This window comes from Desulfosporomusa polytropa, assembly GCF_055380075.1.
This window is the reverse complement of record NZ_AP042400.1, coordinates 1,827,501-1,885,171: the sequence shown is the minus strand read 5'-3', so window position 1 is coordinate 1,885,171 and position 57,671 is coordinate 1,827,501. Positions and strand designations below refer to the sequence as shown.

The 57,671-nt window shown below is 43.2% G+C and carries 42 protein-coding genes, 5 tRNA genes, 3 rRNA genes, 2 pseudogenes and 1 other annotated feature (1 of these 53 only partly in view); of the genes and pseudogenes, 37 read left to right on the top strand and 15 right to left on the bottom strand.

What is annotated here, in order from left to right:
• Positions 1-76: 76 nt before the first annotated feature.
• The 5 genes from ACZ449_RS10665 (at position 77) to ACZ449_RS10645 (ending at position 7,039) form a co-directional block, all read left to right on the top strand.
• Positions 77-535 carry a RidA family protein gene (locus ACZ449_RS10665; protein WP_464260993.1) on the top strand — a complete coding sequence of 153 codons (459 nt, stop codon included), beginning with the start codon at positions 77-79 and terminating at the stop codon, positions 533-535.
• 17 nt (positions 536-552) lie between these two features.
• A complete protein-coding gene (locus tag ACZ449_RS10660) occupies positions 553-1,398 on the top strand; it encodes an MBL fold metallo-hydrolase (protein WP_464260992.1) in 846 nt (281 codons plus the stop codon).
• 179 nt (positions 1,399-1,577) lie between these two features.
• On the top strand, positions 1,578-2,726 hold the full coding sequence (locus ACZ449_RS10655) for a trans-sulfuration enzyme family protein (RefSeq protein ID WP_464260991.1): 1,149 nt from the start codon (positions 1,578-1,580) through the stop codon (positions 2,724-2,726).
• 129 nt (positions 2,727-2,855) lie between these two features.
• Positions 2,856-6,401 carry a pyruvate:ferredoxin (flavodoxin) oxidoreductase gene (nifJ, locus tag ACZ449_RS10650; protein ID WP_464261855.1) on the top strand — a complete coding sequence of 1,182 codons (3,546 nt, stop codon included), beginning with the start codon at positions 2,856-2,858 and terminating at the stop codon, positions 6,399-6,401.
• 293 nt (positions 6,402-6,694) lie between these two features.
• Positions 6,695-7,039 (top strand): PAS domain-containing protein, encoded by a 345-nt coding sequence (locus tag ACZ449_RS10645; protein WP_464260990.1) that lies wholly within the window; start codon positions 6,695-6,697, stop codon positions 7,037-7,039.
• Between the two features lie 146 nt (positions 7,040-7,185).
• Here ACZ449_RS10645 and ACZ449_RS10640 read toward each other — a convergent pair.
• Positions 7,186-7,361: pseudogene (locus ACZ449_RS10640) on the bottom strand (transposase); the annotation flags it as partial.
• 87 nt (positions 7,362-7,448) lie between these two features.
• Here ACZ449_RS10640 and ACZ449_RS10635 point away from each other — a divergent pair.
• Both ACZ449_RS10635 and ACZ449_RS10630 read left to right on the top strand, forming a co-directional pair.
• The gene (locus ACZ449_RS10635) at positions 7,449-9,536 is read left to right on the top strand and encodes a methyl-accepting chemotaxis protein (RefSeq protein ID WP_464260989.1); all 2,088 of its coding nucleotides are present in this window, start codon (positions 7,449-7,451) and stop codon (positions 9,534-9,536) included.
• A gap of 23 nt (positions 9,537-9,559) precedes the next feature.
• Positions 9,560-10,378 carry an IS4 family transposase gene (locus ACZ449_RS10630; RefSeq protein WP_464260988.1) on the top strand — a complete coding sequence of 273 codons (819 nt, stop codon included), beginning with the start codon at positions 9,560-9,562 and terminating at the stop codon, positions 10,376-10,378.
• Between the two features lie 255 nt (positions 10,379-10,633).
• On the opposite strand, the pseudogene ACZ449_RS10625 reads toward ACZ449_RS10630, so the two are convergent.
• Positions 10,634-10,795 (bottom strand): annotated as a pseudogene (locus ACZ449_RS10625) (IS1380 family transposase); the annotation flags it as partial.
• A 513-nt stretch (positions 10,796-11,308) separates the two neighbouring features.
• Here ACZ449_RS10625 and ACZ449_RS10620 point away from each other — a divergent pair.
• The 5 genes from ACZ449_RS10620 (at position 11,309) to ACZ449_RS10600 (ending at position 15,822) form a co-directional block, all read left to right on the top strand.
• Positions 11,309-11,395 (top strand) — tRNA-Leu (locus ACZ449_RS10620).
• Positions 11,396-11,401: 6 nt separating this feature from the next.
• Positions 11,402-11,477, top strand: a tRNA-Trp gene (locus tag ACZ449_RS10615).
• 9 nt (positions 11,478-11,486) lie between these two features.
• A tRNA-Pro gene (locus ACZ449_RS10610) sits at positions 11,487-11,563 on the top strand.
• 86 nt (positions 11,564-11,649) lie between these two features.
• Positions 11,650-11,898, top strand: a binding site (T-box leader).
• A 58-nt stretch (positions 11,899-11,956) separates the two neighbouring features.
• The gene (locus ACZ449_RS10605; protein ID WP_464260987.1) at positions 11,957-13,591 is read left to right on the top strand and encodes a class I adenylate-forming enzyme family protein; all 1,635 of its coding nucleotides are present in this window, start codon (positions 11,957-11,959) and stop codon (positions 13,589-13,591) included.
• Between the two features lie 224 nt (positions 13,592-13,815).
• A complete protein-coding gene (locus ACZ449_RS10600) occupies positions 13,816-15,822 on the top strand; it encodes a molybdopterin-dependent oxidoreductase (protein ID WP_464260986.1) in 2,007 nt (668 codons plus the stop codon).
• A gap of 96 nt (positions 15,823-15,918) precedes the next feature.
• On the opposite strand, the gene larAH10 is transcribed toward ACZ449_RS10600, so the two are convergent.
• Positions 15,919-17,214 carry an NPN-dependent 2-hydroxyacid racemase, LarAH10 family gene (gene larAH10 / locus ACZ449_RS10595; protein WP_464260985.1) on the bottom strand — a complete coding sequence of 432 codons (1,296 nt, stop codon included), beginning with the start codon at positions 17,212-17,214 and terminating at the stop codon, positions 15,919-15,921.
• Positions 17,215-17,647: 433 nt separating this feature from the next.
• On the opposite strand from larAH10, the gene ACZ449_RS10590 reads away from it, so the two are divergent.
• The 4 genes from ACZ449_RS10590 (at position 17,648) to hydG (ending at position 23,098) form a co-directional block, all read left to right on the top strand.
• Positions 17,648-18,919 (top strand): MFS transporter, encoded by a 1,272-nt coding sequence (locus ACZ449_RS10590; RefSeq protein ID WP_464260984.1) that lies wholly within the window; start codon positions 17,648-17,650, stop codon positions 18,917-18,919.
• A gap of 218 nt (positions 18,920-19,137) precedes the next feature.
• The gene (locus ACZ449_RS10585; RefSeq protein ID WP_464260983.1) at positions 19,138-20,913 is read left to right on the top strand and encodes a carbon starvation CstA family protein; all 1,776 of its coding nucleotides are present in this window, start codon (positions 19,138-19,140) and stop codon (positions 20,911-20,913) included.
• A gap of 477 nt (positions 20,914-21,390) precedes the next feature.
• Entirely contained in the window at positions 21,391-21,654 is a 264-nt protein-coding gene (locus tag ACZ449_RS10580) for a TM1266 family iron-only hydrogenase system putative regulator (protein WP_464260982.1), read from the top strand.
• A 25-nt stretch (positions 21,655-21,679) separates the two neighbouring features.
• Complete coding sequence (gene hydG / locus ACZ449_RS10575; RefSeq protein ID WP_464260981.1) at positions 21,680-23,098, top strand: [FeFe] hydrogenase H-cluster radical SAM maturase HydG; 1,419 nt, start codon at positions 21,680-21,682, stop codon at positions 23,096-23,098.
• 212 nt (positions 23,099-23,310) lie between these two features.
• On the opposite strand, the gene ACZ449_RS10570 is transcribed toward hydG, so the two are convergent.
• Positions 23,311-24,444 (bottom strand): efflux RND transporter periplasmic adaptor subunit, encoded by a 1,134-nt coding sequence (locus ACZ449_RS10570; RefSeq protein WP_464260980.1) that lies wholly within the window; start codon positions 24,442-24,444, stop codon positions 23,311-23,313.
• A gap of 181 nt (positions 24,445-24,625) precedes the next feature.
• Between ACZ449_RS10570 and ACZ449_RS10565 the strand changes: the two genes are divergently transcribed.
• From ACZ449_RS10565 to ACZ449_RS10545, 5 genes are read left to right on the top strand one after another with little or no spacing between them, the layout of a single operon-like run.
• Positions 24,626-25,228: a TetR/AcrR family transcriptional regulator gene (locus tag ACZ449_RS10565; RefSeq protein WP_464260979.1), complete on the top strand. Its 603-nt coding sequence runs from the start codon at positions 24,626-24,628 to the stop codon at positions 25,226-25,228.
• A complete protein-coding gene (locus tag ACZ449_RS10560; protein WP_464260978.1) occupies positions 25,221-26,192 on the top strand; it encodes an HlyD family secretion protein in 972 nt (323 codons plus the stop codon). The genes ACZ449_RS10565 and ACZ449_RS10560 overlap by 8 nt, the downstream gene beginning before the upstream one ends.
• The gene (locus ACZ449_RS10555; RefSeq protein ID WP_464260977.1) at positions 26,189-27,091 is read left to right on the top strand and encodes an ABC transporter ATP-binding protein; all 903 of its coding nucleotides are present in this window, start codon (positions 26,189-26,191) and stop codon (positions 27,089-27,091) included. Before ACZ449_RS10560 ends, ACZ449_RS10555 begins: the two co-directional genes overlap by 4 nt.
• Complete coding sequence (locus ACZ449_RS10550) at positions 27,091-27,996, top strand: ABC transporter ATP-binding protein (RefSeq protein ID WP_464260976.1); 906 nt, start codon at positions 27,091-27,093, stop codon at positions 27,994-27,996. The genes ACZ449_RS10555 and ACZ449_RS10550 overlap by 1 nt, the downstream gene beginning before the upstream one ends.
• On the top strand, positions 27,993-29,117 hold the full coding sequence (locus tag ACZ449_RS10545; protein ID WP_464260975.1) for an ABC transporter permease: 1,125 nt from the start codon (positions 27,993-27,995) through the stop codon (positions 29,115-29,117). Before ACZ449_RS10550 ends, ACZ449_RS10545 begins: the two co-directional genes overlap by 4 nt.
• A gap of 57 nt (positions 29,118-29,174) precedes the next feature.
• On the opposite strand, the gene ACZ449_RS10540 is transcribed toward ACZ449_RS10545, so the two are convergent.
• The 4 genes from ACZ449_RS10540 to ACZ449_RS10525 form a co-directional block, all read right to left on the bottom strand.
• Entirely contained in the window at positions 29,175-30,086 is a 912-nt protein-coding gene (locus tag ACZ449_RS10540; RefSeq protein ID WP_464260974.1) for a dihydrodipicolinate synthase family protein, read from the bottom strand.
• Positions 30,087-30,295: 209 nt separating this feature from the next.
• On the bottom strand, positions 30,296-30,493 hold the full coding sequence (locus tag ACZ449_RS10535; RefSeq protein WP_464260973.1) for a hypothetical protein: 198 nt from the start codon (positions 30,491-30,493) through the stop codon (positions 30,296-30,298).
• A 224-nt stretch (positions 30,494-30,717) separates the two neighbouring features.
• Positions 30,718-31,494: a LytR/AlgR family response regulator transcription factor gene (locus ACZ449_RS10530; protein WP_464260972.1), complete on the bottom strand. Its 777-nt coding sequence runs from the start codon at positions 31,492-31,494 to the stop codon at positions 30,718-30,720.
• On the bottom strand, positions 31,481-33,181 hold the full coding sequence (locus ACZ449_RS10525; RefSeq protein WP_464260971.1) for a LytS/YhcK type 5TM receptor domain-containing protein: 1,701 nt from the start codon (positions 33,179-33,181) through the stop codon (positions 31,481-31,483). The genes ACZ449_RS10530 and ACZ449_RS10525 overlap by 14 nt, the downstream gene beginning before the upstream one ends.
• Before the next feature lie 146 nt (positions 33,182-33,327).
• Between ACZ449_RS10525 and ACZ449_RS10520 the strand changes: the two genes are divergently transcribed.
• The 3 genes from ACZ449_RS10520 (at position 33,328) to ACZ449_RS10510 (ending at position 36,643) form a co-directional block, all read left to right on the top strand.
• Complete coding sequence (locus ACZ449_RS10520) at positions 33,328-34,629, top strand: C40 family peptidase (protein WP_464260970.1); 1,302 nt, start codon at positions 33,328-33,330, stop codon at positions 34,627-34,629.
• A gap of 81 nt (positions 34,630-34,710) precedes the next feature.
• Complete coding sequence (locus ACZ449_RS10515; protein WP_464260969.1) at positions 34,711-36,261, top strand: hypothetical protein; 1,551 nt, start codon at positions 34,711-34,713, stop codon at positions 36,259-36,261.
• 19 nt (positions 36,262-36,280) lie between these two features.
• Positions 36,281-36,643 carry a hypothetical protein gene (locus ACZ449_RS10510; protein WP_464260968.1) on the top strand — a complete coding sequence of 121 codons (363 nt, stop codon included), beginning with the start codon at positions 36,281-36,283 and terminating at the stop codon, positions 36,641-36,643.
• Between the two features lie 98 nt (positions 36,644-36,741).
• Here the strand turns inward: ACZ449_RS10510 and nadE are convergent, their stop codons facing one another.
• Positions 36,742-38,637 (bottom strand): NAD(+) synthase, encoded by a 1,896-nt coding sequence (gene nadE / locus ACZ449_RS10505; RefSeq protein WP_464260967.1) that lies wholly within the window; start codon positions 38,635-38,637, stop codon positions 36,742-36,744.
• Positions 38,638-38,805: 168 nt separating this feature from the next.
• Entirely contained in the window at positions 38,806-39,879 is a 1,074-nt protein-coding gene (locus tag ACZ449_RS10500) for an HD-GYP domain-containing protein (RefSeq protein ID WP_464260966.1), read from the bottom strand.
• A 190-nt stretch (positions 39,880-40,069) separates the two neighbouring features.
• Here ACZ449_RS10500 and ACZ449_RS10495 point away from each other — a divergent pair, with 190 nt between their 5' ends.
• The 5 genes from ACZ449_RS10495 to pckA all read left to right on the top strand — a co-directional run bounded on the left by ACZ449_RS10495 (position 40,070) and on the right by pckA (position 44,925).
• Positions 40,070-40,327 (top strand): CPF_0552 family protein, encoded by a 258-nt coding sequence (locus ACZ449_RS10495; RefSeq protein ID WP_464260965.1) that lies wholly within the window; start codon positions 40,070-40,072, stop codon positions 40,325-40,327.
• Between the two features lie 259 nt (positions 40,328-40,586).
• Complete coding sequence (gene ybaK, locus ACZ449_RS10490) at positions 40,587-41,066, top strand: Cys-tRNA(Pro) deacylase (protein ID WP_464260964.1); 480 nt, start codon at positions 40,587-40,589, stop codon at positions 41,064-41,066.
• Positions 41,067-41,099: 33 nt separating this feature from the next.
• Entirely contained in the window at positions 41,100-41,774 is a 675-nt protein-coding gene (locus ACZ449_RS10485; RefSeq protein ID WP_464260963.1) for a B3/B4 domain-containing protein, read from the top strand.
• A 33-nt stretch (positions 41,775-41,807) separates the two neighbouring features.
• Positions 41,808-43,310, top strand: coding sequence for a threonine synthase (gene thrC, locus ACZ449_RS10480; RefSeq protein ID WP_464260962.1), 1,503 nt, complete (start codon positions 41,808-41,810; stop codon positions 43,308-43,310).
• A 79-nt stretch (positions 43,311-43,389) separates the two neighbouring features.
• Complete coding sequence (gene pckA / locus ACZ449_RS10475) at positions 43,390-44,925, top strand: phosphoenolpyruvate carboxykinase (ATP) (RefSeq protein ID WP_464260961.1); 1,536 nt, start codon at positions 43,390-43,392, stop codon at positions 44,923-44,925.
• 48 nt (positions 44,926-44,973) lie between these two features.
• Here the strand turns inward: pckA and ligD (ACZ449_RS10470) are convergent, their stop codons facing one another.
• From ligD (ACZ449_RS10470) to ACZ449_RS10450, 5 genes are all read right to left on the bottom strand, one after another.
• A complete protein-coding gene (gene ligD / locus ACZ449_RS10470) occupies positions 44,974-45,894 on the bottom strand; it encodes a non-homologous end-joining DNA ligase (RefSeq protein ID WP_464260960.1) in 921 nt (306 codons plus the stop codon).
• Positions 45,884-46,729 (bottom strand): non-homologous end joining protein Ku, encoded by an 846-nt coding sequence (ku, locus tag ACZ449_RS10465; RefSeq protein ID WP_464260959.1) that lies wholly within the window; start codon positions 46,727-46,729, stop codon positions 45,884-45,886. The genes ligD (ACZ449_RS10470) and ku overlap by 11 nt, the downstream gene beginning before the upstream one ends.
• A gap of 18 nt (positions 46,730-46,747) precedes the next feature.
• Positions 46,748-47,734 carry a non-homologous end-joining DNA ligase gene (gene ligD / locus ACZ449_RS10460; RefSeq protein ID WP_464260958.1) on the bottom strand — a complete coding sequence of 329 codons (987 nt, stop codon included), beginning with the start codon at positions 47,732-47,734 and terminating at the stop codon, positions 46,748-46,750.
• A 113-nt stretch (positions 47,735-47,847) separates the two neighbouring features.
• Complete coding sequence (gene pepF, locus ACZ449_RS10455; protein WP_464260957.1) at positions 47,848-49,659, bottom strand: oligoendopeptidase F; 1,812 nt, start codon at positions 49,657-49,659, stop codon at positions 47,848-47,850.
• Positions 49,660-49,824: 165 nt separating this feature from the next.
• A complete protein-coding gene (locus tag ACZ449_RS10450; protein WP_464260956.1) occupies positions 49,825-50,607 on the bottom strand; it encodes an N-acetylmuramoyl-L-alanine amidase family protein in 783 nt (260 codons plus the stop codon).
• 174 nt (positions 50,608-50,781) lie between these two features.
• On the opposite strand from ACZ449_RS10450, the gene ACZ449_RS10445 reads away from it, so the two are divergent.
• The 8 genes from ACZ449_RS10445 to ACZ449_RS10410 all read left to right on the top strand — a co-directional run.
• Positions 50,782-52,545 (top strand): B12-binding domain-containing radical SAM protein, encoded by a 1,764-nt coding sequence (locus ACZ449_RS10445; RefSeq protein WP_464260955.1) that lies wholly within the window; start codon positions 50,782-50,784, stop codon positions 52,543-52,545.
• A complete protein-coding gene (mnmL, locus tag ACZ449_RS10440) occupies positions 52,526-53,482 on the top strand; it encodes a tRNA modification radical SAM protein MnmL/YtqA (protein ID WP_464260954.1) in 957 nt (318 codons plus the stop codon). The genes ACZ449_RS10445 and mnmL overlap by 20 nt, the downstream gene beginning before the upstream one ends.
• A 133-nt stretch (positions 53,483-53,615) precedes the next feature.
• Positions 53,616-53,771: a hypothetical protein gene (locus tag ACZ449_RS10435; protein ID WP_169535135.1), complete on the top strand. Its 156-nt coding sequence runs from the start codon at positions 53,616-53,618 to the stop codon at positions 53,769-53,771.
• A 465-nt stretch (positions 53,772-54,236) separates the two neighbouring features.
• A 16S ribosomal RNA gene (locus tag ACZ449_RS10430) occupies positions 54,237-55,792 on the top strand.
• A gap of 333 nt (positions 55,793-56,125) precedes the next feature.
• Positions 56,126-56,202 (top strand) — tRNA-Ile (locus tag ACZ449_RS10425).
• A 113-nt stretch (positions 56,203-56,315) separates the two neighbouring features.
• Positions 56,316-56,391: transfer RNA gene (locus ACZ449_RS10420), tRNA-Ala, on the top strand.
• A gap of 117 nt (positions 56,392-56,508) precedes the next feature.
• A 5S ribosomal RNA gene (gene rrf, locus ACZ449_RS10415) occupies positions 56,509-56,620 on the top strand.
• Positions 56,621-56,979: 359 nt separating this feature from the next.
• A 23S ribosomal RNA gene (locus ACZ449_RS10410) occupies positions 56,980-57,671 on the top strand (it continues 2,223 nt past the right edge of the window).
• Together the 16S, 23S and 5S rRNA genes with 2 tRNA genes alongside form the textbook arrangement of a ribosomal RNA operon.

The window sequence follows — 57,671 nt, the reverse complement described above, 5'->3', positions numbered from 1 at the left end:
GATTGCCTGTGTACTTAAACAGTACACAGGTAAAATAAAAATAAATTTAAGTTATGTCGTAAGGGGGATTTTAAAAATGATTGAAAAGAAACTTGCTGAACTTGGACTTGCGCTGCCCAAAGCTCCTGTCGCTGTTGGCAGTTATGTGGGATTTAAAACTGTCGGTAATCTGGTTTTCATTTCTGGCCAGGTTCCTATACAGGACGGGAAAGTGGCTTATACAGGGAAAATGGGTGATGGTGTTCAGCTTGAGCAAGCTTATGCTGCTGCGCAGGTGTGTGCATTAAATGTATTGGCACAGTTAAATGAAGCCATTCAGGGCGAGTGGTCGAGAGTTATTCAAGTAGTCCGGGTTGGCGGGTTTGTTAACTGTGAACCTGACTTTACAGATGCTCCTAAAGTAGTAAATGGTGCATCAGATCTTTTTGTTAAGGTTTTTGGGGAAGCTGGTAAGCACGCGAGAGCTGCAGTTGGTGTTGCTTCTCTTCCTTCGAATGTATTGGTTGAAGTTGAAGCAGTATTTGAGATAGCTTAAACAGGAGTGTGGAGTAAATGGATGATTTAGTAAAGCTTAGATATTATGGATGGTCGGCTTTTCGTATTGAAACCAATCAGGGGTCGTTGTTATCTGACCCCTTCTTTCGACCCTATTGCGATGCGGAATGGTTTCATCTTGAAGACTTTAGCGAAGCAGATTATATTTGCGTTACTCATGGACATGATGAACACTTTATGGATATACCGGTTGTCGCTAAAACTACAGGGGCGACAGTGGTTGCATCGCAAGCCGTATGTGATTATTTGGTTAAAAAGAATAAGCTGAATTCAAGCAAGGTTATGTCTATAGACTCAGCACGCTTTGAGAGTGTAAGCGTGCCAGGATTTAAGATTAGTGTATTTCCTTGGAAACATCGTGATATAAATATATTCACCTCAGTCGCTAAGCAACTGCTTCGCGGCAGTACAACCCAACTAGCATGGGCCTGGAACGGTCTTACTAAAGCTCCGTTCTACGCGCCTTTCACCGGTTATCACTATGAGTTGCCCAATGGTGTGACCATACTGAACTATGGTGAGGGCTTCAATACTGCAATGACAGATGTGGAGATTCGGGATATCGGTAGTCGTTTCAGGACAGATATTTTGCTTGCCGGAATGCAGTTGTACTTTATGGAAGATGTAGCACGCGGGGTTGCTGCGCTCAAACCGAAAATTGTAGTACTGTATCCACCCCACGAGAAACTCTTCAATATGTTAGGAGCAAAATCAGCACCTTGGACTGAATTCGCGAAGGTAATTAAAAATCGGTTCCCTAATATCACAGTGCATATTGCTGAACCTGGATTTGAGCTGCCGATAAGCGCGACAGATACCCCGTCGCTTTTCGTAAATAAGTAATGACTGGTACCTCTAGCTAAAAATAGCATGAAATATATGTGTGTTTGGAATTAATAAGTATATTGTTTAGGCTTTGCCTTTATGGGAGTATATCTACTGTATTGAAGTTCTATAAAATTTGAATTTCTATGATTGGAATCATATATAGATAATTTTGGTTATTGGAGGAGGCATTTTAAATGAAAGAAAAGGTTGAAGGATTAAGTAATGATACTTTAGTTTTGCATACGGGTTTTGATACTGATAAACAGTTTGGTGCGGTCAATTATCCGATATATCTGTCATCTACTTTTGTAGAGGATGAAACCCATAATGAATATATATATTCTCGGGTGAACAATCCTACAAGAAATGCCCTGGAAAATGTAATTGCAACGTTGGAGCACGGTAAGAGAGGACATGCATTTGCAAGTGGTTTGGCAGCGATTTCGGCGATATTTGCACTTTTTAACAGCGGTGATCATTTTGTTGTTTCTAAAGTTGTTTATGGTGGTACTTATCGTTTGTTAACGCAAGTTCTAAATCGTGTAGATATATCGGTATCTTTTGTTGATACGACGGATTTAAGAGCAGTTGAGGCTGCGATTACCCCCAAGACTAAGGCCATATATGTTGAAACCGTAACCAATCCAACGATGATGGTTAGTGATATTCGGGCGCTTGCGGACATGTCTAAGAGCAAAGGCTTGAAGCTTATTGTTGATAACACCTTTTTAACTCCATATTGGCAGAATGCTTTGCTTCTGGGTGCGGATATCGTCGTTCATAGCGCTACCAAATATTTGAGTGGCCATAGTGACTTGCTGGCTGGTCTAGTTGTCACAGCATCTGAAGAGTTGGGAGAAGAGTTGCATTTTAATCAGAAAGCAATCGGCGGGGTACTTAATCCGTTTGAATCCTGGTTACTGATGCGCGGCATAAAAACACTAAGTGTTAGGATGGAAAAGCATGAAAGCAATGCCAGAATTTTAGCCGAATGGCTGACTACATTGCCGCAGGTTAAAAAAGTGAATTATCCCGGCTTGCCAGATCATCCGCAGCATGAATTGGCTAAACGGCAGCAGCGTGGTTTCGGAGGCATGATTTCTTTTGAGCTTGGCTCTGCTGAATTAGCAGAAAAATTCCTTGGCCATCTTAAAATCATTGGCCCTGCAATTAGCTTAGGCGGAGTAGAGAGTCTCATGTCTATGCCGGTTCAACATACTCACAAAAGCTTTCCGCCGGAAGAGCTCATGAAATTAGGGATTAGCAATAGATTGCTACGCTTCTCGGTGGGAATCGAAAATGTCGATGACTTAAAACAAGATATTCTTCAAGCTCTGGAATAATAGTATAAACTTGTTAGATTAAGTTCATTTATTAAGGAACAAGTGTATATGGGGCGCTGAGGTTTCAGAACTTCGGGGATGAAATGTCTCGCTCCTGTTTATTTAAAGGGAGAGATTTTCTTGGGTAACATGAAACGAAGAATGAAGACAATGGACGGCAATACGGCTGCAGCATATATTTCTTATGCGCTTACAGATGTCGCTGCAATTTTCCCCATTACTCCATCTTCCAATATGGCGGAAAGTGTAGATGAATGGGCAACTCAGGGGAAAAAGAATATTTTTGGACAAACCGTTAAGGTAGTGGAAATGCAGTCCGAAGGCGGCGCAGCCGGGGCTGTTCATGGTTCATTGCAGGCCGGTGCGCTGACTACGACGTATACCGCGTCACAAGGCTTGCTCCTTATGATTCCCAACATGTATAAAATTGCTGGCGAACTATTGCCAAGCGTGTTTCATGTTAGTGCTCGTGTTATCGGCGCAAATGCTATCAGTATTTTTGGAGACCATTCTGATGTCATGGCAACGCGGCAAACGGGTTTTGCCATGCTGGCCGAAAGCAGTGTCCAACAAGTTATGGATCTTGCCGCTGTTGCTCACCTAGCGGCAATTAAAAGCCGGGTGCCGTTCCTTAACTTTTTTGACGGTTTTCGGACTTCTCATGAAGTACAAAAGGTGGAAGTTCTCGAATATGAGGAATTGGCTAATTTAATAGATAGAAAAGCAGTTAATGATTTTAGAAGATCGGCGTTAAATCCTGACCATCCCGTTTTGCGGGGAACAGTTCAAAATTCTGATATCCATTTCCAGCAAAGAGAAGTAGCCAATCGGTATTGGAATGAACTACCTAATATTGTTGAAGGTTATATGCAAGAGATTAGTAAACTTACTGGTCGAAAGTATCATCTTTTCAATTACCATGGCGCCGAAGATGCTGAGCGGATAATTATTGCTATGGGCTCCATGTGTGAAACTATTGAGGAAATGGTCGATTATCTCAATGCCCGAGGTGAAAAGGTTGGACTCTTAACCGTACACTTATATCGTCCATTTTCTGTTGAGCATTTCTTCAAATACATTCCCCGGACTGTTAAGAAAATTGCTGTACTTGATCGTACCAAAGAAATGGGAGCTGCTGGTGAGCCTCTTTATACTGATGTAAAATCGGTGTTCTATGGAAAGCACTGGAACCCTGTAATTGTCGGTGGACGTTGCGGAGTGGGCGGTAAGGATGTCATACCCGGACATATTCATGCTGTATTTGAAAACCTTAAAAAAGACAATCCTAGAGACCATTTTACGGTTGGTATTATTGATGATGTTACTCATACGTCCCTGCCATTAGGTGCGGATGTAGACACTACAGTAGATGGAACTAAGGCTTGCAAATTCTGGGGCCTTGGTTCTGACGGAACGGTCGGCGCCAACAAAAACGCCGTAAAAATCATTGGCGATCATACAGACATGTATGCGCAGGCTTATTTTGCCTATGACTCAAAAAAGTCGGGCGGCGTCACTATTTCTCACCTGCGTTTCGGCAAAACGCCGATCAAATCTCCTTATCTCATTAACAAAGCGGACTTCATTGCCTGTCATAATCAATCTTATGTTGCTAAGTACAATATTTTGGAAGGGCTAAAAAAGGGCGGCAGTTTCCTATTGAATTGTAATTGGGGAATAGAAGACCTCAATAAATATTTGCCTGCAAGTATTAAACGGTACCTTTTTGCCAATCAAATTAACTTTTATACTATTGATGCTGTGCGTATTGCCAAGGAAATCGGCCTTGGCGGACGGATCAACATGATTATGCAATCCGCTTTTTTCAAAATCGCTGAAATTATTCCTATTGATCAAGCGGTAGCTTACCTTAAAGAAGCCGTAGTCAAGTCGTATGGAAAAAAAGGCGAAAAAGTTGTTGCTATGAATCATGCAGCTATCGACAAAGGAATTGACTCTATCGTAAAAATTACGATTCCCAATGAATGGGAGACTGCTTATGATGAAAAGACAAAAGAAAAAGAAGTTCCTGCTTTCATTGAAAACATTTTAATTCCTATGAACCGGCAGGAAGGAGATTCACTTCCAGTAAGTGCCTTTATTGGTATGGAAAATGGAACGTTTCCCTTTGGAACAGCCGCTTATGAAAAACGCGGAATTGCTATTGATGTGCCGGAATGGGAAATGGATAAATGCATTCAATGTAATCAATGCGCCTATGTTTGTCCTCATGCGGCCATAAGACCAATATTATTGACCGATGAAGAATTGAAAGCCGCTCCTGCAGATTTTAATGCTAAACCTGCAATGGGGGCCAAAGATCTCTATTTTACGATGGCGGTTTCTCCACTGGATTGTACAGGTTGCGGAAATTGTGCGCAAGTTTGTCCGGCCAAGGAAAAAGCATTGGTCATGAAACCACTGGCAACGCAAATAGACAAGTCTCCATTGTGGGATTATGCTATGGGGGTAGCTCCGAAACCTAATCCGATGAATCCGTTCACTGTAAAGGGCAGCCAATTTGAACAACCGCTAATCGAATTCTCCGGCGCTTGCGCTGGCTGCGGGCAAACCCCTTACGTTAAGTTAGTAACCCAACTGTTTGGTGATAGGATGATAATAGCTAATGCTACAGGTTGTTCTTCTGTTTATGCAGGCAGTGTGCCATCAGTTCCATATACAACCAATCATTTGGGACATGGCCCGGCCTGGGGTAACTCTCTGTTCGAAGACAACGCTGAGTTTGGTTTGGGAATGTTCGTTGGTGCGAAGCAAATTCGTGAAAAGTTAACTCTGGATATTAAAGCTGCTATCGAACTCAACATCGGGGAAGAATTTAATGCCGCCTGTAAGGAATGGTTGGATCTTAAGGAAGAAAGTGAAGGTTCACGGGCTAGGGTGAACAAATTGCTTGCAATATTAGAAAAAGTTAAAGAAAATCATGATTTACTTAATGCTATTTATCAAAATAAAGACTTTTTGGTAAAACGGTCACAATGGATCTTTGGCGGTGATGGATGGGCATATGATATTGGTTTTGGCGGATTGGATCATGTATTGGCATCCGGTGAAAATGTCAATGTTTTAGTGTTAGATACCGAGGTGTACTCCAATACCGGCGGGCAGTCATCCAAAGCTACACCGGCAGCGGCAATAGCAAAATTTGCGGCTTCCGGCAAATACACTAAGAAAAAGGATCTAGGCATGATTGCCATGAGCTATGGTTATGTCTATGTTGCGCAAATTGCAATGGGAGCCGATAAAAATCAAACCTTAAGAGCGATTGCCGAAGCAGAAGCATATCCAGGACCGTCTTTGATCATAGCTTATGCGCCATGTATCAACCATGGCTTGAAAAATGGTATGGGTTATAGTCAGTTGGAAGCCAAGCGAGCCGTTAACAGTGGTTATTGGGCACTGTATAGATATAACCCTAAATTAAAAGAAATAGGAAAGATGCCATTCATTTTGGATTCAAAACAGCCAAGTATGAGTTTCAGGGAATTTCTCATGGGTGAAGTACGATTTTCTTCCTTGCAGAAGGTATTCCCGGGTGTAGCCGAAGAACTATTTGAGAAAACCGAACAAGATGCAAAAGAAAGATTGGAGAACTACAAGCGACTGGCTGATCAATGCGATATAGTGTGTCAACAGGTTGCTGTGGGCAAGGAATAAGAAAAAAATTCTGAGGGAGCCAAAAAGCCCCCCTCAGAATTTTCTAGATGCTCGTGATCTTGGTGGCGAATAGAGGTAGGTATTTCATCCATCCCAGTGAGTAGGACTCGAATTTCGGTAAAATATTAAAAAGTATTGACCAATATTTTATAATAATGTTTCCGAGATGAATATAGATTGACCTAAGAAACAATATAAATAAGGTTATTGACTAAAAATTCTCAAGGTAAGATAGTTATTAAAGAATGAATTAACAAAGACTTAACCCAAATACTTGCTAGGGGGCAATTAAATTGGAAAAAGAAATATTTATGTCGTATATTTTAGATAGTATGCCTTATCCTATTTTATTTGTTGATTGTAACCATATTATAAGATATATGAATAAGACCGCAAAATATCATTACTACAAAGAAAGAGGATATAAAGAGTTAATTGATAACTCTTTATTTGAGTGCCATAATGAAGAGTCAAAACAGAGAATTATCAAAGCTTTTGAAAAAATCAAAAATCATAGCCATGAAGTTTTTGTTGGAGTAAACGTGAAAAATCAACGAGTATATATGAACCCTGTCCGGGATGAAAGCGGCGAATTAATTGGCTATTTTGAAAGATTTGAACTAAATTTACAGAAGTAATTCTATTACTCAGAAAAAGACTCAAAGGGACGGCTCGAAACCACTGATATATCCCCGTTTTTTTAGCTTATCTGCATAAATAGCGGAGTCAATCTACGATATGCTACGAAATCGGCGATCTGTTTCAAAAATACATGACCACAAAAGGATATTAGCGTTGCTATCCTTTTAAGATTTACGGCCAAGGCCGTAAACTTGGATTGCATTGCCATACTTTTAGACAATACCCTCGGGCACGATCTAATCCGTGGAAACGTTTCATTTCCCCGTTCTTCCACTCATGACTGGCTCGCTTTTTGTACTTTAGCTTGAACTCATTGGACAGGCGGCTCACGCCGCACCGGAATCATGGCTCTGCCAGACCGTAATATTTATAGGAATGGTATTTCAAATTGAAAGGAGGATGCAGATGTTTAAGTCGATAAGGACAGAAATATTTATTTTTAGCGCCGGACTTGTCATTATTCCATTTTTGATATTCAATCTGCTCAATTATATTTTCATTTCCAAAGATGTCGAAAAGCAAATATTCGAAAATAACCGTGTATTTTCGATGGCATTGGCCGATAATGTTTGTGCCTTTATCGAACAGGCATATAATGTAGCTCAGGAACTTGCTTATAGCAGCGATATCGTTGGCTTTGACGCTCCGAAACAAATAGCTTACTTGCAGGCGGCGGGAAAGCGTTATACTTTTAATGATGTATTTTATGTTCAGGATATGAAGGGCTGGCAGACAGCGAATTCTTTCGGTCGGGGAGGCCTTGACCGTTCAGGGCGTTGGTGGTTTAAGCAGTTTATTACTGAAAAGAATTCTTTCGTTAGTAAGTCCTATTATACAACAGTCAATGATACTACTGTTACATCGTTATTTATACCGGTGAAAGATTATGGCGGCAATATCATCGGGGTCTTGGGGGCTGACATAAAACTAGATGCTATCCAAGAGATGGTGGAAAAATTTACAGCTGGGCAAGGCAGTTACGCTTATGTAATTGACGGTGAAGGCACCGTATTAGCTCATCCGGATAAAGTTCAGGTAGCTGAATTATATAATTACAAAACTATGAGGAAGACCCTATTGCTAAAAGATGCCCAAGATAATGTAATCAAAGACAAAAATAATAATCAAAAGACTGAAGATCAGAATATCTCAGTACCTGAAGCATTGAAAGACATTACACTTAAAGCGCTGGCCGGAGAAAATGGTGTATTCGAATATCAAGATGCCTCTGGGAGACAGGTTGTCAGCGCGTATGCCACCGTAAAACTTCCGGGCGTATCGAAAAACTGGGCTGTCATCACTGTACAGGATAAGGCCGCCGCTATGTCGGTAGTTAAAGGAATTGCATTGAAAAACACATTTGTTGCACTGACCATATTGCTGATAGCTATAGGTTTGGCCTACATCTTCGTCAGGAGAATTACCACTCCGATTTTGGCGGCGGCGCAAAAAATCAACACTATTGCTGAAGGCGATCTGCGTGGAACGTATGAGCAGATACCAGGTTCAAATGAAATTGCCCGTTTAGCCCAAAATACAGGAACTATGGCTGAAAATCTGCATAGATTGGTAAGTTCATTGAAAGAGCAGGCAGCGCAAGTCGCAACTACAGCTGAAAGCTTTTCTTTTGCCGTAAAAGAAAATTCGAAGGCCATTGAGGATACTGCAGCTAATGTCATCAATATTAAAGGTATAGCCATCGAAGTTGACGCAAAATCTCAGCGTGTTCATGGCAATGCGTCAGATATTCAGCAAGATTTAGGCGCATTGGCAAATGAAACAAATCAACTCAATGATTTTGCCCAGTCTTTGTCACTTGCAGCTAATGATGGCAATCAAACTATGCAAAAAGTAATCGTCGACATTGGTAATTTGAAAGAGTTTACCCGTAAAATCAATTTTATCATTATGGATGTTGACAGCAGTTCCGAGAAAATTGGCGAGATTCTCGGCATGATTTCTACAATAGCAACCCAGACTAATCTATTGGCATTAAATGCAGCTATTGAAGCAGCACGCGCTGGTGAGCATGGACGGGGCTTTGCTGTTGTAGCTGAAGAAATCCGTAAACTTGCCGAACAAACCAGCCAGGCTACTAAAAATATTCACGAGCTTATTGCGCAAAGCCAGGGCAATATACGTAATGCTGTTACAGCTATCGGTAAAGGAACTGAACTTATGGAGCGAGGAGAAGCAGGGGTAGAAAAAGTAGGCCAAACCTTCATGAACCTTGACCGTCAAGCCGAAGGAGTTGCAGCAAATACCATGTCTATAACTTCATCGGTAGAACGGATTGTAAACAAAAATGATCAGGTACTTTTGGATATGCAAGATATGTCACAAGTTTCTAATAAAGTTGTTGATTCAGTTGCAAGTATTGCATCTGCAACTGATGAGCAGTCAGCATCTATGGAAAATATTGCGTCTGGAGCACAGCAGCTAGACAGTCTATCTAATAAGCTATTAATTAATGTTAATCATTTTAAAGTGTAAAGTTTATTGCAGAGAATTTAGTAATGCCGAAAAAAGTGGTGACTATCTTTAGCAGCGATGTCATCCAAAAAGCAACTGCGTTAACATCCAAAGACCGTACCCGAGTTTTGATTGTCGATGATTCCATGTATGAACGCAATCGTAGCAAATCGGTTGAATTGCTAGCCCGTTTTAGAGAGCATGCTCTTGGTTGTTACTACAGAGGTTTTCGCATGTTGACGCTGGGTTGGTCTGATGGTCACACTTTTATCCCGGTCGATTTTTTTCTACTTAGTTCGCAATCATCGCAGATTCAAGGAATTAGTGCTCACATTGATAAGTGCACTTGTGGCAATAAGCGACGAATGGAAGCTTTACAGTCAGCTCCCGCCATCATTCCCACCATGATAGACTGGGCCTTGGCATCTGGCATTAGTGCCTCCCATGTTCTCATGGATAGTTGGTTTACCTATGCCCCTCTCTTACGGGAAATTACTAAACGTGGATTGGATGCCATCGGTATGGTTAAAGACACTAATCAACGCTATCAAGTCGGCAATAGCAGGCTTAGTTTGAAACAGTTGTACCAAGTTGCTTCTCCGGTTAGGCGCAAGGGCAGTGGTATATTACGAACAATTTGCACCCAGATGATACCGGGATTAGCCGTGAAAATAGTCTTTGTGGAAAACCGAACTCGCAAGGGAGAGTGGCTAGCCCTCTTGTCGACCGATGTTACATTAAGCGAAGAAGAAATCATTCGCATCTACGGTATGCGTTGGGATATTGAGACATTTTTCAAATGCACAAAATCTTGCTTAGGCTGCAAAAAGAGTTTCAAGGACATTCCTATGATATGCTGGTAAGCCATACTACAAGTGTCTTTGCCCGGTATATCTTGCTAAGTTGGCAGCACCGCCAGCATTCTGATGAACGCACCTTAGGCGGTGTTCTTAGCCATGTGCGATGAGCTTAGCAGCTTAGATTGGGCAGTTGCCTTGCAGCAATTGCTTGAGATATTGAATGATGGGGAGTGTAAAATTAAGTGTGTAAGTTCGGAAGAACTTATGCATTTAATTTTACACTCCCGGTTTCATAATAACGTTCGATAGATACGTCGCTTATATCATTATATAAATTGCTTGAAATGTTTCAAACCATGGACTATCTTTACCAAAATGCAATTCATATTTGCGTGCATGATGCACTAGACGGGAGGCAAATGTAATCATGGTTTGAATGACAGTCTTAATTCTGCGTCGAAATGCTTTCTTCTTTAGTGGAGAACGCTCTTGATTGGCGAGTTGTTGACAACGAACTTGATATCTTTAACGATATCAAGGATGAGTTATTGAAAAGTATATGAGCATATTACTCAGGCGTTTCTTTAATGAAAACATAGCTTATTTAGGTGATCATAGTAAAGACAGGTAGGAGACAATAAAACTTAGTCAGCTAAAATATTAAGCTTGCGAGATAAAGTGAGTTATGGTATGATAATTTTTGCGTCGATGCATATTGATGCTCTGACGCGGGGCGGGCGAATCAAGCATGTATGGCTATAGGTACTACAACAACCGTACAACAATGCCGCAAAAAAGGTGTCGAGATGCTTTGTTTTGAAATGTAGCAAATACGTGGGTTCGTGACGTTTCGGTTATAAAAAATATAGCCGATTTAAGACTTAGGATCTAGCGCCGTGAGACGTGCAGGTTCAATTCCTGTCTCCCGCACCATAAGCAACGAACCATGTTGTTGCGAGCCGATAGGCGATGTAAGAACATCCATTATCTATTGCCGGAGTGACGTAATTGGCAGACGTAGCAGACTCAAAATCTGCCGGGGGCAACCCTGTGTCGGTTCGAGTCCGACCTCCGGCACCAATATCTAGGGGTATAGCTCAATTGGTAGAGTAGCGGTCTCCAAAACCGTTGGTTGAGGGTTCAAGTCCTTCTGCCCCTGCCATAACGTATTCGGGGCGTGGCTCAGTTTGGTAGAGTACCTGGCTTGGGACCAGGGGGTCGCAGGTTCGAATCCTGCCGCTCCGACCAGATACCATTACAGATCAGAAAAGCTGATCTTTTTTTATTATTGACACAAGGAATTTCTGTGTTATAATTACGTTTAATAGTAAAAGATAAATGCAATGATTGAGAAAAGTAGGTTTTTTATGCTTTGCAGAGAGTCGGTGGATGGTGCGAACCGGTAAGCAGATTAACTGAAATACACTCATGAGCAGCAGGTTGAAAAGAAATGAGTAGACTGCGCCGGTGTGCCACCGTTAACAAGGCTAGGGTATCAGACTTTGGTTCTCGTACCTAAAATGAGCGGCTTGCTATAATAAGCAAGCAGGGTGGTACCACGGATTATTAATCCCGTCCCTGTAGGAATACAGTGACGGGATTTTTTATGTTTATTAATTGAATTATAGGAGGAAGAAACAAGTGTTAATAACGGAAATACTTTCCCGAAATGCGATGTTGTATGGCGATGAAACCAGTCTGATTGAAATAAATCCGGAGCTACAGGAAAAACATGCAGTTTCCTGGCGTGAATACGAACTGATTGAAACAAATCCAGCGGCTAGTTTTCGACGAGAGATAACCTGGGGTGAGTTTGATAATAAAGCAAATAGGTTTGCTAATCTTCTGCTGGACAGCGGTATAAAAAAGGGAGATAAAGTTGCGATACTGCTGATGAATTGCATCGAGTGGTTGCCAATTTACTTTGGTATTCTTAAAACCGGTGCTGTAGCAGTGCCTTTAAACTTTCGCTACGCTGCTGAGGAAATAAAATATTGTTTGGAGTTAGCGGACGCTGACGCGCTGGTCTTTGGACCAGAATTTATCGATCGTATGGGAACAATTTGTGACACCATGGCTAATGTTAAAGTGTATTTCTTTGTAGGGGAAAATTGTCCTTCCTTTGCTGAAAACTATGACCAGCGTGAAGTAGCGTGTTCTAACATGGCACCACTAATCAAGATTACAGAGGAAGATGATGCAGCACTATATTTTTCTTCTGGAACCACAGGCTTTCCTAAAGCAATTCTGCATAATCATCATAGTTTAGCATCGGCCTGCTATACAGAACAAAACCATCACAGGCAGACGCGGGATGATAATTTTCTGTGCATTCCGCCACTATATCATACTGGTGCCAAGATGCATTGGTTTGGCAGTTTCCTAGCAGGAAGTAAAGCTGTGCTACTACGCGGAGTTAAACCAAGATGGATACTAAACGCAGTTTCAGAAGAAAAGGTCACAATAGTCTGGCTGCTTGTCCCCTGGGCCCAGGACATTCTTGACGCTATCGAAAGCGGAGAAGTGAATCTAAAGGATTATAAGCTTGCGCAGTGGCGTCTGATGCATATTGGCGCTCAGCCAGTCCCACCCAGCCTGATTCACCGCTGGAAAAAATATTTTCCCGACCACCTCTATGATACTAATTACGGTTTAAGTGAATCAATCGGCCCGGGCTGTGTCCATCTTGGTATGGAAAACATTCAAAAAGTCGGGGCAATTGGGAAACCAGGGTATAAATGGGAAGCAAGGATTACCGATGATGCTGGCAGCGCTGTTCCGCAGGGATTTGTAGGCGAACTTGTTGTAAGAGGGCCGGGTGTGATGAAATGTTACTATAATGACCCGGAAGCGACTGCGGCTGTATTGAAAGATGGCTGGCTTTTGACCGGTGATATGGCCCGCATGGATGAAGATGGTTTTATTTATTTGGTGGACCGCAAAAAAGATGTTATAATTTGCGGTGGCGAAAATCTGTACCCAGTACAGATTGAGGATTTTTTTCATAGACATGATGCAATTAAGGATGTAGCAGTGATTGGCCTGCCAGATCAACGGCTTGGCGAAATTGCAGCAGCTGTCATCGAACTAAAGCCAGAATGCAGCTGCACTGATAAAGAAATATTAGAATTCTGTTCTTCCTTGCCGCGATATAAACGACCGCGTAAGATTATATTTGACATGGTTCCGCGCAATCCTACTGGCAAAATTGAAAAGCCGAGACTTCGGGAAAAATATAACGCGGACAGCTTAGTAGCTGTTCAAACCCAGAATTGATAACATGAAAATTGGGTATTAACGAGCCCACGGATTAATTTAATATATGCGCTTTATATTCGCCTAGACGTTGTTTAGGCGAATTTTTGTCATAGGCAACAATATATAAGATTATATTAAAAATGCAAAGGAGGAATTAAGAAAAATAGCGAATTAATTTAAATATATTGACGCTGTAAGTGCATGCTTTACATTGTTGATAATAAGTAAAAGGGGAATATGTCATGAAAATAATACGCTCGGTCTGCCCTTATGATTGTCCAGACACATGCGGTTTGCTTGTCCACGTAGATGCTGGACGGGTTGTCAAGGTTGAGGGTGACCCGGAACATCCATTTACAAGAGGAACGCTTTGTCCGAAGATGGCACATTATGAACGAACAGTCCATTCAGAGCGCAGAATCGTAACGCCATTGCGGCGGATTGGCAGTAAGGGGAGTGGCAAATTTGCGCCAATTTCCTGGGAAGAAGCCATTGAAAAAGTCACATCAAACTGGAAGAATAATATTGCCCAGTACGGAGCCGAAGCCATACTGCCTTACTCGTATGCTGGAACCATGGGGCTTATTCAGCGGAATGCTGGACATCCTTTCTTCTATAGTCTAGGCGCTTCACGATTGGAACGTACGATTTGCTCTCCGGCTAAGGGGTACGGCTGGAATGCTGTTATGGGTCAGACAATGGCGCCACATACCAATGAAATTCACCAAAGCGACCTAATTATTCTCTGGGGTATTCACGCGTTGGCAACAGATATTCATATTATGCATGATATAAAGATTGCCAAGGAACAAGGAGCCAAGGTGTGGCTAATCGACACATATGAGACACCTACAGCAAAAATTGCTGACCGAATGATTATTGTTCGTCCGGGTACTGATGGCGCTTTGGCACTTGGGATGATGCATGTAATAGCACGGGAGAATTTGGCCGATAAGGATTTTATAGGTCAATACGTACAAGGGTATGAGGAACTGCGAACAAACATTCTCGCTAACTATTCGCCTGAGACAGTTAGTGAGATAACCGGGATTGCTGTTGGCACAATTGAAGAGATAGCCAGGCAGTACGCGAATGCACGAGCTCCTTTTATTCGAATGGGCAGCGGTTTATCCCGTTATGGCAATGGAGCAATGACTGTTCGGGCCATCACTTGTTTGCCTGGAGTTGTCGGTGCCTGGGGGAAACCTGGTGGTGGACTGTTGACTGGTACATCTACAGGAGCAGCATTTGATTCTAATTTGGTAACTCGTGAGGATTTTCAAGAACAGCCAACACGAATTATCAATATGAATAAACTTGGTCAAGCCTTAAATGAAGTGAGTGATCCCCCGATTAAGAGTCTTTATGTGTACATTTCTAATCCCGCAGCCATAGCGCCTGATCAAAACCGGGTATTACAAGGCTTGGCACGAGAAGATTTATTTACTGTTGTTCATGAACGTTTTATAACTGATACGGCCAAATATGCTGATATCATTTTACCAGCAACTACCTCACTCGAACACAGCGATATTTACCGTTCTTACGGAAACTATATCATGCAGCGCGCCTATCCGGCCATTTCGCCAGTGGGGCAGGCAAAATCTAACTGGGAGGTATTTGCCTTGCTGGCAGACGCAATGGGTATTAATAAACCGTTCTTTAACCAGTCACCAGATGATTTAATTGATGCTATTTTGGCTAAGCCATCTCCCTGGCTGGCAAGCACTCAGATAGATGTATTGTGGGAAGGACGAGCACTGGAATTGCCGCTGCCTGAAGGTTATAAGACTCAGTTTAAGACTCCTTCAGGAAAAATAGAAATTCTCAACCCCCAAGAAGATGACATTTTGCCTAAATATACAAAGCCGCACGGAGATAATGCCGAATTTTGGCTGATTAATTCGCCAGACATGCGGTTATTAAACTCATCTTTTAATGAAAGGGCAGATTTGACTGGGAGTAACAAGATGCTTTTGCAAATGAACCCGGGTGATGCCGAAGAAAAAGGCTTAAAAGATGGTCAACTTGCAATTGCCAGTAATGAACGCGGCGAGGTAACTTTTACACTGCAAATTTCAGCTAAAATTCCAGCAGGGATTGTTGTTACCGAAGGTGTATGGTGGATTGAACATGCTCCAGGAAATCGTTCAGTTAATACGCTGACTTCACAGCGTCTAACAGATAAGGCAGAAGGGAGCACATTTTATGATGTTAAAGTAAATGTGAGAGCTGTAGTTCAGTCATAACTATTATTTAATGGATAATGGATAAGGAAAAAGGAAAACGTTCTTTTTTTACAAAGAACGTTTTCCCATTTCGAACATATAAGGAATGTAGCTAAATTATTCTTTCATTACGGGTACTGTGTTAGCCGCGTGGGGCATCACAGTAATAGAGTAATCTTTGCGCCCCAGCTTCTGTTCGGCAATAGCTATAGCCTCCTCCAACGAGGTGGCAGGTATCATCCCGGCCTTGGTGATGAAATCCTTGTTTTGTGGCAGGGTAACGATGATGAGAGATACCTGTTTGGCAATTAGGCCACATTTGAGGGCGATAAATCCTGGGACGGTGAACCCTTTGCGTAGTGCGAGCTCACGTTCATACAACGATTCAAAATCGAACCAGCCACTGAAATCTGGTGGTTCTTTGATATCGCGGCACTCTAGCAGTAAGATGATAACGCCGCCGTCTTTTGTGGCCATAAAGGCGTTATCTATGGTTTTCGATCCCTGATATAGGTTGATATCTTTGGGAAAACCACCTGCTGAGCCAATGACGAGATCCGCCTTGGCAGTGATAGGTACTCCAAAAATATTTTCCACTGCATGGCAACCTTCGAGCCAGGCATCATACCAGTGCCCAGCAACAAACTTAGCGAATTTTCCTTCAGGTGTTAAAACTGCATTGAGCAAGAAGGCTGGTTTAACCATTGCTGCCATTTCTGTTATGTTCTCATGCATGGTATTGCCACTAAGCTTGCCGGAGATACAGTCAGGACTAATGCCTTGTCCAACTACATCATGCAGGCAGAAGCTATGGTTGCCCTGAATGCTTGCATAGGCCGAGACTCCAGGCATGATAGACTTGCGACCGCCGCCAAACCCGGCCATCAGGTGATAGACAATGCCGCCAGTTAGGATGACTTTGTCGGCCTGAGCAACTGTTTTGTAAACACAGGTGTCTACTCCTTGGCTAGTGGTACCGAGTTTCACGAAATTTTCGGTTTCCGGAGCATAACTTTGCTCAATAGTAATTCGCTTAACCACTTCTTGGCCATAAGTGGCAAGGTTTTCTTGCGGCGTATGATGGCGATGCGCACCGAGGGCAACGACGATGGTAATGTCGCTGTCAGGCACACCGGAGGCATTGAGTTCGTCGAGAAGTGGTGGCAGGAATAGGTCGTTACGGACCCAAGCGCGAGTGATATCGCTGACGATTATGCATACGTTATCACCTTTTTTAACGATTTGGTTGATCGGTGGACTGCCGATGGGATTGGCAAGGGCTGTTTTGACAGCAGCAGGAATATCTGTCAACGGTTCGACATGGTTACCTTCGATGACATGCAGAATTTGTTTTTTTGGGAGATTGACTTTGATTTCTTCGTTCCCATACCCCAGGTGAATTTCTATGGACATAGATGTTTCCTCCTTATAACGAGAGTGTTAATTTGTAGTGTACAAAATAGTTAAATAATAATTATAGAATAACGCAAGATGAAAAATATAACAAGTACTAGGAGAGCAAGAAGAATAAAGTTCTGCCGTAGTATTGGTGATCATTAGAACATTAAAAGGAAAGATTCAAAGCAATTGTCTGGGGTGGTGTAAGTTAAAACCAGGGAAAGACAGGCGTTGCAAAAAGAAATCCTGTAAAATTATAATAATTTTGCAGGATTTCATGTTTTTTTATGGTAAATAATATAACGTGGTATATTATGGGGATACATATGAATTGTACAGAATGTCTATTAATTTACAATTGTGGCATATATGTGCTGCATTGATACAGGAGGTGAATGCTAATTTATTTTGGAGGCTGTTCAAACAATTTTTAAAAGAGGTGGAATATTTGAAAAAAACTAATTTTCGATGGTATATGGCGGTACTCATATTTTTAATTACTTTTATGTCATATATGGATCGGGTTAATCTGTCTGTCGCTACGCCGACAATTATGCAAGAATTTGCTTTTACTAAGGTTGATATGGGCTTTTTACAGACTGCATTTTTTACGGGATATGCACTAATGCAGATTCCGGGCGGGATGATGGCAGAGTACTTTGGGCAGCGAATTTCATCAACTGTGGCCATAACTTGGTGGTCGTTGTTTACTGCTCTTACCGCATGTGGATCAGGCTTTACTTCATTTGCAATTATTCGAGGTTTGTTTGGGCTAGGGGAAGGACCCATTTTTCCAGCTATGAATAATTTTATCTATCGCTGGTTTAACAAGGCTGAGAAGGCAACCGCTTCTTCCTTTATGCTTGGAGGGGCTTTTGTAGGTCCCGTGTTTGGTCCGGCGGTAACTGTTGGATTAATGTTGGCTTTTGGCTGGCGTTCAGTATTCCTAATCTTTGGTGCGGCGGGCTTAATTCTGGCGTTGGCTTGGTGGTTCTTAGCGAAAAATGATCCACGTCAGAGCCAATTTGTGAATACAGCCGAGGCCGATCATATCGAGAACGGGATGGTGATGGCTGATCCGAAGGCAGCTAAGGAAATTGCTCCTTGGGGAAGCTTCATTACTTCAACACAGTTTTGGGCTATCGGGTTGCAATATTTTATCACCGATTATATTATGTACGTTTTTCTTGCATGGTTGCCTCTCTATTTGATGGAAGCACAAGGGTTCTCGTTGGCCAAAATGGGTATTGCGGCTTCATTTCCTTGGGCCGCGTTGTGTGCTGTCACCTTTCTTACAGGTTTTATAAGCGATAAGCTTATTGCCGCAGGCGTGTCTAAGCACAAAGCACGTACTTTATTTGGAGCAACTGGTCTTTTGCTTTCGGGGGCAGCTCTGTACATGGCTGCTATTGCATCTACCCCGAGCATGAATGTTCTGTGGCTTACTCTTTCGCTGGGATCATTAGGGTTTACTTTTAATGCGTCTTGGGCTGCTTCTATGGACATCGGCGGGAAGTTTTGCGGCACCGTTTCTGGCTGGATGAACTTTTGGGGTAATATCGGTGGGGTAGTAGCTCCTGTTGCAACTGCTTGGATAGCGACTCATTATGGTTGGCAGGCAGCCATTGTGGTAACTGCTTTTTCTGCAATAATCGGCGTGGTATGTTGGATTGCAGTTAAACCTGACCAGGAAATTGTAAGAAAAGATAGAGCAATCTAGAAACTTTCAAGCTATATTTTAACTATGTTGCCGTCTACCTTCGTGGTTGGCGGTTTTTTTTTATAGTATATTATATAGTAAGTGCATTTCCATTCGTTCCCGATAATTTCTATTCATATATCATTTTAGTCCATTCATATAGATTGTATTTATTAATTATAACTTTTACTTTATAGTGATTAATGTAATAATTCAATAAATTTAAGGAGGCAAGCTTTATGAATGGTCTTTATCTTGTTATTATTTCGGCTTTGGTGCTAACACTTTGCTATCGTTACTATGGCGCCTTCATTGCAGCAAAAGTTTTAGCGCTTGATCCCAAGCGTCCGACTCCGGCTGTTGTACACGAAGACGGTCATGACTATGTACCCACAAATAAATGGGTAACTTTCGGACATCATTTTGCCGCTATAGCTGGCGCTGGTCCGCTTGTTGGTCCGGTGCTTGCAGCACAGTTTGGTTATTTGCCGAGCATGATTTGGATACTTATCGGTGCCTGTATGGGCGGTGCAGTCCATGATATGGTTATCCTATTTGCATCTGTTCGACATGACGGTCGCTCCATTGCCGAAATTGCCAAGGAGGAAATCGGCAAATCTGCTGGTTTAGCTGCTGCACTTGCTGTCATTTTCATCCTGATTATCACCATGGCTGGTATGGGAATTGCTGTTGCAAATGCGTTGTTCAACAGTCCTTGGGGTGCATTTACCGTCGGTGCAACGATTCCAATTGCCCTCTTTATCGGCGTCTACATGCGTTATCTACGTCCTGGCCACATTGGTGAAGCATCTTTCGTTGGTGTTGTAATGGTTATTGCTGCGGTATTTGGCGGAGCTTTGATTCAAGATTCTTCTTGGGCTCCTTTCTTCACACTTAGTCGTACCCAATTAGACATTGTTCTTCCGTTATATGGTTTTATCGCAGCCGCACTTCCGGTATGGCTCTTATTAGCTCCGCGCGATTATTTGAGCACATATATGAAAATCGGTACCATCGGTGCTTTGGCTGTAGGGATTGTCATTGTTAATCCGACAATCCACATGCCGGCAATCACCCAATTTATTGGTGGTGGTGGCCCGGTTGTTCCTGGTCCTGTTTGGCCGTTCGTTTGTATTACTGTTGCCTGTGGCGCAATTTCCGGATTCCATTCTGTTATTGCCACTGGTACAACACCAAAGATGCTTACTAACGAATCCGAAATTTTGCCAATCGGTTTTGGGGCCATGCTTGCTGAAGCATTTATTAGTGTTATGGCGCTGATTGCAGCAACCAGTTTGATTCCTGCCGATTATTTTGCTATTAATAGTGCTCCGGCAGTATTTGCAAAACTCGGGATGAACGTACAGGAACTTCCGCTCTTATCACAGATGGTTGGTGAAAATGTTGCCGGTCGGCCAGGTGGTGCAGTATCACTTGCTGTAGGTATGGCACATATTTTTGCGCAAATTCCGGGATTGGAATCCTTTATGGGTTTCCTGTATCATTTCGCGATTATGTTTGAGGCTTTGTTCATCTTAACAATTATTGATGCCGGTACTCGCGTTGGCCGCTACTTGTTACAAGAAGTTGGCGGCATGGTGTACAAGCCACTCGGTGACGCACATTGGACGCCAGGTATCATCTTCACTAGTGCATTAATCTCTTTCGCCTGGGGTTACTTACTATTTGGTGGTTCGATCTCATCCATTTGGCCACTATTTGGACTTTCTAACCAATTGCTTGCCAGTATGGCGTTAACGATTGGTACTACCATGTTGTTGCGTATGGGTAAAGCAAAGTACCTGTGGGTTACACTCATTCCCCTTTGCTTTATGTTCGTGACAGCAATGACTGCTGGTTTCTACAATATATTTGAATTCTATGTGCCAAAAGCTCAATGGTTACTTGCTGGTTCCAGTGTTGTTATGATGATCCTCATCGTCTTTGTTATCGTTGATGCTGTAAAAGTTTGGTTTACTATAAAACCTGGCAAAGATTTGGAAAAGGCAATGTAATTAAGATTTCGAAAGGCTCACTGAGCTTGTTTAAGACAGAAACTCCTGCTAAATCCGGCAGGAGTTTTCTACGTTTACACGCAAATAGATATAAAGTATTATAGGTATAAAAAGTGAGTATTGTTTTTTGTCTGAATATATGGTACAATTTACACTATATTCGGGTAAGCTGTTTGAGATTGAGTGATTTTCATTTTTTCTTGCAGCAAACCATAGGTGAATTTGTAAAACAAAGTATCGTGCTGATTGCATGAGGGTTCGTCCCGAATGAGAAGGCGAGAGAATAGGTGCAATTAATAGAGGAGCATAGTTGTATATTGCTTCCCTTAGCATTGTCGTCTATCCTTGTGCCTTTTGAGGTCACAAGGTTTTTTTAGTCTACTGACATAAGAACGACTAAGGCTTCTGCCGGCGTCCTGAGGGACTTGGCACAAGCCAAGTCTTTTCTTATATTATTAAGGAGATAGAAAAAATATTATGGAAACAAGAATTGCGCTAATTGGAATTGTGGTTGAAAACAAGGATTCCGCAAAAAAGATAAACGATATTCTTCATGAATATGGTGAGCACATTGTCGGTAGAATGGGAATTCCCTATTCCAAACGCAGTGTTTCGGTAATTAGTATTGTGATGGATGCTCCCAATGATGTTATCAGCGCTCTCTCTGGTAAATTAGGAATGATTCCCCATGTTAATAGTAAAACGGTGTATTCTAAGCTATCTACAATCGAAGATAAATAATTATCATTAAAAAGGAGTCTTACTAATGTATAATAGTAAATCAAAAATTGCCACTGAATTTATTGACGACCAGGAAGTTTTGGACACGCTGGCTTTTGCTCAGCAAAACAAAAGCAATCGTGAACTCATTGACAGCCTCTTAGAACGGGCCAAAGATTGCAAAGGTTTGACTCACCGTGAAGCAGCCGTGTTGCTAGAGTGTGACTTAGAAGATGAGAATGAAAAAATGATGTCACTGGCGAAAGAAATCAAGCAAAAGCTATATGGAAATCGCATTGTAATGTTTGCTCCGTTATATCTTTCAAACTACTGTATAAACGGCTGTGTGTACTGCCCCTATCACCACAAAAACAAAAATATTTCCCGCAAAAAGCTTTCTCAGGAGGATATTGCGCGAGAGGTAATTGCATTACAGGACATGGGCCATAAGCGCCTAGCTTTGGAAACAGGTGAAGACCCGGTTAACAATCCGATTGAATATGTATTGGAAAGCATCAAAACCATTTATAGTATAAAACACAAAAATGGCGCTATTCGCCGTGTTAATGTCAATATTGCCGCAACAACAGTGGAAAACTACCGCAAGCTAAAGGATGCAGGTATTGGTACGTATATTCTTTTTCAAGAGACCTATAATAAAAAGTCCTATGAGGAGCTGCACCCAACCGGGCCAAAGAAAGATTATGCCTACCATACCGAAGCTATGGATCGGGCCATGGAAGGTGGGATTGATGATGTTGGCGTAGGTGTTTTGTTTGGCTTAAATATGTATCGTTATGATTTTGTTGGGTTGCTTATGCATGCTGAACATTTAGAGGCCGCTATGGGCGTTGGGCCACATACCATCAGCGTTCCGCGGATTCGTCCTGCCGATGATATTGACCCCGAAAACTTTAGTAATGCGATCTCTGATGATATATTTGCTAAAATAGTAACTGTGCTCCGTATTGCTGTTCCCTACACTGGAATGATTGTTTCTACCCGTGAATCTCAAAAAACTCGTGAGCGTGTGCTGCAGTTAGGTATATCTCAAGTCAGCGGCGGCTCCAGTACCAGTGTCGGTGGCTATGTTGAACCAGAAGCCGAAGATGATAACTCAGCCCAGTTTGATGTAAATGATAAGCGTACGCTGGATGAAATTGTGAATTGGCTGCTGACTATGGGCTATATCCCTAGCTTCTGTACGGCCTGTTATCGCGAAGGGCGTACCGGAGACCGGTTTATGAGTCTGGTGAAGACAGGACAAATTGCCAATTGTTGTCAGCCGAATGCGCTTATGACCCTTAAGGAATACTTAGAAGATTATGCTTTGGCAGATACTAAAGCAAAGGGTGAGAAGGTCATTGCCAACGAAATTCCCCGTATAACCAATGAAAAAGTTCGTAAAATCGCCATAGAGCATTTGAATGAACTTACCGATGGAAAACGCGACTTCCGCTTCTAAGGTTGCGGACGTGTTGCACGCATAGTTAGTAAGAAAACGCCAGACTGCAAAGTCTGGCGTTTTTGGCTATAAAATATTTTTGTAGTTTCTTTGTTTTATAATTCTTTTTTAATAATTTGCATGTATGATATAAATGTCATGGGAAACGCATCCCTATGACGTGACCTCTTACGTCTTGCCTTTTGGTGAGGCGATTTTTTTTGAAGTTTTTTCTAGGGGAGTGCTAACGTATCACCATCTTTTAGGTTCTGTATACCGCTGGTTATAATGAGGGCTTGTTCTGGCAAGGCGGAAGTAATTTCTACAAAGTCACCAATTGTTACACCTAAAGTAATCTGCTGCTTGACGGCTTTGCCGTCAATGGCCAGGTATAAATAGTTGAGTTCTTGCTCTTGAAAAATGGCGGCTAGCGGTACGGCGCGAACAGGTGTTGAATTGCCTGTTTTCAGACGAACCTCTACAGGAAGTTCTGTTTTGAGAAGGCCGCTAGTATTATCGACCCTAATATGAGCAAGGAACAACGGCGTGTCAGCTCCTGCTTCCGGATAGATGGCTTCGACCTGACCAATGAGAGTTTGAGCAGCTGAACTGCCAACTACGATATCAGCCAGGGTGCCGGAGTAGACAAGGTATAAATCCTTTTGCTGAAGGTGAGTAACGACACGAACGTCGCCGCCGGTGTCCAATACCATTAGCTGCTGGCCGGCCTGGACTGTTTTACCGCTAGTAGTGGAAAGCCCAGTTACCTTGCCGCTAATAGGGGCAGAAAGGTTAGCCGAGCTAGGCTGGCGTACTGTGCCACCACTAGAAGGCGCAATATCTTGGAAGCTGGCTAAAGCCTCGCGCGCTGCTTGCAAGCGGGCAGATACATCTTCAAATTGCCGTCGCGCAATGCCGCCTACTTGATATAATTTTTGATAACGATCATATTCTTGTGAAACCTTGTCATAATTGGCCTGGGCCTGTTGAAGGGAATCCTCGTTATGACTGGAAGGTATAGTAGTAGCTGCTTCAGCTCCACCAGATGCTGCTGAACCTTCAATATGAGCGAGCAATTGTCCGGCTTTTACTAGCTGCCCTTCTGTTACATTTACCTCACTAAGGAGACCAGAAATTTCTGCACTAATAATGACCGCTTGACGGCTTTGGACAGTGCCGGGGAGGACAATTTCTACCTCTTTATTTATGATACTAATAGGTGCGGTTGTAACAGTGACAGGTCCTTGTGGGACAACATGTCCAGGCGAAAAAACACCAAAATAACGGATTCCCGATAATCCTGCTACGAACACGAGGATTATCAGTATGGCAGGGATAAATTTAGCTGGTATGGGATTTTTATTCATAGATGATCATCTCCAGATACTATAGTACCATACTATACTCCTACTTTTTTCTTTGTTCGTCAAGCGGTGAGGGGAATTTCTTTAAATAAGAGATGTAGTCTGGGTTGTTCTTGACAAGGATTAATGCGAGAATTATAATTTAATTAATCGATTGATTAAATTATGTTGCAGGAGTGAATTTATGGAAAAAGACACTCGAGATAAATTGATTGAAGCTGGGGAAAAATTATTTTCCGAAGGAGGGTTGTCGGGAGTATCGATCAGGGAGCTGTCGAAAGAAGCAGCGGCGAACAGTGCTTTGATATCCTATCATTTTGGCAGTAAAGAGGGCTTATATTCGACTATCCTTGAAAAACAGTTCTCTCCAATAGGAATGTTGTTAGACTCAGTTTCGGGCATAAAGGCTTCACCAACCGAAAAAATCGTCAAATATGCGCAAGGTGTAGCTATGGTACATGGCAAAATGCCCTTTTTTACTAAATTTCTTATGGGCGAGATTATTAATCCATCCCGATTCTTCGAACCATTAATCCAAAAATATATTCACCGAGTCTATGGTTTTTTGACGAACACCTTGCGTGAGGGAATTGATTGCGGTGAGTTTCGCAAGGATATGGATGTTAACGCAGCAGCCTTAGCACTGGTGGGTATGTTAAACTTCTATTTTATTTCCCGGCCTATTTCGCGGCGCTTTGTGCCAGACGGTACTATGCAGGGTGAAAAATTCATTGTGCAAGCAGTAGAAATTTTTTTGAACGGGGTGAAAGAGTATGGTGATGAATAAAAAAATATTGGCAGGTGTTTTGCTTGCCCTGCTTGTAGCAGGGGGGGTGGCCTATAAGTATCTAAGAACCGCGGAAACCGGTATTACGGCTACAGGCACAATCGAAGTAACACGAGCAGATGTTATGCCTAAGGTGAGCGGTTATTTGACAGGACTACAGCTAAAGGCGGGCGATTCAGTTGAGGTTCAGCAAATAGTTGCCAAGATAACCAGAGCTGATTTGGAGGCCCAGGTTGTCAGAGATGAAGCTGCATTAGCCAAGGCGGCCGCACAGCTGCGGGATTTGGAGGCCGGGCTGCGCAGTCAGGAACGGCAGGAACTGAGCGCCATGCTGGAATCTGCTCGTTCGGTATATGAGAAAGCCCGGCAAGATTATGAACGCTATCAAAGCCTATACGCGACTGGTGCTATTTCAGCCCAACAGCTGGATACTGCCCGCTCGAACATGGAGGTAGCTTTCGGTAGTATGACTGCAGCTAATCAGCGGTTAAGTCTCGGGAACGAGGGCAATCGACCGGAGGCTATTGAAGCGCAGCGGCTGGAATTGGAACGTAGTAAGGCAGTGTTGGCAGCTAGCAAGGTATTGTTAGAAGATACGGTGGTCGTCAGTCCAATCAGTGGCCTTATTTTATCTAAAAATTTTGAAAATGGCGAGTATGTCAATCCCGGAGCCGCCGTTTTGACAGTAGGGGATATGAACGATTGCTGGGTAAAGATATATGTGTCATCAACTCAATTAGGACTAATAGCTGTAGGGCAGGAGGCCCAGGTTAAGGTGGATTCTTTTCCTGGCAGAGTGTTTCGCGGAGAAATTAAGGAAATCAGCCAAAATGCCGAGTTTACTCCCCGACAGAGTATTACGCAAAGCGAACGGGCCAATCTGGTATTTGCGGTCAAGGTAAAGCTCGATAATGCCGAAAGAATTTTAAAGCCGGGTATGCCAGCTGATGTGGTGCTTAAATGATTACCCTTACCAATGTTACTAGGCGGTTTGGCGCTTTAACAGCTGTAGATAATCTCAATCTCAAGGTTGAAGCCGGAACCATCTTTGGCTTGGTTGGGCCTGATGGTGCAGGCAAGACCACGACTATTCGGATGATTACTGGTATTATGGCACTAACAGCAGGCAGTATACGTCTGCTAGGCAGCGAGAATATCGAGAATGTAAAAGCTCAAATCGGCTATGTACCGCAAAAATTCAGTCTGTACGGTGATCTTACTGTTATGGAAAATATTCGCGTTATCGGTGCTTTATATGGAGCAAATAAGCAGCGGGTAAATGAGTTAGGTACGGAAATTTTGGCTTTTACTAACCTACTGCCCTTCAAGGACCGTTTGGCTGACAATCTGTCAGGCGGTATGAAACAAAAATTAGCGTTGGCTGCCGGGCTCATGCATCGGCCAAAAGTCTTTTTTTTAGATGAACCCACCACCGGTGTTGATCCTGTTTCCCGGCGGGAGTTTTGGCAAATGCTGTACCGACTGAACAAAGAAGGAATGACAATTTTTGTTTCTACGCCTTATATGGATGAAGCTGAGCTGTGTACCCAGGTGGCGTTCATGAATCAGGGTAAGCTTGTGGCCTGTGATACGCCGAAACATTTGAAGGAGGCGTATCCTTTCCAGCTGTTGGAGCTTAAAGCCGAGGGCAGACAGTTAAAACAACTATTGGCACAATGTACTATTCTTGACATTAATGCATTTGGTGATCATTATCATTTGGTAACTGAGCCTAATGCAAAAGCAAAGTTGTCAGTGGAAGCTGCGCTAAAGGCAGCCGGAGTGAATGAGTATGATCTCCGTGAGATTCCACCGACATTAGAGGATGTATTTGTTCATCTGGCAGGGGGAGGGGAAACATAATGTATGCTGTAGAAACAGAAAACCTCACCCGGGTTTTCGGTGATTTTGTGGCAGTTAACCAGGTTAATCTTAAAATTCCTCAAGGAAGTATTTATGGATTTTTGGGGCCTAATGGTTCAGGAAAATCAACGACTATTCGCATGTTGTGCGGGATTTTGACTCCTACAAGCGGGCGGGGGCAAATCCTGGGACTGGATTTGGCGTTGCAAGGCGAAGAGATTAAAGAAAAAATTGGTTATATGTCGCAAAAGTTTAGTCTGTATGATGATCTGACAGTACTGGAAAACCTTGAGTTTTATGCCGGTTTGTATAGTTTAAAGGGAGGTCAGCGACAAGATCGAATAGAGCATATGCTGGATATGGCTAGGCTGAAAGACCGTCGCCAGGAGATGACAGCAAACTTGTCCGGTGGCTGGAAGCAGCGACTGGCACTAGGCTGCTCTATTTTACATGAGCCGGCGATTTTATTTCTGGATGAACCGACCGGTGGTGTTGATCCTAAGTCGCGACGTATGTTTTGGGATATTATTTATGAGTTGGCAAACCAGGGAACGACAGTTATGGTTACCACTCATTTTATGGATGAAGTTGAACATTGTGATTCCATCGGGTTTATTTATGAAGGTAATCTGATCGCGGACGACACACCAGCCAAACTTAAGCGTGATTTGCCAGGAATGCTGCTTGAAATTTCGACGCAGGACCCCATGGGACTGTTTGCTGAGCTGATGGCGCAGCAGCGGGAGGTTTTGGATGTGTATCCTTATGGAACCAGTGTACATGTTCTTATCAGTGAAGTGCAGTTAGCAGACTATCAAACCTATGACTATCGGGTAATTACGCCGACGCTTGAGGATGTATTTGTTTTCTATGTAAAAGCTAAGCGGAAGGAGCTGAGCGTGTGATTCGATTAAGAGCGTTGCTGATTAAAGAGTTCATCCAAATGCGGCGGGACCGACTGACCTTTGCCATGATGGTAGTCATGCCAATTGTCCAACTGTTGCTGTTTGGGTTTGCAATTAATACTGATGTAAAGCATTTGTCAACTATTGTTTTTGATCAATCACTGCAACAGGAGGGACGGGATTTACTGTCTGCCTTCCAAGCCAGTGAATATTTTAACATAAAGTATGTAGCAAAAAATTATCAGGAAGTGACCGAAGCTATTGAGGATGGTACGGCCAAGGTAGGCGTTATCATTCCACCAGATTATACGGACAATATTAAGCATGGGCGCAGTGCGGCGGTACAAGTCATTGTTGATGCCTCTGATTCCATGGCAGCCTCCTCGGCCATATCGGCGGCACAATTAATCGGGCAGATACGTTCACAAGAAATACTGTTAAAGCAGATGCAGGGATCGCTGGGGAAACAGGTAGTTTCGCCAATTGATATTCGCATTCGCCCTTGGTATAATCCTGACTTTATTTCGGCATTTTACATGGTGCCAGGTATATTGGGGATTATACTGACCATGACCTTAGTTATGATTACCTCAATGGCTATTGTTCGTGAACGGGAGCATGGTACACTTGAACAATTGATTGTAACTCCGCTGAAATCCCATGAATTGATGCTGGGAAAAATCATTCCCTATATTTTTGTTGGTTATGTTCAGGTTACGTTGGCATTGGTAGTAGGGTCACTGGTGTTTGATGTGCCGATGAAAGGGAGTATCGCCTTACTTTACGGTTTGACCACACTTTTTATCATTGCTTCTTTGTCTTTGGGCGTACTTATCTCAACATCAGCCAAGACGCAAATGCAAGCTATGCAAATGTCCTTTTTTATATTTTTGCCTAGTGTGTTGTTATCTGGCTTCATGTTCCCACGTGAAGCTATGCCGCAGCTTTTCTACCAATTAGGGCATTTGCTGCCGCTGACTTTTTATCTAGAAATACTGCGAGCCATTGTTCTTAAAGGGATTGGTATTAATTTCTTGTGGTCGCAGATCTTTGCCTTGATTGTATATATTTTGGTAGCTTTATCAATCAGCATCATGAAATTTCAAAAGAAGATTGCCTAAAACCATATAAAAATCCGCGTCCATTTATTGAACGCGGATTTTTATATGGTAGATGGATTATTGCTTTAGTACTCCTAACTTTTGGAGAACTTCTCGGATCATAGTTTTCTTTTCATCAGTTAAAGGTGCCGCCGGTGGCAGTACCTTGGTGGGAATATCTATACCGGTCATTTTTACAGATTCTTTGACAACACTGTAAAAGGGAGATTCTAAGGCGAATATGGGAGGAATGTAGGAAAGCAACCGTTGTAGTTCAATTAAGCGGGCACCATCCTTTTCCTGAAAGGCGCGGTAAATGCCTTTGGCAAGATAAGGAGCAAAGTTGGCACTGGAAGGAAAGCCGCCATCGCCGCCAATAATCAAGGTATCCAGCATATATTCATCAAAACCGGCATATACTCCGAAATCAGGACGAACAGGCTTAACCGTAAGGATAACGTCGCGAATATGGCGCATGGAATCAACTGTATCTTTAATTCCAACAATATTCGAAAAATCAAGTGCTAGTCGTTTTACCAGAGCAGGGCTAAGATCCTGATTAGTAAGAGCGGGAAAATTGTAGAGAATGATCGGCAAATCTACAGCGGTAGCTACTGCTTTATAGTAATTATAGATATTTTCTTCGTTTAGGATTGCGTAGTAAGGATTAACTAAGACTGTGCCATCAGCACCGATGGCTTTGGCATGACAGCCATACTTAATGGTTTCCTGAGTACCTGGTGAAGCAATACCAAGTAGCGTAGGTAAGCGATGGTTGGTATATGTTACACAAAACTCGGCAACCTCTTTGCGCATTTCAGCCGACATTTGGCTAAATTCGCCGGCGCTGCCTAGAAAAAACAAAACATCGACGCCACCCGCTATCAGGTGGTCAATCATGTGCTGCATACCAGCTTTGTCCAGATGGCCATCTTGGTTCATAATCGTTGGAACTGGTGGTATAATACCTTTAAATATGGGTGTATCCACTAGTAAATTACCTCCCCAGAAGTACGTGATAGTATATTAATTATACCATATGTTTTGGAAACGCCGATTCTGCATGGTGATAATTTAAGCACAAATCGTGCTATGTGGTACGATTTTTCACAATGTGAAATCATGATTGCACCAACTCGGCAAAGCAGTGTAAAAGAAAAAGTGAGAGCATAAAAATTATGCTCTCACTCCAGTACTACTTATTTACTATAAGTTTGCAGATAACTTAGCCCCAATTGTTCGTACATCTCTAAGTGTTGGATGACGGAAACTTCTTGGGTATCGCTTAAGTCGCTGATGATGTTTATGCCAATAGCTTCTTTAATGATGCTTTCAATTTCAAAGGTGCAATAACCGAGAAAAGCCAGCCGTTTAACTAATGATATAATACGTTTCATATCTATACTCCTCCTTAATTCTAAATTGGTAATCATCACGTTCGAAAACGTAATCAGCCGCATTACCGTGGACTACTACCAATTACTAATTAGAACAAAGAGAAATTCGGAGAACTACTTTTTCTAAATAGGGGTTTATAACCACATGGACAATAATCTTTTACAATATATCATGAAATATTGATATAGTCAAGATATATTTTCACAACAATAGTTTTGTTGCTTTATTTTAGGCCCAGAATTTCTTTTAAATTCTTTATTTGACCTTTACCAACAGGTATCTCTATATAGCTACTGTTGCCTAGTGTAGGCAATTTTAGCCAGTAAGTACCTTTAAACCAGGGGATGACTTCTTTAACCTTTTCCATATGGACAAGATAGCTTCTGTGTACTCGGAAAATAGGCGTGTCACGCAGACGTTCTTGTAGTTCTGTCAGTGTGCCGGAGTAGCTATATTCTCCGGTTGCGGTTACAATGCTGACTAAACCGGTATGGCTGTGGATATAGATAATATCATCATAATCAATTACTATAATTTTGCCATTTTTTTCGACGGCTAGTTTGTGTACTGGCTGTTTGACTGTCGAAGTCAGCACTTGGTCAAGGTGAGTGGTGGCTACTTGCCATTCTTCTGGACGATACTTTTCTAAGCGCAGTACGGTAGAGGTTACTCGTTCCCCTTCAAACGGTTTCAGCAGATAATCAACAGCGCCTATTTCAAATGCTTTAAGTGCATATTCATCATAAGCTGTAGCAAAAACAATAAGGGCGTGTGGGGCGGCTGTTCGTAGTGCTAGTGCTGTATCAAGGCCGTTCATGCCCCGCATTTGAATATCTAAAAAAACAACGTCAGGGTTATGCTGGGCAGCAAGGCCGACCGCCTCGGGGCCGTTGTCAGCCTCGCCAATCACAGTGATATCAGGCAACTTTGATAACAAAAATTTTAGTTCATCGCGAGCAGGTAGTTCGTCATCAACAATTATAGCTTTAAGCACAGTCATCCACCTCGTCAGTAAGGCGTTTCGGAAAACGCAATGTAATTGTAGTGCCATGGTCAATTTGACTGGTGAGTGTTAAGCCATAACTGCTGCCATATTGACCATGGAGGCGTTCATGCACATTGATCAGGCCAATACTTTCGCCACTTGGATGTTCAAGTGGATTGTGAGTTGCTAAATCCATACCAACACCGTCGTCAATAATACTTATCTCGATGGCATTTTCGAAATCAGTAGCCTTAAGCGTAATAGAGCCGCCAGCAGGTTTTGGTTGCAGGCCGTGTTTTATGGCGTTTTCTACCAAAGGCTGGATGGTAAGGGAGGGAATCCGGTAGTGACCAAGTCCTGTCTCAATTGCTTCTATTATTACCAGTTTTTCGCCATGACGGGCTTGTTCAATAGAAAGATAAGCGCGAACTTGAGCTAATTCTTCGTCAAGGGTGATATTCTGTCCGGTCTTATGCAGTGTATAACGAAAGATCGCACTCAATTTGATAAGCAAATCTCGCGCTAAATCAGGCTTAGTGCGGACAAGCGAAGTAATGGTATTGAGGGTATTAAATAAAAAGTGTGGATTGATCTGAGCATGCAGGGCTTTCAGTTTGGCTTTGGCCGCCCGTTTGGCCTGATGGTCGATCTCGGTAAGTTCAAGCTGGGTGGAAAATAGATGGGCCAGTCCGGTTGCGAAAACGACATCTGACTGACCGATGCTGCTCTTATGGGTATAATATAGCTTTAGAGCGCCAATTACTCTGTCAGCGCATTTTAGTGGCACGATAATAGCGCTCGCAAGATGACAGCCAATGTGGGCGCAGCCGATGCCTGACTTGTTTTGGGCAAGCTGCATTTGTCCAGTGGCAAGCACTTGGCGGGTAACTGCTGTCAGACTAGTATTAGTAGGAGGGGCATGATGGGAACTTTCTGCACCTGTAAACGCTAGTACCCGTTCGGTATCGGTAATGGCTACAGCATCATAGCCAGCGGCAGCCAAAATTATATGGACTGTTTCATGAGCCGATTCGGCATTGAGACCGTATCTTAAATAGGGTAAGGTTTTGTTAGCAATATGAAGGGCCTTATGGGATTGTTCAGCACCAATTTTTTCTTGCGCGTCGGTGGTAGTTTTGATAATTAACATAAATACCGCTAATCCTAGTGAATTGGCAACAATCATGGGCAAAGCAATTGCACTGACAAGTTCAACGGCAAGGTAATAGGGATGTGCTGTTAATAAAATAATACCCATTTGCATAATTTCCCCAAAAACGCCAGCAGCAAGAGCGAGCCAACCGGGGATGGGCCGCCCTGGGTAGTGTTTGTGGATCATGCCAGCCAACAGGCCTTCACAAATATTGGCTAAAGCGCAGGAAAAGGCAGTAAAGCCGCCTAGCAAGTAACGATGACCGCCGGCAATGATGCCTGCCGATATACCCATGCAACGTCCGCCAATAAGTCCGGCCGCCATAACGCCGACAACTCGGGAATTGGCAATGGCATCATTTATTGGTATACCAGCATAGGTTCCTGAAATGCCGACAAGACCGAAAAAAACAGTAAGCAGCAATGCATCCTGACAAGTATTACGGCGGTTAATCAGCCGCCTAAATATATTGGTTTGAGACAACACAAAAGCAAGTGTGGCAGCCACACTCATCCGTTCAATCATTTCTAATAGTAACTGTTCAGACATATCTCTCCCCCTATTTCTTCAGAATATCATTTTTCGCAGTAGCTGACAATCATTTCTGTTAATGCTTGCAGGATAGTGTGAATAAAATGGTGAAGTATACCTACTAGAAATGAAGGGCTGATTAGCCGAATGAGGAGAGATAATGAGTGAAAAGATTGTTGTTGTTTATTACCATGGTTACCATGGCCGCCTTTGTATGGCCGGTAGCGGCGGCAGATGTGAGTGAGATGATGCCTAATGTTGCGCCGATGATGCTTACTGATAACTTTTGGATTAATAAATTGCACGAGCCTCATCAAGTGATTTTGGAGCACAATCAGATTGCTGCCTTTAACCAGAGGGTAATCGACAAGCTGCCTGATACAGTTTATGATTTGCGCCAATACCCAAGCCAACAGTCAAAGGAAAAACTGGTAAGCCTGATAGCCGTACCTAAGCCGCCTGAGGATAAGGAGTATATAAACGGGCAGCCAGCTACTGCTGATTATTACAGTGCACTTGCGTCTGAGTGTAATATAGATGCGATTGCATCAACTACTTCAATGCGGTTTGCGTTCACCGTGACTCGTGCCAATATCAGGACTTTTCCTACAAATGATTTTGTGGCAGACAAGAGTGATGACCGTGAATTTGACTTGTTGCAGGAAACGGCGATTGACCCAGCAGAACCTGCTATTATATTGCATGAAAGTTTGAACAAAGATTGGTATTATGTCCAAACCTATAACTATCGGGGGTGGCTGCCAGCCAAGGTGTTGGCTATTGCCGCCAATCGTCAGGAGTGGCGGCAATATCTAGATACAGCGGAATTTTTAACGGTAACAGCCCGTAAACTTACCATCGGAGATAATGAGTTTGCCATGGGAGCCAAACTGCCTCTGGCAACCAATAAGGTACAAGTAAGGGCAGATGGTAAATATGCTGTCAGGTTGCCAGTACGTGGTTCTAAGGGAGAGTTAGTTTTCAAACTGGCTGAAGTACCGGCTGATAATCAGGTGGTTTGCGGATATCTGCCCTATACCAGGGCTAATATTATCAGTCAGGTGTTTAAATTACAGGGTCAGCGTTATGGTTGGGGCGGAATGCATGGCAGTTGGGACTGTTCCTCGCTAGTGCTTGATGTATACCGGAGTTTTGGCTTCAAGCTACCGCGTAATGCCGATGAACAGGAGCTCGCTGCTGGACGTACTATTACATTTTCCGGAAGTGAACGCTTAATGCAAATCAATGCCTTGGAACCAGGGGCTGCTGTCTATATGCCAGGCCATGTTATGATTTATCTGGGTGAACAGGATGGCCATCCATACATTATTCATGCGCTAGGAGGACATAGTACGCCTGAGGGCCGCGTAACAGTTATGCGCGTGGTCGTTAGCGATCTTTCACTCAAGACACGGAGTGGAAAAACATTCCTAAACGCACTAGCTACTGGGAAACAATTCCAATAATGCGGAGTGCTACTAGTTTAGAGATGGTAAACGTGTTATAATAAGGTTCGTTAACGTGCTTAAAGGAGTTAAATGTTTACCATGACCAACATAAAAAATGTTTATGATGAAGTCCAGGTTTTTTTTGACGAAGAACTGGACTGGAATTCAGCAATAAAAAGAGACTGGGTTGAAGGTTTTTTGCGACAGCAGGCTTGGCAGGGAGCCGATGACCAAGTGCTGAGGGATAGGTGGCACAATCTGCAGATGTTTGTAGCGTATTTGGTCTATTCGAGCGATATGACCATTGATGAGATGACAGCTGCCGAGTATAGTCTGGCTGTTGAATGGATGATTGTACAAACAGAGGGGTTTAAGCCCAATGTTAAGACGGTAAATCATTTGTTTGATGTATTGCGGGAGTTTTATGGCTATTTGGCCACACGAAAAATATATTTTGATATTGGGGAACTTGATCAGGCAGCAGCCTTTATGACTGGAAGTAAGCGACTTAAGTTTATTGAGGCAGGGGATGATGAGGAAAGTAGTCTGCTCTCAAAATCATCGCCTACAATACCGAAAGATATCGGCCACATAGTCGGTGAAGCAGTAGAACGACTAATGCTTAAGTTTAGCTCTTACTTTCAGCAAGAAAAGTTTATTGAGGATTTTGACAGGGCTCTTGTACTGTACTTGGGGCCACTTGGACAAATGCCAGAAGATGAAAATGACGATGAGTTTTGGCTGGGATTTTGGGATTATTTCTTATTTGATTATCATTTGCTGGCAAATGATCGCACGCCAATAGTTCAGTTTGAGTTGGATTATAATGAACGTTTGACTGAAGAAGAACGAAAAATATTGCAAGAGCTTATGGGCGCTAAATTTACGGTATTTTATGTTGAGAGTGTAGTCAATCAGGATTGGGTTGATTGTGTTAATCTACTAACTGACGAAAAATTCCGCTTGCCTAATCCGAATTATGATTATAAACTTGTAAAAAAATTGTTGTTTTATGGACACGTCTTTCTACAACAAGAAGAAAACGAACTGGTTATGATTAATTTCATTACCAGTGTTGAAATTAGTAGTAATTTGCGCCGTCGGGTTAAAGAAGAGATTAATCGCCAGAAAGATATGTTAGCTTTGCAGCAACCAGGGGTTACTTGGGCTGACTTTGTTGAGCGGCATGCGAATGCTGTAAGACATACGATTGATCTTCTAGCTACTTGGGCCCGGGTTAATGTTACTTCCTACATGCAGGTGGAACGCAATTTTCCGCAGCCGGTAGATGATGCCAAAACCATTAATACGGCAGTAACGGATTCTATTGCAGTTTTTATGCCGAAATTTGGCTATTCCTTGCATGATACTGTCTTGGCGCAGAAGTTGTGGCATGATTTTTCTAGAATTATTACCGTGAATGTCAGAAAACCAGCTGTTTGGGCTGCTGCTGTCATTCAAGCCTATTCTCAGATTAATAATGGTGAGGCCGAAATGCCGCTAGATACATTAGCCGAAGAGATGGAGGTAGGTAAATCAAGTATTAGTGCCAACCGTAATAAAATTTTTAATGTATTAAAACTGGAAAAATATGATCCCAGATACTTAAGTGAAGAAGGCATGATTTCCTTGCTGTATGATCTACAATAAGTTTCAGGAGGAGTAAACCATGCAGTGTCCTAAGTGTAATGAGATAATACAAACTGGAATAGAGAGCTGTCCGCACTGTGGCTATACGTTTGCAGTTACCGTATTAAGCCGTCAGGAACGTGATGGCTTTGACGGTATTACTATTGAGGGTGAGAATGTTGATGCCCGCCGCGGGCAGTATAGCAGTTATGAATCAAGTGATTCGCCACGGGTGAAGCGAATCAATCTTTCCTTTGGTTCTTCCGGATGGGTTGGGAATTTGATGGTAGCTGCTATTTTAGCAGTATTGCTATTCTTTTTTCTTCCTGTATTGTTGTTTATCTTTTTAGTAGTTGGTGCTGCGTTCATTGGCATCTGGCTATTGCGGATGTTAGTAAAGTGATAAATCAGTGAATAAAAAACCACGGCAAAGGGATTGTCTCTTTGCCGTGGTTTTTATATTCTTAGTCATTGCAAGGAGGGGTAGACGTAGCAATCTAGCTATTCTTCCGCTCCGACTAACAAGGTATGTTTTATTTTCAGGTATTTCTGGGTGAAATATACACTGTTTTGTGCCTCTCGATGATCAAAACCGTAGACGCGACGGCTGACAGCCAATACCGGCGGGGCTTGAATGCGTTTGGCTACCGCCATACCGGTATAGAGGCGCCACCAGCGTTCCAAATCTTCAATAAATTCACGTGGGCTAGCGAATAGTCTGTTGACAAGACCAGCTTGGCAGCCTAATTTTTGCTCTAGCACAGCAGAGCCTTGGCTATACCAAACTAAAATATCTTCTGGCGTAGCACGGTTCCAATATTCCATAAACGCGCGGAACAAATAGTCGTGATAAGCATAGATAATGGGATCACCCTTGCCTTGATCAACCGATTGATCAAATGAAAGCTCTGCGCTTGGTACTAAATCAATGATTGCCTGGGGAATCACTTCCCGTTCATAAACGTGAGTATTTAGATAGTTAGCTAATTGATAGACTTGATGTTTCCAGAGGTCAGCCAATGATGCTAAAAATCCGGCTTGATCGCCATAGAGGGTAGAGTAGCCGACAGTAAGCTCACTTTTGTTGGCGTTGCATGTGAAACCGCCCCCAAAAGCAGCCGCGATACCTGCTAGCAAGCGAGCAGAACGGTCCCTGGCCTGAATGTTTTCTAGGACAAAGGAAGAAACGAGAAAGTTAAATTGTCGACCGTCGGCCAGGTTAGTGATTGGTGTACCACTGATTTGGGCGGCAGTATATTCGACCGATTCTTCTATAGGCATTACAGTATATAGGCAGCCAAGATTTTGTGCTAGTTGGGCTGCTAAATCCTTGGTAGTTTTGGAGTTGAATTTACTAGGCATATTGACTAGCAGGATATTTTCCGGGTTTAAAATATGAGCAAATAGTGCGGCATTTACCGCTGAATCTATGCCGCCTGACAGACCAATGACAATTTTTGTCATACCAATTGACTGTAAAAATTTCCTAATCCCATAGCTGACAGCCTGATATAAGCTTTCAATAGTAAAATCGTTTGGCACGCTGATTGAGGGCAGGTCTTGACCAGGAATAGTAATAGCAAGGTCCAGGTACGACAGCGTTTCTGTAAAGGGCTGGCAGTAGGCGATAATTTGACCCATACCGTTATACACTGTACTGAAACCGTCAAAGGTATATACTGTTTTACCATTATTTTGAAGACCAACAGTGTTTAAATAGATAAGTGGTACGCCAGTTTCCTGGGCTTGCTTGGAAAATACCCGGTTACGTTTATTGTTTTTACCCAGGGTAAATGGTGAACTAGAGAGATTTATTATCAAATCCAGGGGGCCATTGGCCTTAAGTATGGCAATTGGGTCAATGCCGTAATCGTCATTCCAGCCATCTTCGCAAATAATACAGCCCAAACAATATTCTTTATTCTGGATCGTAACTTTCACTGGTGTCAGTAGGGTTTCAATATCCTGCTTTCGTTCAAGGGCCAGTTTGCGCAGACTAAAAAAATGTCGTGTGTCATCAAATTCACGGTAATTGGGGTGCAATGTCTTGATGCGGGTGGCAGCAAGTTGGCCATCTTGAGCCACAAAGCAAGCATTATATTTGCGTACCCGACCATCATCGCCGTGCTTATCCCATTGAATAGCAACATTACCGAAAATGATGCAGATATTTTGGGAAGCAGCAATTATCTGGTGACCAAATATCTCACAATCATGTAGAAAAGACGATTGTTCCCAAGTATCACCTAATAAATAACCAGGGACGGCCATTTCGGGGAAGATAATTATATCAGCATGTTGGTTACAGGCCGCCTGTATCATCGTCAGCATTTTATCGGTATTTAAATCCGGTCTACCAGGGATAACCTCCATCTGGCCTAAAGCAATTTTGAGCAAAAACCATTCACCTCTATCATAAATACAAATGATATGTACTAATTTTTCGCTGCCGGACCGCACTTGTCCTTCTAAATGTTACTACTATTACTATATTATTTGTAACTATGTTAAACATATAGACGTAGTATTATTAAAAAATAAATCGCCCAAGGAGGGCGGTTTAGGCTAACGTACTATATAATCAATATTAATTTCGCTCTGTTCGGATAAATCAAGAACTAGTCCATTATCTAATTGAATCATCGAACGTGCAGGCTGTGCTCTATTAATATATACCACGCGGCCTTGTTGGCCGTCAGTAAGCGCCACTCGGTTGCCTGATAAGAAATTCGTCATGTTGTCAGCAAAAATTATGCAAATTTTGGGGTCAAGGCGGTAAACTTCCTCACGCAGTTTCTGAAGACTAAGATAGGGACTTAACCTGGATTGCGGATTTTCGCAGTTGATTGTCATCCCTTCATCATATAAATCTGCCACGGCCACAATCTTAGCATAAGGATGGATATAATAGTCAGTAATACTACCTGGGTAACCGCTGCCATCCCGCCTTTCATGATGCTGGAAAACAGCTGCAGTAATGCTTGGGGAGATAGTAGAAAGTTTACTTACCAGATGATAACCGTGGGCAACATGTTTCATATATTGTTCATATGAGTCTGGTGGAAGCCGGTTAGGCTGATTTAGCAGCTCTACCGGTAGGCGCGATTTGCCAACATCATGCAATAGTCCGGCCAAAGAGATAGCATTAACGGAATCTGGCGGATAGTTGAGCCAAGTGGCAATAAGTGCAGAGATGGCGCTAACATTGACGCTATGGTACATGGTATAGTCGTCACAAGGCGGTAAATTATATAGGCGGTCAATCACATTGCCTGCTTCGGCAACACCAGCAGCAAGTTCATCAGCAGTGGTGGTAAAAGTGTCTAAGGGGATGTCCTGGGTGGCTCTAATATCGTCAAAAGCCTTTTGCACGACGGTAACTGATTGGTTATATGTATTAAGGAATTTTTGTAGTTTTGGGTCAACAAGGGGATTAAGGGTGGTTACCTCAGTGTAGACCGAAACAGTGGGCACTTGCCAATTGTTTAATTTTTGAATAGTGTGTTGAGTGAGGATGCTGTTTTGGCTAAATAGTATTTTCCCATCATTGGAACAGACATCACGGGACAACTTCATACCAGGAACAAGATATTCAATACGCTGTTCAATTATTCTACGGTTTTCAGCTGTTTCACTCATAAAAACCTCACAATATAAGAATGAGAGTACAATATATAGCGATAATGTTATTTCAACAATAATATGGAAATATCCTTCAATTATATGGAAAGAACTATGATGAAAATTTTTATTTTTATCAAATGGAAGAAGGAATTTTTATAATTTATGATAAATCGTATATAAATATAAATAGGAGGTGTTGTTTACAATGACAAATTGCTCGACAATCATGACAATTATCCAGGACAATCGTATGGAGACGGCGGTAAAGGTTCAAGATGTACTTACAAACTATGGTTGCTATATTCGGGTGCGGTTAGGGCTTCATGATGCGGCTGTAGGTTCTTGTACCAACAACGGCATTATTTTGCTACAGTTATGCGGAGAGGCTGTGCCAGTAAAGCAGATCGAACAAGAACTGCAGAAAATACCTAATGTAAAAGTTAAATCGATGAACCTTGATTAGCGATTACGGGCGCGGTTTTCCGCGCTCGTATCTCTTTGTTGACAAATAGAGGAAACAATACTATACTGTGAAAAAATGCAAAAGCTATAGACGAATTTTTTAGCTGAGGAGGGAATATATTTGTCAGCAAAAGTCTGTTTTATTCCTATGATAGATATCAGCTTATTACAATTAAATGAAATAAATCGATATAGAATGCATGTAAATAATATAGTATGATTATAGTGATAGATAGTTAGGGGAGAAAACGTATATTGTTATGAAAACAAATGCTGCTAGAATATTGGATGGTCTTAAATTTACCTATGAATTGCGGGAATATGAGGTTGATGAAACTGATTTAAGTGCGCAAAATGTGGCGGAAAAAGTGGGGATGCCAGATGCGCAGGTATTTAAAACCCTGGTAGTAAAAGGCGATAAAACTGGAATTATAATGGCCTGTATCCCCGGGGCCACCGAACTTGATCTTAAAGCTTTGGCAGCCGTTAGTGGCAACAAAAAAGTAGAAATGGTGTCGCTAAAAGAGGTTCAACCGCTTACTGGTTACGTTCGCGGCGGTGTTTCACCGCTAGGCCCGAAAAAGCGTTATCCGGTTTTTTTAGATAAAAGTGCGGCAAACTGGCAGGTAATTGCTGTTAGTGCTGGTGTTCGAGGGTGTCAGATTATCCTTGCGCCTGAACACTTAGCGCAAGCTGTGAAGGCTCAGGTTTGTCCAATTGCTCGCGATTGTAAAGTTTAGTAGCTAAATGTCCGGGAGGAGTTTCTTTTTATTATGAAAATTACTATTCATGAAAGTATTAGTCAAGTTGTACCTAATTGCCGCTTAGGATATTTGACTATTAATGATGTTGTTGTCAGGGGGACACCACCAGCCTTAAGTCAGGAGTTTGATAGGCTGCAAATAGAAGTTGGTCAGGTATACAATATGGATAATCTGCCAAAACTTCCGCGGATTTTGGCAGTGCGTAATATGTACAAAAAGCTTCACTTTGATCCGTCACGTTATCGACCTGCATCAGAGGCTTTGGTGCGGCGTGTATTGCAAAAGAAAAACTTATATTATGTAAATAGTGCGGTAGATGTCAACAACTATTGTTCTATCAAGTTTTTATTGCCATTTGGTCTTTATGATTTAGATCAGATTGTAGGCGATAGTAGTTATAGACTGGCAACAGAGGGGCAATATACCAACATAGCAGGTAAGGAAGTTTCTGCTGATCATAAACCATTTTTAACAGACAATGTTGGGGTATTTGGTAATCCTACCGCAGATTCGCGGCGGACGGCGGTTACTTTGGCAACTCACAATTTGCTAGCTGTTGTTTATGCTGATGAAAATGTCAGTCACACAGAATTAAATAATGTACTTGATTTTGCAGCTACCATGTTTGTTTGTTATAATGGTGGGACTGTGACCGGAAAACATATTGTAAATGCCGAAAAATAGTTAAATAGTATTTTTTGTGGGAGGAGTCTTTGTATGTATCTTAGCACACGAGGTCAGGTTGAGAGGATGACATCCGCTCAGGCCATTGCACAAGGGATCGCCCCTGATGGTGGTTTGTTTGTACCGGAAGCTATTCCGTGCGTAGATGAAACGTTTATCGCTACGTTATGTTCGCTTTGCTACCAAGACCGGGCAGCCGCTATATTACAGTTGTTTTTGACTGATTATACGGAGGCTGAATTGAAAAGCTGTGTAGCTGGCGCTTACGGAAGCGGCAAGTTTAGTAGTCCGGCTGTCGCACCGGTTGTCAAGGTTGGCGAACAGACAGTTGCTTTAGAATTATGGCATGGCCCGACTAGCGCTTTTAAAGATATGGCATTGCAATTATTACCAAGGCTGCTGTCTTGTGCGCTCAAGAAGATCGGCGAACAGGCTCAAATCGTTATTCTTGTTGCCACCTCTGGGGATACGGGTAAAGCCGCGCTGGAAGGCTTTAAGGATGTGGAACAAACGCAGGTTATGGTTTTTTACCCAGAAGAGGGCGTAAGTCAAATTCAACGCCTGCAGATGGTTACGCAGGAAGGGGAGAATCTTAAAGTATTTGCTGTAAAAGGCAATTTTGATGATGCCCAGACAGGTGTAAAACGTATTTTTAGCGACCAAGCATTTAATGCAGAAATTGCTAATGACGGTTTTAAGTTATCATCAGCTAATTCTATCAACTGGGGCCGATTAGTGCCGCAAATCGTGTATTATTTCAGTGCTTATGCCGATTTGGTGCGAGATCAGCAGATAACGCAAGGCGATAAAGTGAATTTTGTTGTTCCTACAGGAAATTTTGGTAATATTTTGGCAGGCTATTATGCAAAACAGATGGGTTTACCCATTAACAAGCTGATCTGTGCTTCCAATAGTAATAATGTATTGACTGATTTCCTTACAACTGGTGTGTATAGCCGTAATAGGCCATTCTATAAAACGTATTCACCTTCGATGGATATTTTGATTTCTAGCAATTTGGAACGATTGTTGTACCATATTACTAAGCAGGATTCCAAACAGATCAGCCAGTGGATGGAAAAACTCAATACCACTGGGGAATATCATATTGGTGATGAGTATTTAGCTGCGATCAAAGAGCTATTTCCGGCAGGCTGGGTCGATGATGTTCAAACAGCCGCCACTATTGACCGAGTACATAAGGAGTATGGCTATGCGCTTGATCCGCATACGGCAGTGGCGTGGCAGGTTGCCGAAAACTATCGCCATCAGACTGGAGATACTACTTTAAATATTATTGTTTCTACCGCCAGTCCGTTTAAGTTTAATCAAACAGTGCTAAATGCATTAGCCGGAGCTGATAGCGTTAAAGATAAGTCCGAGTTTGCAGTTTTAAACCAATTGTCCCAAATTATTGACAGGCCTGTGCCGCCAGCACTTGCTGAGCTTGAACACAAGGCTATTCGTCATACGGCTGTGTGCGGTAAACAAGACATGCCGAAGGTGGTAAAAGCAGCAATACATACAACGCGCTAAAGATTACCCCCACGCACACCTGAGGTTGCAAACCTCTGTAATGCGGAATATATAGATATAATATAGGGGAGGCGAGGAAATGACAGGGAATGTATATCATAACTTAAGTTCTGCTCAATTAGTAGAAGCTGCCATTAGGAGAGGAGAAGGGCAACTAACTGCCAGTGGTGCGCTGCAGGTTACTACTGGTAAATACACAGGCCGATCACCTAATGACAAGTTTATTGTTGACTCGCCTGATGTGCATGACAAGATTGCTTGGTGTGGCAATAAGTCACTTTCTATGGGGAAATTTGATCAACTGTATAGTAAGATGCAGGAATATATTCAAAACCGTGAAATTTTCATTTTTAATGGTTTTGCGGGCGCTGATCCTGCAAACCGTATTTGTGTCCAGTTTATCAATGAATTTGCCTGGCAGAATCTCTTCGTACATCAGTTGTTTCTTCGCCCGGAAATAATAGAAGCAGAAGCTGAACTTGAGTATAAAGTGATTTGTCTTCCCGGTTTCAAGGCTGATCCTGCTGTTGATGGTACTGCCTCCGAAGCTTTCATCGTTCTTAATCTTGAAAAACGCATGGTGCTTATTGGCGGTACTCAGTATGCCGGCGAAATGAAAAAATCAATCTTCACCGTTATGAACTATATTTTGCCGGAACGAAATGTTTTATCAATGCACTGCTCAGCTAATGTTGGTGCTAATGGGGATACGACATTATTCTTCGGGCTAAGCGGTACAGGGAAAACCACCTTATCGGCCGATCCAGCCCGTCAATTGATCGGTGATGATGAGCATGGCTGGAGTGATACGGGCATCTTTAACATTGAGGGTGGCTGTTATGCCAAGTGCATTGGTCTTACCTATGAGACTGAACCGCAGATTTGGGAAGCCATTCGGTTTGGTGCTGTATTAGAAAATGTGGTCATTGATTCGGCAACCCGTCTACCAAATTTTGCTGATGGTTCGATCACCGAAAACACTAGAGTCGCCTATCCTGTAGACTATATTCCGAATGCTTTGATTCCCGGAGTTGCTGGGCATCCGCAAACCATCGTATTTTTGACGGCCGATGCCTTTGGTGTACTACCGCCCATTGCTAAACTTAATGATGAACAAGCAATGTATCATTTCTTATCAGGTTACACCAGCAAACTTGCTGGTACCGAACGCGGCATCACCGCACCACAAGCTACCTTTTCAACTTGTTTTGGCGCACCATTTTTGCCGTTGTCAGCCCACAAATATGCAAAACTCTTAGGAGAAAAACTAAAACGCCATCAGACCAAAGTATTTTTAATTAATACTGGTTGGTCAGGTGGTCCTTATGGTGTTGGCAGCCGGATGAAACTGTCTTATACTAGAGCTATGGTGACAGCGGCTATGGAAGGGCGCCTGGCAGAAGTATCCTACCAACTGGACCCGGTTTTCAATGTCTATGTGCCGGAAAGCTGTCCTGGTGTACCGGCTGAAATTCTTATGCCGCGTAATACGTGGAATGATAAAGCCGCTTATGATCGTAAAGCCCAGGAACTTGCTCGGCTGTTTGTTGAAAATTTCAGCAGCTTTACTTCGAACATTTCCAAAGAAATTATTGCTGCCGGACCTAAAGGTTAATTCGCAAGGCCGCCGTTTTCCACATGGGACGGCGGTCTTTGTGTATTATTAGATAACTGGCAGTTCTTGTTTGAGAGTAAGTACTGGGGCAAACAAGTCGCCTAGTTTGTCAGTTCGCGCTAATACCTGAGAGGCTTCAAAGCTTAGTAAATCAGGATTTTTTTGTTCAAGGACGCCAATAACTTCTTCCCAGGTTACCGGAGTAGAGATGGTAGGGCGTTCCTTGGCGCGGAGTGAATAGACACAAACAGTTGTTTTGTGTTCGTCATTTTGACTCCAATCGATAAAGACTTTGCCTGTGCGCAGTGCTTTTTTCATATTGGCAACAATCAGGCTAGGGTATTTTTCCTGAAAGCGGGTGGCGAGTAGTCGGGCAAAGCTTTTCGTCGTGTCATAGCTGACAGGCGTATTGAGAGGTATATATACCTGTAGACCTTTGGAGCCTGAGGTTTTTGGGAAACTTTGCAGCCTGTGCTTGTCAAAGTAATCTTTTAAAAGTAAGCCAACTTGGGCGCAGTCTACAATAGTAGCTGGCAGACCTGGATCAAGATCAAAGACTAATATGGAAGGTTGGTTTATTTTGGGGATTACTGATAACGAGGTATGTAGTTCGAGTGCTGCCAAGTTAATCGCCCATACCAGGGTAGCTAAATCAGTGGTGTTACAAAAGTTGATAGTACGATTCTTACCGCCACTCCAGATAGGAATGGTCTTAATCCAATCAGGATGAGGGGATGGACATTCTTTTTGGTAGAAAAACTTGCCTTGTGCACCATTGGGGTATCGTTTCATGGTCAGTGGTCTGTTGGTAAGGTGGGGTAGGATTAGCGGAGCAATACGAATGTAGTAGTTGAGCATTTGTCCTTTGGTAAAGCCTGTGGTGGAATAAAATACTTTATTAAGGTTGCTGATTTTTAGTTTACGTCCGGCTACATCAAGGGTTGTTTTGAGCTTGCTATCACTGGACATTGGCTTTTTTCCTCTTGGTGGTTGTCGGTGCTTTTTTAGCTTTGCCGCTGGAATTTTTTTCTTTTATTGCCGAGATGCTGGCTTCAAGAGCAGCCATTAAGTCAATTACTTTGCCGCCTTCCTTGACGTCTGGTTGGTTAATAACTGTTTGTCCCTCCGCCTTTTTCTCCAGCATATCCATAATCTGCTGATAATACTGGTCATGATATTTACCAGCCTCAAAGTCAGTAGTGAGCGATTCGATTAGCTGTTCGGCCATCACTAATTCTTTTTTGCTCGGCTCAGACACATCTGTTGGCAGTTCTTCCAACTCAACTGCGGCAATGATTTCGTCGGCAAAGTGCATAGTCGAAAGTGCTAGCGCTTTTCCCATAGGGCGGATAGCAGTAAGATATTCTTTATTGCGCATAACTACCCGGGCGATGGCAACTTTTCTAGTGCTTTGCATAGCAGCAAGTAGTAAGAAATAGGCGTTGCCGGCTCCTTTGTCAGGAGTGAGATAATAGCAGCTGTTGTAGTATAGCGGGTCAATCTGATCCAGGTTAACAAAATCTTCAATAGCAATTATTCGGGCATTTTTGGGCTGGATGGCCTCAAGTTCTTCGCTGGTGACAACTACATACTGCTCAGGCGAGATCTCATAGCCTTTAACAATATTGTCAGCAGGTACTTCTGTGCCGTCAGACGGGCAGACTTTCTTTAGGCGAATACGACAGCCATCTGATTTGCGCAGTTGGTTAAAGTGGATGGATTTCTTCTTGATGGCGTTGTACAGTTTGACTGGAATATTGACAAGACCAAAACTGATTGAGCCGCTCCACATCGGGCGGGGCATAGGCATTACCTCCAATGCTTAGTCTTCGCGGATAACTTGCCGTGGGTTTTTGTCGTCTCTTAACCCTTTAAAGGATGGATGACGGAGGGTATGGTTCGGGGTCCATTCGGTAAATTCGAATTCGCCAACTAACAGTGGTTCAACAAATTGTGCGTCTTTAGCTGTTATTTTATCAGCAAAAGGGTTGCTTTTTCTGCTTAATGGCGCCAATAACTGAGCAAGCGCTGCTAGTGTGGAATGAGTAAAACCGGTGCCAGCTTTCCCTGCGTATAACAAGTGCTGAGGTATACCGCAGGCCTTTGCTGCCTGGGGCGTATTATCATAGTAACCAAGCAAGAGTGCTCCTATTTGGCCTTGGCGGGCACCCTGTCCTGGTACCCAGCCGCCAATGACAAGTTCTTGGCGGCGTTGATTTTTGATTTTGAGCCATGCTCCGCTGCGTTTACCTGCTTGGTAAGGGCTGTCCAGGCGTTTGGCAATAATGCCTTCTAAGCCAAGCTGGCGGGTGGCGGCTAGGATGGCTTGTCCATCACCTGTTTTATAGGCAGGCGTTTGCCAATGAGCGTTGTTTAATGCAAGGTTTTCCAGTATGTCGCGACGATTGGTATAGGGGTTTTCCAAGAGTGAGTAATTATCAAGTGACAGGATGTCAAAGATTATATAATTTGCCGGAACTTTTTTAATCATCTTCGCGATAACTATATCGTCTTTTAATCCCATCCGGTGTTGTAACAGGGAAAAAGAAGGCAGGCCCTCCGCGTCAAAAGCTACAATTTCTCCATCAAGAATCATCTCGGTATGACGACTGCCTGCCGTCGTTGCTAGTGCCGTAAGCTCAGGGTATTGATGGGTAATATTTTTAAGATTGCGGCTTATAAGCATAAAGCTATTGCTTTTTAGATAAAAAAGCGCTCTGATTCCATCCCATTTAATTTCAAAGCTATATTCGCTTTGTGTGGTGGGTAACGGACCAGATTTAGCTAGCATTGGTTTGATAAGTGCCATAGTAGCCTCGCTTACTGATTAGTTAGTAATAGCTTTTGCAAGGTTGGCGAATATATTCCAACAAAAAACAGGCCAAAATAAATCTGGCCTGTTACACATGCGGTAATTGATTATCAATACTTGGATAATAAAAGTTCCAGTTCACCAAGCATGGTTGAAAACTTGTTAAGTGTGAGTTCAACAGGCTGTGGTGTGGACATATCGACACCAGCCTTTTTAAGTATAGTAATGGGATAATCAGCGCCGCCACTTTTCAAAAAGGCGATATAACGCTGCTGAGCACTATCGTCTTCATGTAACATTTTTTCGGCTAAGGTAGTAGCTGCCGCATAACCGGTAACATATTGGTACACGTAAAAGTCCCAGTAGAAATGAGGGATTCTGGCCCATTCGACATCGACTTCAGGGTCAACCGTCATTTCGGGGCCATAGTATTTGACATTGAGCGTATGCCACATTTCATCAAGTAAGTCAGCGGTCAGGGTTTCGCCTTCCTCGGACTTGTCGTAGATGGCTTTCTCAAATTCAGCAAACATGGTTTGGCGATAGACGGTAGTACGTACCATTTCGAGGTATTGGTTAATTAAGTACAACTTCTTTTGTTTGTCGGTAGTTGTTTTCAAGAGAAAGTCGTTGAGGAGGATTTCGTTGGTGGTGGAAGCAACTTCGGCGGTAAAGATGGTATATTGGGAGGTGGAATATGGTTGACTTGCCTGACTGTAATAACTGTGGATAGCGTGCCCCAGCTCATGCGCCAGGGTGCTGACATCTTCCAGGCGGTCATTATAGTTTAAAAGTACGAACGGGTGGACACCGTACACACCCCAACTATAAGCACCTGTTTGTTTGCCTTTATTTTCATAAACATCAATCCAACCGGAGGTCAGACCTTTGTTTAAGAGCGTAGTATATTCGGGGCCTAGTGGCGCTAGACCGTCGCGGACTAATTTTAGACTTTCGGGGTAGGTTATATTGAATTTTACTTCTTGTGATAACGGGGTATAAACGTCATACATATGGATAGTATCCAGTTTTAAGGCTTTTTTCTTGAGAGCAATATAGCGGTGCAGAGGCTCTAGATTGTTATTGACAGTGGTAAGCAGATTAGTATAGACACTTACCGGGATGTTGCCGTCAGATAAAGCAGATTCTAAGGTTGAGGCATAGTTGCGGGTGTGGGCATAAAATATGTTTTTCTTTACATTGCCCGCCAGTGTGGCAGCAAAGCTGTTACGTAAACCGTTGTAAGAACCAAATAAACCAGTGAAAGCATCTTTGCGAACCTGGCGGTCAGCTGACATAATTAAGGAACGGTACCGTCCTTCACTTAATGTGATGAGTTTTCCATCTGCGTCAGTGATGTCAGGAAATGTCATATCAGCATGGGCCAACATATTAAAGATATTTTCTGCTGTCTGGGTAGCTTCGACTGATCGGGATAAGATTTCTTCTTCATTTGGTGACAAAATATGCTGTTTTTGACGAGCGAGATTGTCAAAGTAGAAGCTGTAGTCAGCCAGGGATTGTTCAAGGCGGAAAGCGGCCAGCACAGCATCAGGCATGGCAAGAATTTCCGGTTCGATAAAAGAAGTGGCCGCGCCTAGTTCAGCAAGCAGTCCTTCGGTTTTGCCAACAAGAGCCTGGTATTTTGCATTGACAGTATTTTCATCCCGGTGCAGGCGGGCATAAGCAAGTAATTTGCCAGCCACAATGTTGATTTCATCCCTCAGGGTTAGACAGGTTGCAAGGCGGGAGGCTGTCTGGGACAATGTCTCCTTGTATTCAGCTATTTTGGGCAAGTCTTTTTTGATTTTGTCAAAGTCTGCTTGCCACAAATCTTCACTTCCATAAATATCTTCTACCTGCCACTTATACTTAGACTGTATTTGATCACGAGCAGGCAATGCTGTAGATACTTCTGACATGAAATCACTTCCTTTTGCGAGAATATATAGTATATATTAGCATAATGATATTTCCTGGTATAGCATGCCCGAAATAAAATATTTCTTATCCAGATGAAACGTATAATTTTCCATGGGAGTGAACGCCTATACTCCTAACGGGTTGTTAAACGGCTGGCCCTATTCTTATACTTTGAAGTATTTTAATATACCGTCACAAATGCTTTCAGCCGCATTATCTCGACCATCTACACTGGATAATAGCATTTCTTCTACTGTATTGGAAATAAAGGCGACTTCAATTAGGATTGATGTCATATTAGTGTAACGTAACACGTAGAAGCTGGCAAAGCGGGCGCCCCTATTTTTTGTACCTAATTTTTCGGCCAGGATTTGTTGTATGAGATTAGCAAGTTTTACGGAGGATTTGTCGCCGTAGTGGAAGGTAGTAGTGCCTGCAGCCGTATTACTGGTAAATGCATCATTATGGATACTAATAAATAAATCTGCCTCCGCTTGGTTGGCGACCTCAACCCGGGCGCTTAGTTCTTCCTGGTCGGTTGTTTCGGCAGAGGCAACCTCGGTATCAGAGTCGCGAGTCATGACAACGGTAGCCCCGCTTTTTTCAAGTTTTTCTTTGAGCAGCATTGCAATTGCTAAGGTATTATCTTTTTCTATAGTGCCAGTGGGACCGAGTGCCCCTGGATCGCTGCCACCATGACCGGGGTCTAGGCATATGACTTTGCCAGTAAGGCGGGCATTTTCATCTTCAGTCCTTTCATCACAAGTATTATCGCTCGGTAGTGTTGGCATCGAGGAATCTTTAGTATTTATTAGGACCAATTCCCGTTGGGCATCATAACGGATTCCGAACTTTAAAGCTTTGGCTATATTGCGGAGTGTTATTAATAAATCACGGTTGACGCGGGCACTGTCAGGTAGATAACGCCCATCGATCATAATCCGCATAATTTTCACCATCCTCATGTAGTATGGGTGGGATATAAGGTAATGGTTACCTTATTTTATTTTATGCGGAGCAGGTTTTATTGGTGAATGGCTGCTGAGACAAGTCTCGAATATTTGACAAGATAGGCCGAAACTACTATACTTGCAGGGAGATTATGGATGGGGAGAATGCTTGTGAAAGTTGTACTGTCAACATTGAATGCCAAATACATACATTCATCCTTGGCGCTTCGCTGTTTAGCGTCTTTTTGTCAAGCGCCGGGACGTACTATAGCTGTCCGTGAATATACGGTGAACAATGGTTTGCTTGAGATATTGAGTGACCTTTATGTCTGCCATGCTACTGTAATTGGTTTGGCCTGTTATATTTGGAATATAGAAGCAAGTCTACAACTAGCGGCACTTATCAAAAAAGTGCAACCTAAGACAATCGTTGTCCTGGGTGGTCCGGAGGTATCTTATCAGCCTGAAGACATCTTGAGAGAGCATGAGGCTGTTGACTATATCGTATTAGGTGAAGGCGAGCAAACATTGGAAGCATTGCTGACAATGCTAAGTCAAGGGCAGAAAGTAGAGAGTGTTCCTGGTTTGGCCTACCGAGGTCCTCAAGACATTGTTACAAGTCTGCCCCAGCAAGTGACCCAGCTTGATGACATTCCATTTCCTTATACGCACGAGGAGATGGGGGCACTTAAAGATAAAATACTGTATTATGAAAGCTCACGCGGCTGCCCCTTTGCCTGTCAATACTGTTTGTCAAGCGCAACTGCCGGTGTGCGGTTTGTAAGTCTGGCGAGGGTACTGCGTGATCTGCAATTTTTCATTGAGCATGATGTAAAACAGGTTAAATTTGTTGATCGCACATTCAATGCCCGTAAGGAACACTATTTTCCTATATTACAGTTTTTGGCTCAGCAAACTTGTCGGACCAATTTTCATTTTGAGATTGCTGCTGATATTTGGGATCAGGAAGTAGTAGAGTTTTTGCGGCAGGTACCAGTAGGCAGGTTTCAGTTTGAGATTGGTATTCAATCCACCAATGAACAAACGCTAACTGCCATCAAACGGCACAACAACTGGTCGAAGATCGTGAAAAATGTCAGCCAAGTCAGGGACTATGGCAATATTCATTTGCATTTGGATTTGATTGTTGGTCTACCGTACGAGAATGTATGCGTATTTGCCAAGTCGTTTGATGAGGTGTATCGCCTCCAGCCTGATATGCTGCAAATCGGTTTTCTCAAACTGCTTAAAGGCTCAGGCATAAGGCAGAATGCCGCCAGCCATGGTTACATAGCTATGACGACTGCACCGTATGAAGTATTGGCAAATAACTATATGGACTATGCCACAATCAGACACCTTAAGATTGTGGAAGAGGTATTTGAACAGATATATAATAGCGGACGCTTTCAACAGAGCCTGCTCTGGCTTATTGGATTAGTTAATGGTGGTGCATTTACATTCTATAGCAAATTGGCCGATTATTGGGAGCAGCATGGCTATCACCTTGTTGCCCATAGTTCCAAAAATTTGTATAAATATCTGGCTGAATTTTGTACTTGCTTTTATCCGCAGGCTAGGAATGAACACAACGAACTTTTGAAGTTTGACGCACTTATGAGCGAACATGGAGCCGTTCGTCCTGAATTTTTACCCTGGAACCAAGTTAATCAGGCTGCAAATGACAACTGGGCGGAACAGAAGACAGCCTTTTGGCGGGATAGCGACCGTGTTCGTCGTTATTTGCCTAACTTTACGTTTACTACCTGGCGGGAAATTAAAAAAACGTATCACATAGAAGTATTTAGCGTCGATATTCCGGCATATTTGCAAAACGGTGAAGGCTTGGAGAAACGTGAGGTGGCTATACTTTTCTCATATCAGAATACAAATCCGTCGTATCAGGTGATTAATAATGATGATTTCTGGAACTAGATATAATACCTATTCTGCCTACCTGCGCCAAAGGTATGGCGAAAAAGTGTACAAACTGCCTGTTAGTTTGCCGGTGACCTGTCCCAATCGCGACGGGCAATGCGGGCAGCAAGGTTGTGTATTCTGCGGTGAAATTGGCGCTGGTTACGAAAATCTACCAGCCTGGCTAACCGTAAGTGACCAATTAGCTGCCAACAAAGCGCATATTGCCCCTAAATATAAAGCTAAAAAATTCATACCCTATTTTCAAAACTTTAGTAATACCTATTTGCCGGTAGCGCAGCTAAAACAGCATGTCCTAGAAGCTTGTCAGGAAGACATTGTAGCCATTGCACTAGCAACCCGGCCTGATTGTATTAATGACAGCTATTTGGAGATGCTGGCAACTATCAGAGAAGAACGCGGCGTTGATATTAGTATTGAACTGGGGTTACAAACCGTTAATTATCACAGTCTGATCAAGATTAACCGTGGTCATAGCCTGGCCGAGTTTATTGATGCTGCGCAGCGAATTAAACGTTGGTCGATGGATGTGTGTGCACATCTTATTCTCAACCTCCCTTGGGACGACATGACCGATACAATAGAAAGTGCAAAAATCGTTTCGGCATTAGGTGTTGATCAAGTCAAGTTACATGCTTTATATATTGTTAAAAATACTGTGATGGCTGAGTGGTATCAGCAGGGCGAAATTACATTGATTAGTAAAGAGGAATATGTCGAGAGAGTGGTTACATTTCTGGAATATCTCCATCCGAATATTGTTATTCAACGTCTTATCGGCCGCGCACCGGAGACAAATACGCTGTTTACGAATTGGCAGACTGGCTGGTGGAAGATTCGCGAGGCGATTGAAGAACAATTGCTGGCACAGGATACCTGGCAAGGTAAGCAATGCAATTACCTAAATGGTTCAGCCGTAAGAAAGTTTTTATAAAACCAATTGATTTAGCTGATTTATTAGAATAAACTTACTCTTCTGTGATTATTTAAAGTTATTTACAAATACAGTTAGAGTTGGTAGTATAGGTATTGCAGTTTAAAAATTAAGGGAGAGTGTAGTATTACAAATGAAAAAGCTTCAATTATTAGAACAGATCGATAAACTTTCATCTTTGCTTCATAGTGACGACTTGCAGGAATTTAATTTCACCGCCGGGACAATCAGCGAAATGCGCATGAAACTGGATATGTTGTCAGAAGAATATATAGAATGCTATTGCTAAACATCGTTTATACGATGTTTTTCTTTTGGAGAATGTACGGTTGACATAATATTTTCGTCGTGGTACTATAAATTAGTCGTTTTTTGAATAGTTATGAGGCAACAAAAAGACAAAATAGAATATTGACACTCAATAATGTGCGTGTTAATATATATAAAGTTGATTGCGCCAAGCAACGACAAAAACTATAAAAAATGTATATTGACACGTCAAATATGATGTGATAATATATAAAAGCTGTCGCCGCAATGCGAACGACAAAATGTGTTCTCAGGCAAAACGTATCTTCCATGATACGACCTCAACACTAGTGCATTCCTTGCACGACGTTCCCTGAAAACTGAACAATGTAAGTAATGCATCATAAAAGCCAGATGTGCGTTGTATGTCGCGTGCGACATACAACACAAAAACAATTTTTTACTATGATTTATAGAGCCAACAAATGGCTTCAATAATAAAACTTTATTGGAGAGTTTGATCCTGGCTCAGGACGAACGCTGGCGGCGTGCCTAACACATGCAAGTCGAACGGGGAGTTATTTATAACTCCTAGTGGCGAACGGGTGAGTAACGCGTAGACAACCTGCCTCTAAATTGGGGACAACACCGCGAAAGTGGTGCTAATACCGAATGTGGTATCTTGGTCGCATGACTAGGATAAGAAAGGTGGCCTCTATTTATAAGCTACCGATTAGAGATGGGTCTGCGTCTGATTAGCTAGTTGGTGAGGTAATGGCTCACCAAGGCAACGATCAGTAGCCGGTCTGAGAGGATGAACGGCCACACTGGGACTGAGACACGGCCCAGACTCCTACGGGAGGCAGCAGTGGGGAATCTTCCGCAATGGACGAAAGTCTGACGGAGCAACGCCGCGTGAGTGAAGAAGGTCTTCGGATTGTAAAGCTCTGTCGTTTGGGACGAACGTATCTTGTGTGAATAATGCAGGGTAATGACGGTACCAAAGGAGGAAGCCACGGCTAACTACGTGCCAGCAGCCGCGGTAATACGTAGGTGGCAAGCGTTGTCCGGAATTATTGGGCGTAAAGGGCGTGTAGGTGGATTTTTAAGTCGTGTGTCTAAGTGCGGGGCTCAACCCCGTATAGGCGCAGGAAACTGGGAATCTTGAGTGCAGGAGAGGAAAGTGGAATTCCCAGTGTAGCGGTGAAATGCGTAGATATTGGGAGGAACACCAGTGGCGAAGGCGACTTTCTGGACTGTGTCTGACACTGAGGCGCGAAAGCTAGGGGAGCGAACGGGATTAGATACCCCGGTAGTCCTAGCCGTAAACGATGGGTACTAGGTGTAGAGGGTATCGACCCCCTCTGTGCCGCAAGCTAACGCAATAAGTACCCCGCCTGGGGAGTACGGCCGCAAGGTTGAAACTCAAAGGAATTGACGGGGGCCCGCACAAGCGGTGGAGTATGTGGTTTAATTCGACGCAACGCGAAGAACCTTACCAGGGCTTGACATTGAGTGAAAGACTAAGAGATTAGTTCCTATCTTCGGATACACGAAAACAGGTGGTGCATGGCTGTCGTCAGCTCGTGTCGTGAGATGTTGGGTTAAGTCCCGCAACGAGCGCAACCCTTATCCTTTGTTGCCAGCACATAATGGTGGGAACTCAAGGGAGACTGCCGTCGACAAGACGGAGGAAGGCGGGGATGACGTCAAGTCATCATGCCCCTTATGTCCTGGGCTACACACGTACTACAATGGGCTTAAACAAAGCGAAGCAAGACCGCGAGGTCAAGCAAAACGCATAAACAAGCTCTCAGTTCGGATCGGAGGCTGCAACTCGCCTCCGTGAAGTCGGAATCGCTAGTAATCGCAGGTCAGCATACTGCGGTGAATACGTTCCCGGGCCTTGTACACACCGCCCGTCACACCACGAAAGTTGACAACACCCGAAGCCGGTGGGGTAACCAGCAATGGAACTAGCCGTCTAAGGTGGGGCCGATGATTGGGGTGAAGTCGTAACAAGGTAGCCGTATCGGAAGGTGCGGCTGGATCACCTCCTTTCTAGGGATAAGCAGAGAGCCCAAGAAGCCGAGCCGCTAGGCGAAGGCTGATTGGTGCGAATCGCTTAGTTCTGAGTGGTAGCGAAGAACTTCCTACAACTCGGATAAGCGAGCTTCTCTTAGGTCGGTACATCTTGGCAGATGAACACTCTTACATTGTTTGGTTTTGAGGGAATGCTCATAAACTATACTCTGACAAAATTGCGTTAACGGGTTGCATCGTACGTAATGGTGGTTCGGGGTATAAAGAGTGCAAAAAATTCTCTTGAGGCTGTTATAAGCGAGTATCGCTAAGCAATACAGCGAGGGCGAGTTTTCACACAGCCGTAATTTTGGGCCTATAGCTCAGCTGGTTAGAGCGCACGCCTGATAAGCGTGAGGTCAGTGGTTCAAGTCCACTTAGGCCCACCATTTGTGATGTGAGATGCGGGAAGTTGGAAGTGGGAGTGAGACGAATTTGCTTTGCAAATTCAAAACCCACATATCACACATCTAACATCTGGTATCACAATTAATTCTTATATGGGGGCGTAGCTCAGCTGGGAGAGCACCTGCCTTGCAAGCAGGGGGTCAGCGGTTCGATCCCGCTCGTCTCCACCATAATCCAGTGACGATAGCTGTGGGAATGAAGGTACTAGCGTACCTTTGAATGTTACACTGTGTGTCCTGTAGCGTAAAGAGAGCCTTCGTCAAAGCCGTGAGGTAGTATATGTACTTAACGGCGGTAAGACGTGTGATCTGTTTCCGCATACCGAACACAGTAATTAAGCCCACAAACGCCGAAGGTACTTGGCTGGAAACGGCCTGGGAGATTAGGAAGTTGCTGGTTCGTCTCGACAGTCGACGTTAGACATACGACCTTCGATAAACCATCGAAAGTCTGAAGTCGTACATCAAAAATCGAGCAAGTGTTCCTTGAAAACTGCACAGAAGAAAGCAAAGTAAAATTACCTCTCATATGCAAATATGTGAAGTAACTTAACGAAGCGCAATTAGGATTTAACTGAAGGTAAAGCGTAAGCTAAACCCTCGGCACAGTAAAATGTAGCCGAGAGACTGGCTAGCGTGCATTAGATGCTAGGCGCGGCGAGCACCGAAGCAGAGGCGTACTGATAAGTACGTTGAGCATCGGAGCGCAGCCTGCAACAACGCAGATGATGTGCGATAGACAGTCGACAACTGATCATAAGTCAAGTTGTTAAGGGCATACGGCGGATGCCTAGGCGCCAAGAGCCGACGAAGGACGGGGTAAGCTCCGATATGCCAGGAAGAGCTGCAAGCAAGCTTTGACTCCTGGATTTCCGAATGGGGGAACCCGGCGGTGGTAATGCACCGTCACCTAACGTAAGTTAGGAGGGCACCCGGGGAACTGAAACATCTAAGTACCCGGAGGAAAAGTAATCAATTGAGATTCCCTAAGTAGCGGCGAGCGAACGGGGAAGAGCCCAAACCAGAGAGCTTTGCTCTTTGGGGTTGCGGACTGACAAAAATCAGAAAATATCTAGTCGAACTACCTGGAAAGGTAGGCCACAGAAGGTAACAGCCCTGTAAACGAAAGATTGCATCTGAGGGTCAGAATCCAGAGTACCACGGGACACGAGGAACCCTGTGGGAAGCAGGGGGGACCACCCTCCAAGGCAAAATACTCCTTGGCGACCGATAGCGCATAGTACCGTGAGGGAAAGGTGAAAAGCACCCCGGGAGGGGAGTGAAAGAGAACCTGAAACCGTATGTCTACAAGCAGTCGAAGACCCTTATGTGGTCGACGGCGTGCCTATTGAAGAATGAACCGGCGAGTTACAGTAACTAGCGAGGTTAAGTGGAAAACATGGAGCCGAAGCGAAAGCGAGTCTAAATAGGGCGATAGTTAGTTATTGTAG

Excerpts from the sequence above, each read along its gene's own strand:
- ligD (WP_464260960.1), bottom strand. The coding sequence starts at position 45,894 with ATGTCCAGTGATAGCAAGCTCAAAACAACCCTTGATGTAGCCGGACGT.
- ACZ449_RS10525 (WP_464260971.1), bottom strand. The coding sequence starts at position 33,181 with ATGTCTGAACAGTTACTATTAGAAATGATTGAACGGATGAGTGTGGCT.
- ACZ449_RS10560 (WP_464260978.1), top strand. The coding sequence starts at position 25,221 with ATGAATAAAAAAATATTGGCAGGTGTTTTGCTTGCCCTGCTTGTAGCA.
- ACZ449_RS10495 (WP_464260965.1), top strand. The coding sequence starts at position 40,070 with ATGACAAATTGCTCGACAATCATGACAATTATCCAGGACAATCGTATG.
- ACZ449_RS10630 (WP_464260988.1), top strand. The coding sequence starts at position 9,560 with ATGCCGAAAAAAGTGGTGACTATCTTTAGCAGCGATGTCATCCAAAAA.
- ACZ449_RS10550 (WP_464260976.1), top strand. The coding sequence starts at position 27,091 with ATGTATGCTGTAGAAACAGAAAACCTCACCCGGGTTTTCGGTGATTTT.
- ACZ449_RS10500 (WP_464260966.1), bottom strand. The coding sequence starts at position 39,879 with ATGAGTGAAACAGCTGAAAACCGTAGAATAATTGAACAGCGTATTGAA.
- ACZ449_RS10600 (WP_464260986.1), top strand. The coding sequence starts at position 13,816 with ATGAAAATAATACGCTCGGTCTGCCCTTATGATTGTCCAGACACATGC.
- ACZ449_RS10660 (WP_464260992.1), top strand. The coding sequence starts at position 553 with ATGGATGATTTAGTAAAGCTTAGATATTATGGATGGTCGGCTTTTCGT.
- thrC (WP_464260962.1), top strand. The coding sequence starts at position 41,808 with ATGTATCTTAGCACACGAGGTCAGGTTGAGAGGATGACATCCGCTCAG.
- ligD (WP_464260958.1), bottom strand. The coding sequence starts at position 47,734 with ATGGCACTTATCAAACCAATGCTAGCTAAATCTGGTCCGTTACCCACC.
- larAH10 (WP_464260985.1), bottom strand. The coding sequence starts at position 17,214 with ATGTCCATAGAAATTCACCTGGGGTATGGGAACGAAGAAATCAAAGTC.
- ACZ449_RS10665 (WP_464260993.1), top strand. The coding sequence starts at position 77 with ATGATTGAAAAGAAACTTGCTGAACTTGGACTTGCGCTGCCCAAAGCT.
- nifJ (WP_464261855.1), top strand. The coding sequence starts at position 2,856 with ATGAAACGAAGAATGAAGACAATGGACGGCAATACGGCTGCAGCATAT.
- pckA (WP_464260961.1), top strand. The coding sequence starts at position 43,390 with ATGACAGGGAATGTATATCATAACTTAAGTTCTGCTCAATTAGTAGAA.
- ACZ449_RS10635 (WP_464260989.1), top strand. The coding sequence starts at position 7,449 with ATGTTTAAGTCGATAAGGACAGAAATATTTATTTTTAGCGCCGGACTT.
- ACZ449_RS10450 (WP_464260956.1), bottom strand. The coding sequence starts at position 50,607 with ATGCGGATTATGATCGATGGGCGTTATCTACCTGACAGTGCCCGCGTC.
- ACZ449_RS10655 (WP_464260991.1), top strand. The coding sequence starts at position 1,578 with ATGAAAGAAAAGGTTGAAGGATTAAGTAATGATACTTTAGTTTTGCAT.
- ACZ449_RS10585 (WP_464260983.1), top strand. The coding sequence starts at position 19,138 with ATGAATGGTCTTTATCTTGTTATTATTTCGGCTTTGGTGCTAACACTT.
- ACZ449_RS10510 (WP_464260968.1), top strand. The coding sequence starts at position 36,281 with ATGCAGTGTCCTAAGTGTAATGAGATAATACAAACTGGAATAGAGAGC.
- ku (WP_464260959.1), bottom strand. The coding sequence starts at position 46,729 with ATGCCCCGCCCGATGTGGAGCGGCTCAATCAGTTTTGGTCTTGTCAAT.
- ACZ449_RS10515 (WP_464260969.1), top strand. The coding sequence starts at position 34,711 with ATGACCAACATAAAAAATGTTTATGATGAAGTCCAGGTTTTTTTTGAC.
- ACZ449_RS10580 (WP_464260982.1), top strand. The coding sequence starts at position 21,391 with ATGGAAACAAGAATTGCGCTAATTGGAATTGTGGTTGAAAACAAGGAT.
- mnmL (WP_464260954.1), top strand. The coding sequence starts at position 52,526 with ATGATGATTTCTGGAACTAGATATAATACCTATTCTGCCTACCTGCGC.
- ACZ449_RS10565 (WP_464260979.1), top strand. The coding sequence starts at position 24,626 with ATGGAAAAAGACACTCGAGATAAATTGATTGAAGCTGGGGAAAAATTA.
- ACZ449_RS10485 (WP_464260963.1), top strand. The coding sequence starts at position 41,100 with ATGAAAATTACTATTCATGAAAGTATTAGTCAAGTTGTACCTAATTGC.
- hydG (WP_464260981.1), top strand. The coding sequence starts at position 21,680 with ATGTATAATAGTAAATCAAAAATTGCCACTGAATTTATTGACGACCAG.
- ACZ449_RS10570 (WP_464260980.1), bottom strand. The coding sequence starts at position 24,444 with ATGAATAAAAATCCCATACCAGCTAAATTTATCCCTGCCATACTGATA.
- ybaK (WP_464260964.1), top strand. The coding sequence starts at position 40,587 with ATGAAAACAAATGCTGCTAGAATATTGGATGGTCTTAAATTTACCTAT.
- ACZ449_RS10535 (WP_464260973.1), bottom strand. The coding sequence starts at position 30,493 with ATGAAACGTATTATATCATTAGTTAAACGGCTGGCTTTTCTCGGTTAT.
- pepF (WP_464260957.1), bottom strand. The coding sequence starts at position 49,659 with ATGTCAGAAGTATCTACAGCATTGCCTGCTCGTGATCAAATACAGTCT.
- ACZ449_RS10435 (WP_169535135.1), top strand. The coding sequence starts at position 53,616 with ATGAAAAAGCTTCAATTATTAGAACAGATCGATAAACTTTCATCTTTG.
- ACZ449_RS10555 (WP_464260977.1), top strand. The coding sequence starts at position 26,189 with ATGATTACCCTTACCAATGTTACTAGGCGGTTTGGCGCTTTAACAGCT.
- ACZ449_RS10530 (WP_464260972.1), bottom strand. The coding sequence starts at position 31,494 with ATGACTGTGCTTAAAGCTATAATTGTTGATGACGAACTACCTGCTCGC.